Below are 56593 nucleotides of genomic sequence, written 5' to 3'. Positions count from 1 at the left end.
CGCCTCCCGTGCACCCCGCCGCCACGACCGCCGCCGCGGACAGCACCGCCGCACTCCGGGTGAACCCGCGCACCACACCGCCCCCTCGTCCCGCTGTTGCCAGCTATTCGTAACAAGCAGCCCAACGCGACTGGGCGACCTGAGAGCCAACTCACACCACCCCGCCGGGGCGCACCGCGCTCCCCGCGGACTGTTTGTGCCACGAACCGGTACCGCAACAGTCACGTCTCGATAAAGGACGTGCGCGGGCGTCGGGCGGGCCGGTAAAGACGGCGGATCACACATCCGCCGGCACCCGCCGGGCGTCTCGGAAATTTTGACGAAATGTGCGGAATAAGGGGCCCGGTTACCGCCGAGTTCGCCATCCGGCCCCAGGGCTCCGGTGGGCCGTTCGGCTCTCGCCGCTACTCCTGAAAACAAAAGGAATATCGAGCGAAGCGCGGTACCCCCTCCTGCGGATCGCGCATATCTTCTCTTTGCGCGTCCCGAGATGCCCTGAACAGGGGGAGGTCGGATGCTCTCGGATGCTCCGCCGCACCACTTCGCCCAGTGCCCCGCGGAGACCGATGGGACAACCGACCGGGAATAACCGCCGAGGGTCGCCACCAGCTCTGCACGCCCTCCCCGACGAGCGGGGAGGCAGCGGAACCGCCCCGGAAGAGCGGGGAAATCCGCAGAAGTACGGAATTCAACGACTTCCCGAAGGGATCACACCGTGGTTACCTCACGCGTGCGCGCGAAGTGGACCGCGTCATTGTTGGCAACGGTGGTGGCCACCGCGACGGCACTACCACCAGCGGTGCACGCAAGCGCCCCGGACAGACACAGACACGGGATCATCCTGGGCGACGTCGCCCGGCCGAAGGCCCCCGCGCCGCCGAAGCTGGCGGTGTCGGACGGCGCCCTCCCCCCGACCAAGAGCACTCCCCCCGCGTCCAGCGCGAACACCGCCGCCGCCGAGCCGAACAAGGTCGCGCTGCGCGTGCTGGTGATCGCGCTGGACTCGGCCGACTTCGGCCTGCCCACCTGGCGGGCCGTGCTGGACCGCGCGGGCACCCCCTACGACGTGCTGCTGGCCGGGAGCCAACCGCTGACCGGTGAGCGGCTGCTGCGCCCCGACGGCGTGGGCCGCTACAACGCCATCCTGCTGACCGACAACGCCCTGCTGCACCCCGACGGCGCGGGCGGCTACACCAGCGCGCTCAACACCGACGAGTGGCAGGCGCTGTGGGCCTACGAGCGCGCCTACCGGGTGCGCCAGGTCTCCCTCTACACCTCGTGGGGAACCTTCCCGGAGGACTACTGCCTGCGCCCCGGCATCGAGGGCGGCGTCGGCGGTCCGCTCAACGCGTCGCTGACCAGCACGGGCGCCCGGTTCTTCGACTACCTCAAGTCCTCCGCGACGGTGCCGATCCGGGACTCCTACCTCTACCGGTCCACCCTCGCCCCCGGCTGCGACGCACAGGCGCTGCTGACCACGGGCAGTCACGCGCTGGGCGTGGTCAGCACCTCCACCGACGGACGCGAGCGCGCGGCGCTGACCTTCTCCTCCAACGAGCACCTGGCGCAGACCGACATGCTGGGGCACGGCCTGCTGCGCTGGGCCACCCGAGGGGTCCTCGTGGGCGAGCGCAGGCACTGGATCAACGTCGACGTGGACGACTGGTTCAACTCCAGCGACCACCTGCACCCCGACGGGCGGCTGGAGACCGATCCCGGCTTCCGGCTCAGCGGCTCGGACGCCAACGGCACCCACGCCCAGCAGAACGCCCTGCGCGCGGCCTACCCGCAGGCGGCGGGCTTCACCCTGAACCTGCCCTACAACGGCGGCGACCTCGTCCCCGAGGCACCCTCGCTGTGCAGCTCGACGGGCACCCCGGACTCGCTGACCAGCTACTCCAAGTGCCTGTCGGGCAACTTCCGGTGGCTCAACCACACGGTGAACCACCCCGAGCTCAACGCCACCAACTACGCGGTCAGCCGCGCCGAGATCGGCGACAACCTCACCATCGGCAGGCAGGCCGGGCTGACCGTGCCCACCGACGTGCTCAAGACCCCCGCCTACTCCGGGCTGGGTGTCTACCACCCCGACCCCAACGCCCCCGACACCGACCCGCCGACGGACTTCGGCCTGGCCGCGTCGAACAAGGCCATGCTCGACGCCGCGCACGACCTGGGCGTGCGCTACCTGCACGGCAACATGTCGTTCACCAGCCACCGACCGAGCTGCTTCAACTGCGGTCTGTACCACCCCTTGAAGTCCTCCATCATGGTCGTGCCGGACTGGCCGACCAACATCGGCTACCACACCACCGCGCCCGCCGAGGAAACGCTGTTCTACAACCAGATGTACGGGCCGCAGGGCAGGTTCCCCTACCACGACCACAACCTCACCTACGCCGAATTGCTCGACTATGAATCGGACGTGGCGCTGCAGCACGTCATGAGCGGTTCGGCCTACGCGCACACCCTGCACCAGGGCAACCTCAGGCAGTACGCGGCCAACCGCAGCCTGACCTTCGACTGGCTGCAGGCGGTCGTGGCGAAATACGCCGCCAACTACCAGGTGCCGCTGCGGAACCCGGATTGGCCCGCGCTGTCCACCTACGTGAAAGCGCGCACCGCGCACTTCGCCGAACTGGCCGCCAAGCGGGACGCGGTGTGGGACAAGGGGACCAACAGCGTCACCTTCACCCCGGCCACGACCGGTTCGCTGTTCCTCACCGGCGTGACCTCCACCGCGGGCACCACCGACCGGTACGGCACCGACACCGTGGTGCAGCTCCCGATCACCGCCGGGACCCAGCTCGTGGCCACGGCGACGCCCCGCGCATGACCGCGTCCCGATCACGACTGGGGCTGCGCGGACCCCTGCTGGCCGCTCTCGCGCTGGCCATCGGGGTGATCACCGCGGTGAGCCCGTCCAGTCCCGGTCCAGGGGGCGCCGCGCCGTCGCGCGACGGCGCGGCGCCCCCGCCGGTCCCGGTGCCGGTCGCGGCCAAGCAGCAGGTGCCGGTGCGCTTGACCGACCCGCCGCGGGGCGCGGCGGGTCGGGGGGACCTGGTGGCGCTGCGGCAGCTGGTGGTCGCCACCGGCCCGGACGACTTCGGCCTGGCCACCTGGAAGGCGGTGCTGGACGGCATCGGCTCGCCTTACGACGTGCTGCTCGCGGGCACCGAGCCGCTGGTGCCGCAGCGGCTGGTGCACCCCGACGGCACCGGCCGGTACAACGCCGTGCTGCTGACCAACAACGCCCTGCTGCGCCAGCAAGCCGACGGCGCGTACGCCAGCGCGTTGGACGACGCGCAGTGGGCGGTGCTGTGGGACTACGAGCGCGAGTACCGGGTCCGCCAGGTCTCGCTGAACACCTACCCCGGCACCACGCCGGAGGACCACTGCCTGCGCATCCGCGGGGAGGGACCGGTGGGCCGGGACCCGGTGCCGCTGACGCTCACCCCGGCCGGTCAGGACCTGTTCGACTACCTGGCCCCGCAGGCCCGCATCCCGCTGTCCGACTCCCACCTCTACCGCGCCCGCCTGGCGGAGGGCTGCGCGGGGCAAGCGCTGCTCTCCGCCGGGGACGACGTGGTCGCGGTGGTCGCCAAGGCGCCCGACGGGCGCGAGCGCCTGGCGCTGACCTTCGCCACCGGGCCGGACTCGATGTCCGCGCTGCTGCTGGGCTACGGCATGGTGCGCTGGGCCACGCACGGTGTGCTGCTCGGCGAGCACCGGCACTGGTTCAGCGTCGACGTCGACGACTGGTTCAACGCCACGCTGCGGCTGCGCGCCGACGGCGGCAAGGACCTGTTCCGGCTCAGCGGCGCGGAAGCGGCCTCGGTCGCCGCCCAGCAGCGCGCCCTGCGCGAGCGGAGCCCGGTGGCGTCGGCCTTCACGCTCAACCTGCCCTACAACGGCAGCAGGTTGAACACCAGCGCGCCCGCCACGTGCGAGGAGAAGGACACGCCGGACCCGTTGAGCAGCTGCTCCAAGCGGCTGGTCGACCAGTTCCGGTGGATCAACCACACCTCGACCCACCCGCAGATGAACGACACCTCCTACGACGTCAGCCGCACCGAGATCAGCACGAACCTGGAGATCGCCGCCGCGGCCGGGCTGCCGGTCCCGCCCACCGTGCTCAAGACCCCGGAGTACTCCGGGCTGGGCGTCTACAACCCCGACCCGCAGTCGCTCGACCCGCCCACGGACTTCGGGCTGGCCGCGTCGAACAAGGCCATGCTCGACGCCGCGCACGACCTGGGCGTGCGGTACGTGCAGGGCAACATGTCCTTCGACAGCCACCGCCCGGCCTGCTTCAACTGCGGCATCGACCACCCGCTGCGGCCGGAGCTGTTCGTCGTGCCCGACTGGCCCACCAACGTCGCCTTCGAGGCGACCACGCCCGAGGAGCAGACCGTCCTCTACAACGCCGAGTACGGCCGCGAGGGCCGCGCGCCCGACCACGCCGACCAGGACCTGACCTACGAGCAGTTCGTGGACGCCGAAGCCGAGGTGGCCCTGCGCCACCTGGTGAGCGGCTCCGCCTACGCCCACACCCTGCACCAGGGCAACCTGCACGAACACGCGCCGGGGCGCAGCCTCGCGTTCGACTGGATCGGTGCCACCGTGGACAAGTACGCGGCCTACTACCGGGTTCCGCTGAAGAACCCGGACTGGCTCGCGCTGGCGGGGTACGTGCAGGGCCGCAACGCCCACTTCGCGGAGCTGTCGACCCGCCGGGACGCGGTGTGGAACCGGGCGACCGGCGCCATCGACTACGTCCCCGGCGCCGACGGCGCGCTGTTCCTCACCGGGGTGCAGCAGCGCCCGGCCACCGACGAGGACCAGCGCTCCGCCGACGAGGGCGAGACCTACGGCTCCGACCCGGTGGCGCGGGTCGGCCTGACCGGTGGCGAGCGGGTCACCCTGATGGCGAGCCCGCGCCCATGACCACCTCCCAGCACCGGGGCGCGATCACCGGCCCCGCGCAGACCACGAACATCCGGCCGGACACCGGAGCGGGCACCAGGGCGCTGCGGATCGCGCTCATCTCCGAGGGCACCTACCCGTTCCACCCCGGCGGGGTGAGCCTGTGGTGCGACCAGCTCGTGCGCGGGATGCCCGAGCACGCCTTCACCGCCGTCGCGCTGACCGTCGACGGCTCCGAACGGCCGACGTGGCCCGCGCCGGACAACCTGGTGGAGGTGGTGAACCTGCCGCTGTGGGGCAGACCCCGGCGGCGGAAAAGAAGTCGCTCCGCGGACTTCACCGCCGCCCACGAAGCTCTCCTCCGGTCGTTCGTGCCGCACACCGCGGACAGCGCGGACGCGCTGCTGGCCGCGCTGCGGCGGTTGTTCGACCTGTCCCGGTCAGCGGACCCGGAGCCTGCGTTGACCTCCAACGACGCGGTGGGCAGGCTGATCGACGTCGCCGCCGAGGCGGGCACCCGGTTGTCCCTGCGCGACGCGGCGATGGCGACCGACCTGCTGGCGCACCTGCTGCGACCGCTGTTCCACCCGCCCATCCGGGCGGACGTGTGCCACCTGGCGATGAACGGGGTCAGCGCGCTCGTGGCGATGGCCAGCAAGTGGGCCTACGGCACCCCGGTGCTGATGTCCGAGCACGGTGTCTACCTGCGCGAGCGGTACCTGGGCATGGTCGCCGAGCCGCTGCCCCAGCCGGTCAAGGTGCTGCTGCTGAGCTTCCACCGCGCGCTGGCCGGGGCGGCCTACCGCTGCTGCGACATGCTGACCCCGCACTCCAGCTACAACCGGCGCTGGCAGCTGCGCAACGGCGCCGACGAGAAGCGGATGCGCACCATGTACAACGGCATCGACCCGGAGGACTTCCCGGTGGCCCAAGGGGAACCGGACGTGCCGACGATCGTGTTCGTCGGCCGGATCGACCCGCTCAAGGACCTGCACACGCTGATCCGCGCGTTCGGGCTGGTGCGCCGGGAGCTGCCCGAGGCGCGGCTGCGCATGTTCGGCCCGGTGACCGCGGCAAACCGCGGCTACCACGCGAGCTGCGTCGCGCTGGTGGAGGAGCTGGGGCTGTCCGGCTCGGCGGTCTTCGAGGGGCTGATCCCCAAACAGGTCGACGCCTACCACGCAGGCCACCTGGTCGCGCTGACCAGCGTGTCCGAGGGCTTCCCGTTCAGCGTGGTGGAGGCGATGTCCACCGGCCGGGCCACGGTCTGCACCAACGTGGGCGGCGTGTCCGAGGCGGTGGGGGACGCCGGTTTCGTCGTGCCGCCGCGCGACCACGCCGCGGTGGCGCGGGCGTGCCTGCGGCTGCTCACCGACGGCGGCCTGCGGCGCGAGCTGGGGCAGCGGGCGCGGCAGCGGGTGATGGAGAACTTCACGCTCCAGCGCTGGAACGACAGCTACCAGGCCCGCTACGCCGAGCTCGCGCTGCTGGGCAGGTCCGGATGAGCGTCGCGGACCTGGTCGGGCGGGTCCAGCCGCTGCTGCCCGCACCGGTGGACGAGCTGCAGGTCGCCGCGCTGCTGGAGAGCCAGGGCGTCACCGACCAGGCGGCCGTCGAGCAGTACGGGGCGGCCGACGTGTTCGCGCTGGCGCAGGAGGTCTTCCAGCGGCTGCCGCGCACCCCCGTCCCCGCTCCGGAAACCTCGCTGCCGCGGCGTTCCTGGCACGACGCGGCGCACGGCCTGCTGTACCTGATGCCCTCGGCGGTCTACCCGGCGGTGTTCGCCGTGCTGGGCGGACCGGTCATGGCGCGCGGGATGGTGCTCGCGACCGCGGTGGGCTGGGTGTGGGGCGCGGGCACGAGCTGGGTGGCGCACCAGCTGCTCGGCCTCGGCGCGGCGGGCAGCGCCGACCGGGCGCAGCGGGTGATGAGCGGCATCGGCGTGACCGCGGTGCTGGCCGGGGCGGTCGCGCTCCTGCCGTGGGGCGGCGGCCTGCCACTGGTCCTGTTCGCCGTGGCGCAAGCGGCTGTCCAAGCGGCGTACGGGATTCTGCTCTTCCACCGCGAGCAGCCGCTGCTGCTGGCGGCGATGCTGCCCGCGGGACTGGCGGGCCTGGTGCACCTGGCATCGGGTTACGACGACGCCTTCGCCCCCGTGGTGCTGCTGTTCGGCGGCGTCTCGGTGCTGTTCGCGCTCGCGCTCGCCTGGCGCGCCACTCGGGGCACCCGCGACGCCGACGGCGTCCGGCCGCCGACGCGGTCGGCGCTGGCGCGCGGCGCGCTGCCCAACGCGGCCTACGCGGCGGCGTGCGCGGCTTTCCTGCTCTACACCGACGCGCGTTACGTGCTGGGGGCGGTGGACCTCGCGGTGGCCGCGGCGCCGCTGGTGCTCGGCATGGGCGTGGTCGAGTGGCGGGCCAACCGGGTCTTCGAGCAGGCCGACGACCTGATCCGGGGCGACCTGCGGCCCGCGCAGTTCCAGCGGGCGGTGTGGCGGGTGCTGCTGCGCGAGCTGACCACCTGCCTGGTGGCGTTGGGCGCGTTCGCCCTGCTGCTCCTGCTGGTCCTGCGGTGGGCGGGCGCGCTCACCCTGCACGGCGCGCTGCTGATCGACGGGCACGTCCTGCTCGGCGGCGCGTTCTTCCTCGGCTTCGTGCTGATCCGCACCGGTGGTCCGGCCCGGCCGCTGGCCATCGCCTCCGGTGTGCTGCTCGCCTGCGTCGCGGTGGCCGAGACCGCGGCGGACGCCTGGGGTCCGCACGGCCACGTGCCGGTGTTCCTGGTGGGCAGCGCGGTACTGCCGGTTCTCATGCTGGGGGCGCTCCGCGGGAGCGTCGGGCAAGTTCGGCACCACTTATGACATCGGCACCACTTATGACAAGGGAGTGATCTGATGCACGCGGTCATACTCGCAGGCGGCCAGGGGGTGCGACTCCGCCCCTACACCACGGCGCTGCCCAAGCCGCTGGTGCCCATCGGGGAGGAGTACGCGATCCTGGACATCATCCTGCAGCAGCTCAAGGCGCACGGCTTCCAGCGCGCCACCCTGGCCATCGGCCACCTCGGCGCGCTCATCCGCGCGTTCGTCGGCGACGGGTCCAAGTGGGACATCGCGGTCGACTACGCCGAGGAGAAGAAGCCGCTGTCCACCATCGGACCGCTGCTCAACTTCGTCGACCAGCTGCCCGAGAACTTCCTGGTGATGAACGGCGACGTGCTCACCGACCTGGACTACGTGGCACTGCTGGACCACCACGTGGCCACCAAGGCGCCGCTGACCGTGGCCACCTACCAGCGCAAGGTGAAGATCGACTTCGGCACGCTGGAGACCGACCGGGGCCGGATCGTGGAGTTCGTCGAGAAGCCCGTGCTGTCCTACGGCGTCAGCATGGGCGTGTACGCGATGTCCCGCAAGACGCTCACGCCGTACCCGCGCGGCGTCCCCTTCGGGCTGGACGAGCTGGTGCTGGACCTGCTGGCGCGCGGCGAGGAGCCCGCCGCCTACGAGTTCGGCGGCTACTGGCTCGACATCGGCCGCCCCGACGACTACGACGAGGCCAACCGCTGCTTCGAGCAGGTGCGCTCGGCGCTGCTGCCCGGTCGGCGCGCCGCTCCGGTGGACGCCCCGTGAGCCCGGTCAAGGTGCTGCTGTTCGGCGCTACCGGCTACCTGGGCAGGCAGGTGGCCGCGGCGCTGTCGGCCGGTCCGGGGGAGGTCGCGGTGGTCCGGGTGGGCCGCACCGCCCCGCAGGAGGCCGGGTGGGTGCGCCACGACCTCGTGCACGGCCCACCGGAGCAGCTGGCGCGGGTGCTGGCGGCGACCGCGCCCGACGTGGTGGTCAACTGCACCGGCGCGCTGGACGGCAGCACGGCGCAGCTGGTGGCGGCCAACGTCACGGCCACCGCCCACCTGCTCGACGCCATCCCCGCCGCCGCGCCCGCCGCGCGACTGGTCTCGCTCGGCTCGGCGGCGGAGTACGGGGTGGTGCCCGACGGCATCCCGGTCGCCGAGGACGCGCCCGCGAACCCGGTGGCGCCCTACGGGATCACCAAGCTGGCGGGCACCTCGCTGGTGCGCTCGGCCGTCGCCGCCGGGCGGCTGGACGCGGTGGTGCTGCGGGTGTTCAACCCGATCGGCGCCGGGATGCCCGCGGGCACCGTGCTGGGCCGCGCGGCGGAGGCGATCCGCGCGGCGCTGGTCAGCGGCGGGGACGTCGTGCTCGGCCCGCTGGGCGCGTTCCGCGACTTCGTCGACGTGCGCGACGTGGCCGAGGCGGTCGCCGCGGCGGCGCTGGTGGCCACGCCGCCGGAGCCGGTGCTCAACGTGGGCAGCGGGAACGCGGTCACCGTGCGCGAGGCGGTCAAGCTGCTGGCCGAGACCGCGGGCTTCACCGGCCAGGTCGTCGAGTCCGACCCGGCTCCCGCCCGCTCCGGCGCGGTGTCCTGGATCGCGGCGGACCTGACCAGGACCCGGCGTGCGCTGGGATGGTCGCCGCGGCACTCGCTGGCGGCGTCCGTGCGCGACGTCTGGGCGGGGCTCTGACCTGGCTGCGTGGGTGAAAATGCCGGTGGAGCGGCATTTTCACCCACGCGGGGATCAAGCCCAGTTGTCCCGGTACCACTCGAAGGTCCGCCGGACACCGTCCTCCAGCGACACCTCCGGCTCGAACCCGGTCAGCGCGCGGAGCCTGGTCAGGTCCGGGCAGCGGCGGTGGACCGAGCCCGGCGGCGCGGGCACCCGCTCCAGCTCGGGGCTGTGCCCGGCGATCTTGAGCACCAGCTCGGCCAGCTCGCCGATGTTGGTCTCGGCGGAGTCGTTGCCGATGTGGACGATCCGTCCCGCCGCGTCCTCCGCCTCCACCAGCCGCACCACCGCGTCCACCGCGTCGTCCACGTGGCAGAACGCCCGGAACTGGTCGGTGCCGTAGACCCGGAACGGGTCCTCGCGGCGGATCGCGCGCAGCGAGAGCTCCGGGATCACGTGGTCGGCGCCCATCCGAGGGCCGTAGACGTTGTGGAAGCGGCCGACCACCACGGGCACGCCCTTGGCGCGGCCGGTGTGCACGACCGCCGCCTCCCCGAGCATCTTGCTCACCGCGTAGGCGAAGCGCGGCGAGGTGACGTCCTGCACCACCAGCGGCACGTCCTCGCCGGTGGGCACCGGCACCACACCCGCGTCCACCCCGCCCGCGTAGGTCTCGCTGGTGGAGGCGAAGAACAGCTTCTGGTGCGGCTCGACCCAGCGCAGCGCGTTGAGCACGGCCAGGGTGTTGACGTTGATCACGCGCGCCGGGTCGCGCTCGACGTTGCGCACGCCGACCACCGCGGCCAGCAGGTGCACCCGCTCGAACTCGTGCGGCACGCCGTCCAGCGACGCGGGATCGGTGAGGTCCGCGGAGATCACCGGCACGCCGAGCTCGTCCAGCTCCGGGTCCCGCCTGCCGCGCGAGAAGTCGTCCACGATGGTCACCTCGTGCCCGTCGGCCAGCAGCCTGCGGGTCAGGTGGACGCCGATGAACCCGGCGCCGCCGAGAACCAGGTGCCTCATCCGGCCGCCTCCTCGACGGGCTCGTAGCCCAGGCCCGCGTAGCGGACGCCGTGCCGGGTCACCCGCTCCGCGTCGAGGACGCGCCAGGAGTCGTAGACCAGGCGCACGCCCGATCCCGGCAGCAGCGCGTCGACGTCCAGCCGCCGGTACTCGGGGTGGTCGGTGATGACCAGCACCGCGTCGGCGGCGGCGAACCCGGCCGCCAGGTCGACCGGCTCGCCGCCGTAGCGGCGGATCACCTCCGCGCTCACCAGCGGGTCGTGGCCCAGCACCCGCACGCCCGCCTCGGCGAACACCGGCATCATCGACGCGATGGGCGTGCCGCGCATGTCGTCGGTGGGCGGCCAGCCCTTGTAGGCCCAGCCCAGCACCAGCAGGGTCCGCTCGCGCGCCGCGCCCATCAGCTCCACGACGCGGCCCGCGACGTGCACCGGCGTGTCCTCGTTGACCTGGCGCGCCGCGCGCACCAGCGGCGGCACGTAGCCGGTCCGGTCGGCGCTGGACATCAGGATGTACGGGTCCTTGGACAGGCAGCCGCCGCCGACGTAGCCGGGCTTGGCGATGTTGGGCCGGGGGTAGTCCAGGTTGGTCGCCCGGATCACCTCCAGCGGGTCCAGCCCGAGCCGCTCGGTCAGCCGGGCCACCTCGTTGCCGAAGGAGTAGATGACGTCGGTGTGGCAGTTGTTGGTCAGCTTGACCAGCTCGGCCGTCTCCAGGGTGGACACCGGCACCAGCTGGGCGGCCAGGCCGCCGAACAGCTCCAGGCCCAGCCGCAGGCTCTCCTCGTCCAGCCCGCCGACCACCTGCGGCAGCTCGACCAGCTCGCGCAGCGCCTGCCCCTGGATGGTCCGCTCGGGCGCCATCACCAGCCGCGCCGAACCCCACGCGTCGACCAGCCGGGGCAGCACCACCGACCGCGTCGCGCCCACCGGCACGGTGCTGCGCACCACCACCAGCGTCCGCGGCGAGCACCGCTTGGCGATGTGCTCGGCGGCGGCGGCCAGGTTGCCCAGGTACGGCTCGCGACCGGCCTCGTCCACCGGCGTGGACACGCAGATGATCGCCGCGTCCACGTCCTCGGGCAGCTCCGGCCACAGGAAGATGCGCTTGCCTACCCACTCCCCGAAGACCTCTTCGACGCCGGGCTCGAAGATGTGCGGACGACCGCGCGACAGCGAGTCCAGCACCGCTGCCTGCGTGTCCACGCCGTGCACCTCGTAGCCCTTGCGGGCCAGTGCCGCGGCCAGCGTCAGGCCGACGTACCCCATCCCCATGATGCCGATCCGACGCATTCCCGGTAACTCCTCCGCCACAACCACTCCCTCACTCGGTGCGCGCCACGGTTCACCGGCACGGGGCGCTGATCCGATCCAGCTCCCGCACCGACACGTAGCCCTCGAAACCCTCTTCGCGGTACGCCCGGCAGGCCCTCTCCACGTTCTCCGGGCGCACCGCGTAGTCCACCGCCAGCACGGTCTTCCCGGCGGCGCGCAGCTTTCTCGTCTCGGCCAGGTTCTGCGCGCAGTAGTCCGCCGCGCACGGCTCGTCGGTGGCGCGGAAGAACAGCTCCTCCACGCCGATGCCGTCGACCGCCTCCAGGTAGCCGTGGTGGTGCAGCAGCTCCGGCGAGTTCTGCGGGTAGACCAGGAAATCCGCGTCCGTCCGCTTGCCGTGCGCGCTGATCCTGGCGATCAGCTCGACCATCCGGCGGCCGAGCTCCTCGCGCCCGATGCCGGGCACCAGCGCTAGGTCGATCTCCTCGTAGGCCAGCGGGGTGTCCAGGTAGACCCCGTCGAACCCGGCGGCCAGCGCCCGGTCCACGCGCGGTCGCACGCCCAGCTCCCACCAGCGCTGGTCCCAGTACCGCACGAAGTGCTCGCCGGGCCAGCTGGGCCACTCGTTGAGCAGCAGGTCCGCGCGGTCGTCGCGGATGGCGGCGTAGTCGGGCCGGAACGACTCGATCGAGCCGATCTCGAAGTAGGCCAGCACCCGCTTGCCCGACTTCTTCAGCACGCCGACCTCCTCGGCGCTGAAGTAGCCGTCCCCGCCGTCGCGCGCCAGGTCGATGACGGCGTACCGGAACGGCGCGGCGGCCAGAGCATCGAGCCCGCCGTCCTGGTAGCCCTGCAACTGGTAGACGAACCCGCGCGCGTCTCGCGGCACCGGGACCTCCGCACCGCAGCCGACCGCCGCGCCCGGCAGCAGTAGCGGGAAAACCACGATAGCTCCGAGCAGGAGGCGATTCGCCACAGCTCAACAGTACCGACGCCGATCACCGGATCAATGGTCCGTTGAGGGCAGTCCGTGCCGCCGCGCGAGCATCCGCCACGAACTGCGCGACCGCCCATTCGGACACCGCGGCACCGCATTTCTCGGGCTGCCGGAATGGGCGTCGCCACGCATTCGCGCGAGTTCCGGAAAGAGCCGGACCCGGTGCGGCGAATCGCCCGCCACGAGCGCTTCCCGGCGGTGGTGCCGTCAGCGGTTGGAGCGGGGGAACCGACCACCCCGACTGCCGAGCGCGACGAGGTCGGTGTACTGCTCCTGCCACGACCGCTCGGTGGCCAGCAGGTCGGCCAGCCGCTGCGCCCACTGGGCGTCGATCGGCGGCGTCGCGCCCGCCAGGTGCCGTTCGGTCTCCTGCCTGGCCTTGAGCCACTCGGACAGCGTGGGGGCCAGTTCCGGACCGCCGAATTCTCCTGACATGGCCAGAACGTACTGCTCCGGGGCCGCCGGATCGACCCGCCGTGCGGTACAGTCGGCCCGTCGGGGTACGAGGCGTCGGCATCCCGCCGCCGCAGTCCTCGATCCAGTCCGGTCCGGTGGTTCCGGCCGGGGACGGGAGCACCGGCTTGTCGCCGGACCGCCAGCTCGCACCACCACTCCCCTCGACTCCCGCGACCCGCGGGTGGAGCGGTCCCGCCGCGCCCACGGGCCCGGCGGACGACCCCGACCTCGCCGCACGTCGAGGTCAACCCGCAGCAGAAGGGGAACCCGCATGACACCGGACGGACGTCCGAACCGGTCCCGAGGCGCCGCCGCGGACTTCGCCGAGACGCGCTCCGCCGCCCAGCGGGCCGAGGCGGCCCGCCAGATCCGGGCAGGCCGCACGGTGGCGAACCACTCGCTCGACGCGAACGACCGCCGGGAACTGCTGTCCATGCTGGGCCTGCCGGGCGCGGACCCGGACACCGCACCGCACGATCGGCACGTTCCCGCCTGATCGGCGTCCACACCGGACACTTCTCCGCCCGTCGCCGCGGCACGTGCGCCCGGTGCCGGGCGACGACGCGAACCGCTCAGCGCGGCGGCCGGTGCCCTTCGGGGGCCGCGCGGTCGAGGTCCGCCGCGCGCAGCCGGTACACCTGCAACTCCAGTCCGAAGTACTTGCGCGTCTCGCCGACCCAGTACATGCCGTTGCTGCGGATCGCCGCGGCGTCCTGCGCGTTGTCGGACCGGACGATGGCGAACACCTCGTCAACGCCGTGCTCGAAGGCCAGCCGGGCCAAGGCGAACGCGCACTCACCCGCGTAGTCCTCGCCCCACGCGCCGGGGTGCAGCTGCCACCCGATCTCCAGGTCCTCGTCGCCCGGCGGCAGGGGCAGCAGGACGGCTCCGCCGATCACGCGGTCGTCGTCAGCGCGGTGGAGCGCCCACCGCCCGGCGGGCGCGGTGAGCCTGCCGTCCTCGGCGATCCACCGCTGGAGCAACAAGCGCATGGCGGCCAGGTCGGGCACGCGGTCCATCACGGGGCTGAGCCACCGGGTGACCTCCGCGCTGCCGTAGACCTCCAGCGCCGCGGCGGCGTCCTCCACGCGCCAGGGGCGCAGCACCAGCCGGTCGGTTCTGATCACCCCGGACGGGGGCGGCGCGCTCGGGTCGTCGGAGGACATGGCCCGCGTCACCTGCCGGAGGCGGGCAGCGGCTGGAAGCGCACGGCCGGCACACCGCGCGACTGGCGGGAGACGGCCCTGATCTCGGTGTCCAAGTGGCTGAACACGACCGGGTGGACGGGGTTGGCGCGGTTCGGGGTGAGTCGGGTTCCGTTGTGGGTCATGGGTTTTCCTTTCGCGATGCGGTTGAGGTGTCCCGTGCGGGACGGGTGTGGCGTTCCATGCGCTCGGCCAGGTCGGACCAGTCCACGTGCGCGGGCAGGACCGCGCAGGCCCGCTCCCGGGGGCGCGGGGTGGTCGACTCGGCGACGAACCGGGCCACCGCCCCCGGCGCCGGGACCAGGTCCCGACCCGCCCGCGAGAGCACCACCGGCGGTTCGGCCGGTGCGGTCTCGACCGAGAGCACCCATCCCTGCGAAGCGCTCCAGGCCAGCATGAGGTCGCGGCCGGGGTGCTGCGCGGACCGGCAGTTCAGCGCGAGGTAGGCGGTCACCGTGTCGGTGACCTCGCAGGTGGTGCCCTCGCGGGGGACGCCGACCGCTTCCGCGACCATCCGCACGTAATCACCGAGGGCGCGCGACAAGGCGTCCGCCGCGTCGGACAGGACGGTGGTGTGGGTCCGCTGTGCGGGCAGGACACTGCCCTGCGGGAGGGCCGCGTCGTCAACGCGTCGCGGTCCGAGTGGTCTGGTTCGGCTCATGCGGGCTCCATCTGCCTGGAGGTCGAGTGGGAGAGCCCTTCGACGGCCGTGCGGCCGATGAGGGATCGGAGGAAGCGCGTTCGCGGAACGAGGCAGTGGCGGGAACGACCCGATGCCCCGGCGGCGCTGTCGGCTCCCCGTCCTCGACTGGAGAACCGGATCGGACCGACCCGGAGAGCCCGCAGGAGGCGGGCAGTGGTCTCTCTCGCACTCACTGTATCGCATCACGGGCAGCAGCGGGGGCAGAAGCGCTGTGACGCGCTCGCGGCGGGCCACGCGGCCCCGCCGACAGCGTGTCGTGCCGGTCCGGGTCGCCCGCAGGCGGGGCGACCGACTCGCCGTCGGTGACCATCAGCACCGGCAGGTACGGCGGCGGCAGGAGGATCGAGGCCGACGTGTCCCGCGTGGTCACTCCTTCTCCGGTCGCGGTGCGATTCCTTCGACCTCGACGAGCAGGTCCGGACCCTTGACCGCGCGCAGGTCCCGCAGTGAGCAGCCGCCGGGAATCCCGCGCCGGGCCACGTCGCCCTACCCGACCGCGCCCAGCACGCCGTGGCCCGCGAGGTCGGTGAACTCGTCGTCCGTCCTGAATGAACACCGCATCGCGATGGTTCCGTTGCTGTGCAGGGATTTCCCCTCGCCTGAGGACAACCCGCGCCACGCCCGCACGACCGCGAGCGCCTGCTCGGGGTTGAGCCGGCGGTCGCCTCGACGGTCACCACGTCGAGCGCCACCGCGCCGACCACTCGGGTCTCGCGGCCATCGCGAGTCGCTGATTTCGGGAAAAGTGATTCCCACGGATTCGCCCCTTTCGTCCGGCAACGGGCGGATTCACCGCGTCCGCCAGCGGGGGGAACGGGGCGAAAGTGCGCCCCGCAGTGCCCGTACGGGCTGCCCGATCGGAGCATCTCCCCCTCACTCAAGGGGCCTAATCAGGCAGTTCCGTGTCCATCGCCCCTCGTTCGAGGTAAGCCTCCAGAGGGAGGCTCAAGGTCCGACACCGGGTGGACGATACGTGCAGGGACAAGGCGGTCCCATTGTTCTCGGGGCGTGCGAACAAAGCGATTGACGCGAGAACGGGGAGGAAAGAATGTCCGGTTCCGATGTGCGACTGGTGGTGTCCGCGCAAAGCGCGGGTTTCGACGGGAGACCAGTGGAGGAGCACCTGGCCACCGGAGGCGTCGACCCGCTCGTGCTTCCGCTACCGCCGACCGGGGGCGAGCGACTGCGGGCCGAGCGCGCCGGCTGCGCGTTGAAGGGTGCGGTGCCGGCGGGCGCGTGCGAGGCGATCCCGCCGGAGTCGCCACGGCAGGTGGCAGCGGTCGAGCGGGAGCAGCGCGAACCGGTGTTCCAGCGCCCGGTGGCGCTGTCCGGCGTCCAGCCCGCCGTGGGCGAGTCCACCCCGGTCCGCGAGAAGAACGGGTCATGATCACGGGACAGCACTGGTGGCTGTCCCGCGCGAGCGCGGCCGACGTGGCGCTGGCCGTGTCGGCGGCGATCCTGGACGTGCTCCTGTTCTCCACCTTCAGCCGCCACCCGGCGACGAACGCGAGCGCGGCCGTTGCCCTGGCCTTCGCCGGGGTGGGGCTGCTGGCGCTCTCCGCCCGCCGCAGGCGCCCCGTCGCGGTGTTCGCGGTGGTCTGGACCTGTGCGGCGCTGGCCGCCCCGGTCAGCGGCATCGACTTCCGGCCGACCGCGACGCCGTGCGTTGCGCTGTTCACCGTGGCGCTGCGCGCCCGCACCCCGGTGGCCGTCGGGGCGCTGGCGGCGACCGGTCCGCTGGCGGTGCTCGCCGCGCTGCTGGAGTCCGGCTCCCGCCCGGCGGAGGGCCGGGCTGCGGCGCTGTACGGCACGCTGGCCTTCTACCTGGTGCTGTACGGCTGCGCGTGGGCCGCCGGGCGCTGGGTGCGGATGAGCAGGCAGCACGCGGACGACCTGGCGTTCCGGCGGCGGGCCGAGGCCAGGGAGGCGGTGCTGGAGGAGCGCACCCGCATCGCCAGGGAGTTGCACGACATCGTGGCCCGCTCCGTGACGGTCATGGTCCTGCAGGCGGCGAACGCGCGGCGGGTGCTCGACAGCGATCAGGGACGGGTGCGGGAGGCGCTGGGCCACATCGAGGAGTCCGGCGAGCAGGCCATGGGCGAGCTGCGCCGGATGCTGACCGCGCTGCGCCCCGACCGCGAGGACGCCGAGGCGACCGCGGACGGACCGCAGCCGGGTCTGGCCGACGTGGCGCACCTGGTGGCGGCGGCCTCGGCGGCCGGGGTGCGGGTCCGCACGCGGGTGGAGGGCGTGCCGCGCGGGCTCGCCGCCAGCGTCGACCTGGCGGCCTACCGGGTGGTGCAGGAGGCGCTGACCAACGTGACCAAGCACGTGGGGCCGGGCGCGGACGCCGAGGTGCGGCTGTGCTGGGACCGGGATGAGCTGACCGTGGCGGTCGTCGACGACGGCCGCGGCCTGCGGCCTGGGCGCGCCGTGCTGCCGACCGACCACGGCCTGCTCGGGCTGCGCGAGCGGCTGGCCGTCGTGGGCGGCACGCTGGCGGCGGGACCGGTGGCGGGCGGCGGGTTCCGGGTGACCGCCGTGCTGCCCACGGCGGAGCCCCGCCCCGCCGAGGCCCGGCCCGCCGAGGCCCACGTGGGTGAGGAGGCGCGGTGATCCGGGTCCCGTCGTCGCGGCCTACAGAATCGACTTGAGGGTGAGCAGCTCGCACTCGGTGCGGGCCAGGTCCACGCCGTCCTCGGCGCCGCCGAAGAGCAGGACACGCAGCAGGTCCTTGGCCTCGCCCAGCAGCCGCGCCGTCACCCGGCTCAGGGCCTCCTCCTCCAACCGGACCGGGCGTACCTCGTGCGGGTCGGCGGGCGCCGTCGGGGGCACTGCCAGGTCCAGCGCGGCCAGCACCCGGCCTGCGAGCCGGTCGACCAGCCACTCGCGCGGCTGCCCGGCCCGCAGGTCCTGCCTGGCCTTCTCGGCGGCGGCCCGCCGGGTCCGCTCGACGACCCAAGCGGGCGACAGGCCCGGCCGCGTTCCCTGGCGCTCGCCGGGCGACGACCGCCGCGCACCCCGTTCCCGGCCGTGCGCGGCACTTCGCGGGCAAGCGATCGATTTCGGTCCGACAACGCCGGAGGCACCACTTTCAATGGTCCCCCTTATGGGTCGCGGAACACCTCTCCGAGCGATGTGCGGTTTTACCCATCACCCCTGCGTGCGGCCTCTGAACTGGGAAGACGCAATCCGCAAAAGATAATAGGTTAGGCTCCCCTAAATTCTCTCCGGTTGCGGGCCCGAATCGCCGGTGGCACCGTTCCGATTGACGGAGCCCGCTGTCCAGAGGAGCGGTCATGACCACAACTGAAATGCCTGCCGTCCACGAGTGCACCGTCACCGGCTGCTCGTACAACCACGACGGGTGCCACGCGTTCGCGATCACCGTGAACGGCACCGACGGCGCAGCCGACTGCGGCACGTTCGTCCCGCTGTCCACCAAGGGCGGCCTGACGAAGGTGATCGCCCAGGTGGGCGCCTGCTCGCGCACGGACTGCCAGTACAACTCCGACCTGGAGTGCACCGCGTCCGGGGTCCGCGTCGGACCGGGCAGCGGTGGCCACGCCGCCAACTGCCTGACCTACACCCCCGTCTCGCGGGGCTGAGCGGGGCCGGGCGCCGCACGTGTCCGACGTGCGGCGCCCCAGCCCGCCGTCACGCCGCGCCACACCACGAGCAGAAGTGCGGTCCCACGGCCCTGTCCCGTCCCCTCCACCCCGCCCCCTGCGCGGACGACCACAGCAGGTCCCACCCCCGCTCGTCGTGGCGGAAGGTCCGGCCGCAACCGTCGCAGATGAGGACGAGATCGGACAGGTCCCGGTCGCCGGGGGCGACGCCGGGGGTGCTGCTGGGGATGGCGGTCACGGCAAGGGGTCTGCTCTCTCGGCGGCGCTCGGGCGGTGGTCGGTCGCTCATCATGTCGGATACCGACGGATACTCTGGTCCGGATTCACCGACGACGACCTTGCAATCACCTTGCGATCGCCGTGCTCGGCCGACCGGAGCGCGACGCCCGCACGGGACGGAGGGCAGACCATGAGGTCTTCGACGCGCCCCGGCCCGCGCGGGTGCGGCGTCCCGCGGTGACAGCCGTGCCCAGGCTGTCGTTGCGGCGGCGAGTGGCGCTGGCGCTGGGCGCCGGATCGCTGCTGATCACCAGCGCGCTGTCGTTCGCGACCTGGACGCTGGCCACCGACTACCTGCTGCGCCAGCGCGAGCAGGCGGGCGCCAGGCAGGCCGAGGTCAACGCGCGGCTGGTGGACCAGTCGCTGCGCCAGGGCGCGCAGGGCCTGGAGGAACTGCTGACCGGTCTGACCACCGGGCCGGATTCGACCGTGCTGCTGTTCCGCCCCGGCGGGGTGCTCACCAGCGGACGCCAGGTCGACCCCGGCGTGCTGCCCCGGTCCCTGGTGGCGCTCGGCCGCGAGGGCACCGCGGCCAAGCAGCGGCTGCGCGTGGAGGGCGTGCCGGTGCTCGCGGTCACCCTGCCGATCACCGCCGCCGAGGGCGCCTACGTGGAACTGGTGCCCCTGGTGCAGCTGGACCGGACGTTCCGCTTCCTCAGCGCGGTGATGGTGCTGGGCGTGCTGGTCAGCGGCCTGCTCGGGGTGGGGTTGGGGGTCTGGACCGGCCGTCGCGCGCTGCGTCCGCTGACCGAGTTCACCCGCGCCGCCTCGCGGGTGGCGGGAGGTGACCTGAGCGCGCGGCTGCCTCCGCAGACCGACCCCGACCTGACCCACCTGGCCACCACGTTCAACGCCACCGCCGAGGCGCTGGAGCGGCGGGTGCTGCGCGACGCCCGGTTCGCGGGCGACGTCAGCCACGAGCTGCGCTCCCCGCTGACCACCATGGTCAACGCCGTCCAGGTGCTGCGCCGCCGCCGCGCCGACCTGCCCGGCGCCGCGGGCAAGGCGCTGGACCTGCTGACCGGCGAGGTCGACCGGTTCGCCCGGATGGTGGTGGACCTGCTGGAGATCTCCCGCGCCGACCAGCGGGCGGACGGGTCCGAGGCGGAGCCGATCGACCTGGCGGAACTGGTGCGCAACGTGCTCGCGGCCCGGCCGGGCTCCACGACGCCGCTGGAGGCGGAACCGGCGTGGGTGCTCGGCGACCGCCGCAGGTTGGACCGGGTGGTCAGCAACCTGCTGGACAACGCCGACCGGCACGCGGGCGGCGCGATCCGGGTGGGCGTGCTGCGCCGGGACGGCCGGGTGCGGCTGGAGGTCGACGACGCGGGGCCCGGCGTGCCCCCCGAGCTGCGCGAGCGCGTCTTCCAGCGGTTCGACCGGGGGGCGCGGGCGGGCAGCCGCGGCGCCGACACCGGCAGCGGGCTCGGCCTGGCCCTGGTCGCCCAGCACGTGCAGCGCCACGGCGGCACGACCGGCGTGGAGCCGCGCCCCGGCGGGGGCGCGCGGTTCTTCGTCGAGCTGCCCGAAACACCTCGGTGACCTGCCGCAACACCGCGTTGACCCCGGTGGGGTGATCGTCAGGCAGTTGTCAGGTGGAAGGACGGGCTCCTCCCCCAGGATGGGGGGCGACATCCCCGACCGTGAGGAACACCTTGACCCGCAGCCTCTCCATGCCCGCCGACGCCGAGAACCTCTTCGAGATCATCACCGACCTGGAGAACCTGTCCGCCTGGCTGCCCCGCGGGCTGGAGGTGGAGCGCTACGGGCCGAACCTGGTGCGGCTGTGGCTGCCGCACGGCGCGGTCGAGCGGCACATCGCGATCGACTGGGAGAACCTCCGGGTGGTGTGGGGCAGCGACGCCACCCCCAGCTACCGCGGCCGCGTTCAGGTGCTGCGGATCGGCCCACACCGCAGCGCGGTCACCGCGGACGTGGTCGGCGCGAGCGGAATCGCCGACCCGCGCGTGGACAGCTGGCTCGACCAGGCACTGCACGCGCTCGCCGAGGTCGTCGCGGTCGAGCACCCCTGCACCCCGCCCCGGCAGTTCCAGGCCGCCGCGGCCCGCTGATCGGGGACGACCGGGTTGGCGCCGCCGCGGGCGGGTAGCCGACCCGAACGAGCACCGCGAACCCCGTGCCCGCCCGCCAACCTTGCGATCACCTTGCGATCGCGGCGACCGGTGGCGCGGCGGTGGAAGGCGGTGCGCCGGGTCGGCGAAGATCGGGCGGACATGGACCACTCCGTACTGCTCGTCGAGGACGACGAGAACATCAGGCAGGCGCTCGGCCTGGCGCTGGAGGACGAGGGCTTCCGGGTCACCGGCGCGGTGTCCGGGGAGCAGGCCCTGCGGGTGCTGGCGGGCGACGGCTTCGACGTGGTGCTGCTGGACCTGACGCTGCCCGGCGTGGACGGCCTGGAGGTCTGCCGCACCCTGCGGGCGCGCGGCGACCTGCCGATCATCATCGTCACCGCGCGCGCCGACACCCCGGACGTGATCGCCGGGTTGGAGGCAGGCGCGGACGACTACGTCTCCAAACCGCTGGTGGCGGGCGAACTGGCCGCCCGCATCCGGGCGCTGCTGCGCCGCCGCGGCACCGGGCACCAGGGCGAGGTGCTGCGGGTCGGCGACCTGGAGATCCACCGCGACGTGGGGACGGTGCACCGGGCGGGCCAGGAGGTGCACCTGACCCGGACCGAGTTCCGGCTGCTGGTCGAGCTGGCCGCCGCGGCGGGCCGCATCGTGACCCGCGAGCAGCTGCTCCAGCGGGTCTGGGGCTACGACTACTTCGGTGACACGCGGCTGCTGGACGTGCACGTCCGCAGGCTGCGCCGCAAGGTCGAGCCCAACCCCGACGACCCGGTGCTGGTGGTCACCGTGCGCGGCGCGGGCTACCGGATCGGGGTGGACCGGTGAAGCGGCTCGTCCTGCTGCTGTCCTGCCTGCTGACCGGGGCGTGCGGGGTGACCACCCAGGAGCACCCGGTGCCGCTGGTGACCTCCTCGGACGGGCCCGCCACCACCCCGACGGTCACCCAGCGGCCCGACCCGACGTCCTCGGCCACCTCCTCCTCGGCGGACTCGTCCCCGCCCACGACGACAGCCGTCACACCCTCGACCTGACCCCACCGTCCACTTCGGACGGCACTGGGCCGGACGCGCGGCGCGGGTTGCCCGGAAGGGCGGGCCGGACCGCACTTCTGGCCGCCCGGCCCGCCCTTCTCCGCCACCCTGGCGTCGAGCACCCTGTGCGCGGGGAGCGGTTCGTGCCGCTCATGGGGATTCAGCGCTTTTGCAGGGGGAGTGACATCCGTTGATGGTCAAGAAGACGCTGTCCGCCGCCACCGCGGCCTGCCTGGTCGTGCTGTTACCCGCTTCGCCGAGCGCGGCGAGCGGGGAGCAGCGGACCACGCCGCGAACCTGCGTCACCACCGCCAAGAGCACGGTGTGCCTGGCGACGGAAACCGCGCGCGACGCGTACCAGGCGCTGCTCGACCGCAGTTGGGGCGCGGGCGCGCAGAAGGTCGGGTACGCCTTCTCACCGGACGGGGGCGGCACCCGCGTCCGGGTCATGCTCGACGCGTCCGCCGATCCCGCCGCCGCGGACCGGCTCCAGCGGGCGCTGGGCGAGGTGGTGGTCGTGGAGCGCACCGGCCTGACCGCCTTCTCGGGCAGCCGGACCAACGACGCGAGCCCGCACTACGGTGGCGCGGCCGTCGGGTTCAGCAGCATCCCCACCTGCACCACCGGGTTCTCGGTCAGGTTCCCGGACGGCACCAGGGGGTCGGTGACCGCGTCGCACTGCTTCAACAGCGATGAAGCGCTGCTGTCCGGGAGCCAGTTCTACGGCGTCGTGCGGCAGATCGAGGGCTTCCCGAGCTTCGACGTGGTCGCCGTCGACAACGCGGGCACCGCGGAGACCTACACCAACGTGCTGCACGTCGACCCGTGCTGCCCGAGCGCCCGCTCCGTGATCGGCGATGCCGACCCGGTCAAGAACGCGAAGGTGTGCGCCAGCGGCCGGGTGACCCTGGCCAAGTGCAACATCAACGTGGACGAGACCGCGACCTCGTTCTGCCCGCCGGAGTTCCCCGGTTGCGTGCCGGACGTCATGCAGCTGAGCAAGACCGTCGGCGGCAGCAAGGTGGTCATCGGCGCGAAGGGCGATTCGGGCGGAGTGGTGTACACCCAGTCCGGCGCCACCGGGGCGGTGGTCAACGGCATGGTCATCGGCGGCAGCGCGGACGGCAAGACGGTGTTCGCCGAGAAGGTCTCCAACATCACGGCCCACGTCGGCGCCACGGTGCTCACCACCCCCTGAGCGCGACCGGCGGGCCCGCCGGTGGTGCGAGCGACCCGGACCTGTCGGGGGAGCGCTGCGATCGGCGCTCCCCCGACAGGTGGATTTCCCCGCGCGGGTGTCGATCGGCGGCCCGCCCGTTCGTCGCACGGGTATGACTGACACCACGATCGAACCAGCCGCGACCCGCAACCTGGACGGGTACGGGTGCGCGGAGCTGCCCTGGAGCCGTGCGCACGACCTCCTCGTCAACGGCACGCCCGAGGTCGGCCTCACCTTCTTCCTCGGGACCGTGCGCCCCGACGGGCGACCGCACTCGGCCGGCGTCGGAGCCGCGTGGGTGGCAGGCGCGCTGTACTTCACCAGCGGGCCGGGCACCCGCAAGTCGCGCAACCTGGCGGTGAACCCGGCGTGCACCGTGTCGGTGCGCCTGCCCGGCATCGACCTGGTGCTGGAGGGCGAGGCCCAGCGGGTCGCCGACGCCGCCGAGGTGGAGCGCGTGGCGGCCGTCTACCGCGCGGACGGCTGGCCCGCCGTGGTGGAAGGCGGTGCGCTCACCGCCCCGTACAGCGCGCCCAGCGCGGGGCCACCGCCCTGGCACCTGTACCGCCTGGCGCTGCGCACCGCGTTCGGCGTGGCCACCGCCGAGCCGTACGGGGCCACCCGCTGGGACTTCACCCCCTGAGCCGCCGGTCGCGCCCCGGCCGGGGCGGCGGGATCAGGTGTTGCTGCGGGCGGCGCTGATGTCCGCCAGCCCGGAGAGCGAGTCCTTGTCGATGGCGGCGTCGCCGAGCGACAGCACGCCGACGGGCTTGCCGCCCTCGACGACCGCGATGCGGCGCACGGCGTTCTCCCGCATCCGCGTCACGGCGGTGTCCACGTCCTCGTCCGGGGTGGCGGTCACCAACTGGTCGCTGCACACGTCGCCCACGCGGCAGTCGGACAGGTCGTCGCGGTCGGCCAGACCGCGCACGACGATGTCGCGGTCGGTGACGATGCCGCGCACCTGGTCGCCGTCGACGACGAGGACGTCGCCGATGCCCTGGTCGCGCATCGCCCGCGCCGCCTGCCGGACCGGCGTGTCCGGGGCCAGCGTCACCGGGTTGGGGGTCATCAGATCGCGCACGTGCTGGGTCATCAGCACCCTCCTCACTGTTCGCGGAGCCGTTCGGTCCGCCCACGGTTACCCGCCACGGTGCGCGGCACACGGGTCGGCTCCGACGGGCTCGCGGGGAGGGGACCCGCGTTACCGGTCGACTCCGGACAGCGCGTCGGGTGCTGTGACGGGGAGGTGGTGCGCGACCACCTCCCCGATGACCGACCGCACACCGCGGAGGTGCAGCGAGGTCAACGCGTTCACGTACGCCGCGGTGAACCGCGGGTTGTCGACGAGGTCGCCGAACACCTCGCGCCTGCGGAGGAAGGCCAGCGGGTCCTCGCGCCAGCGGCGGGCGGCGGCCGCGAGCGGCTCGCGCAGCCGGTCGACCGCCCGGATCTCCCCGCCGCGCTCGTCCACGCCTTCGACGTAGCGGGCCCAGGCCGCCACCACGACGGCGGCGTGCTCGACCTCCCCGCCCGCGGCGAGGTTCTCCCGCACGACCGGCAGCAGGAACTTCGGGATGCGGTCGGAGGTGTCCGCGCAGAGCCGCTCGAGGGTGTCCGCCACCTCCGCGTTGCCGAACCGCTCCAGCAGCCGCAGCCGGTAGCGGTCGAGGTCCACGCCGGGCACCGGCCGCAGGGTCGGGCTCGCCTCGCGCTCCATGTACCCCAGCAGGAACGAGGCGAACAGCGGGTCGCGGCAGACCTCGTGCGCGAACCGGTAGCCCACCAGCGAGCCGAGGTAGCACAGCACCTGGTGGCTGGCGTTGAGCAGGCGCAGCTTCATCAGCTCGTACGGCTCGACGTCGTCGACCAGCTGGACCCCGACCTCCTCCAGCGGGGGCCTGCCCATCGTGAAGGAGTCCTCCAGCACCCACTGGGTGAACGGCTCGCACACCACGGGCCACCCGTCCTCGACGCCGAAGCGCCGGGCGAGGTCGACGCGGTCCTCGTCGGTGGTGACCGGGGTGATGCGGTCGACCATGGAGTTGGGGAAGCGGACCTCCCGGCGCACCCACTCCCCCAGCTCCGGGTCGCGCAGGGTGGCGAAGGCGGCGAAGCAGCGCCGCGCCACCTCGCCGTTGGCCGGGACGTTGTCGCACGACACGACCGTGAACGGCGGGACACCGCGCTCGCGGCGGCGCACCAGCGCTTCGACGACGAGTCCGAAGGCCGACCGCAGCGCGGCCCCCGGTTCGAGGTCGGCCAGGACGGCGGGGTTGCCCGCGTCGAAGCGCCCGGTGGCGGTGTCGACGTTGTACCCGCCCTCGGTGATGGTGAGCGAGACGACGCGGGTGGTCTCGTCGGCGAGCTTGCGCACCACGGCTTCGGGGTCGTCGGGCGCGTAGAGGTACTGCACGACCGATCCGACGACCCGCGCTTCCCGAGTGCCGTCGGCGTGCTTGGTCACCACGGTGTAGAGGTGGTCCTGCGCCTGGAGCACCCGCTGCATCCGGCGGTCTGCGGGCAGCAGGCCGACGCCGCAGATGCCCCAGTCCATCGCCTGGCCTCGGCGCATCAGCTCGTCCAGGTACACCGCCTGGTGGGCGCGGTGGAAGCCGCCGACGCCGAAGTGCACGATCCCGGTGCGGACCCGATCGCGGTCGTAGGTCGGCACGGGCACGGCGTGCTCGGCGAGGGTGGTGGCGTTCAGCGGTGGCATGGGGTGGTCCATTCCGGCGGGCGGATTCCGCGACGGGCGCGGGTCAAGAGGTCAGGCGGTCCAGCAGCAGCGGCATGAACAGGTCGTTGTCGACGTGGTCGGCGATCATCACCGGGCTGAGCTCGGGCAGTTCGAGGTCGCCGCGCAGCATCTCGTCGTCCCAGGCGACCATGCGCCCCCGCGTCAGCCTGCCGCGCAGCTCGACGTCGACGTAGGCCGTGCGGGTGCCGATCACCCTCGGTTCGAGCAACGCCGCGAGCGCCAGCGGGTCGTGCAGCGCGCACCCGTCCTCCGCGAAGCGCTCCGCCAGCCAGGTGATCCACGGCCGGGCGGTGTGCCCCAGGTAGGTCGCCAGCGGCGTGCCCGCGGCGTCGAGCCGGTCGACGTCCCCAAGGCGCATGAAGGTGCGGGTGGTGACGTCGAGCGGGACGATGAGCAGCGGGGCCCCGCTGCTCAGCACGATGTGCGTCGCCTCGGGGTCGTAGGCGGCGTTCAGCTCGTGCAGCAGGTTGGGCACGTCGAACGCGCCGCCCATGACGACGAGCTGCTTGATCTTCTGCGACCACTCGGGGTCGAGCATCATGGCGGTGGCGATGTTGGTCAGCGGTCCGATCGCCAGCACGGTGATCTCACCGGGACGCTCGTTCACCCGGTCCACCAGCACCCGCGCCGCGGGGGTGGGGTCGGCGGCGGTGGTCGCGCCGGGGGTGCGCAGGTGCTGCCAGTGCCGCCGCGCCGACTCGGAGTCGCGGCGGCCGTCCAGTCGCGCCCGCCACGCGGTGGGGTCCTGCATCAGCGGTCGCGCGGCGCCCCGGTGCACCGGCACGTGCGTCGCGCCCGCGACCTCCAGCACCTCCAGGGCGGAGCGCACGCCCCGGTCGACGGACACGTTCCCGGCGACGACCGTGATCGCCTCCAGCTCGATCTCCGGTGACCGCAGCGCGAGCCCGATGGCCAAGCCGTCGTCGACATCGGCACCGGGGACGCCGTTGCCGGGGTCGGTGTCCAGGATCATCCTCATCGAACACAACCTGATCTCGTTCGGTGGTGGGCTGGCGCCCGCAGCCCTGTTATGAACGCACTGTGACCGCCCCAGGCGAAGCGGTAGTGACCAGGATCATGTTTGAAATTCGACCAAATGGATCTTGCGGCACTTTTTCACACGATGGTGTGTAACGCAGCGTGTCCGCCCCACCGCCGAACGCACGTCGGCAAGCACTACCGGACGCGCCGGAACGGGCCGGTAGCCACTACCCGCCCACGGGCACTGGTCGGAACAGGGGTGTCCGCAGGCCCGATCAGGCCGAACGAGTGGTCTTCGCGGCTCGGTCCGCGCAGCGGGACGCGCTACCGGACGCCCAGGCGCGGCGATGCCGCCCAAGCGGGGGCCAGGAGCTCCCTCAAGGCGGTCCACAGCGGGTCCGACGCCGCCAGCACGTCGCCGCTCGACGGCCAGGTGCCCGGCACCGGGCCGTCGAGGTCCCCGGTCGTGCCGCCCGCCTCCTGGACCAGCAGGACACCGGCGGCGCAGTCCCAGGGCCGCAGGCCGGGCGCCCACACCGCGTCCGCCCGACCGGTGGCCACCTGCGCGAGCGCCGCGGCCGCGCTACCGCCGCGCCGCACGTCGCGCACGCGGGGCACCAGGGCGTCGATCACGCGGCCCGCCAGCGCCCGCTGGACCGGGCGGCCGAGGTTGAGCTCGACCAGGGCGCGGGACAGGTCGTGCCCGCCGAGCGCGGGGACCGGCGTCCCGTCCGCCGCGGTGCCGCCGCCGAGCCGGGCCTCGGTCGTCCTGCCGAGCACCGGCTCGACCACCACCCCCGCCAGCAGCCTGCCGTCGGCGGCGTCCGCCGCGGCGACGCTGACCGCCCAGTCGGGGCGCCCGTAGAGGTAGTTCGTGGTCCCGTCGATCGGGTCGACGACCCACCGCACGCGCCCGGTCCCCGACGTGACACCGCTCTCCTCGCCCAGCACGGGGTCGTCGGGGCGGTGGCGGGCCAGCACCGACCGGATGGCCCGCTCGGTGTCCCGGTCGGCCTGGCTGACCAGGTCGTCCGGCCTGCCCGCCTTCTCCTCGACCAGCAGCTCGCGAGTGCGCCAGGACATCGCCGTGCGCGCTCCGGCCCGCGCCGCCGTGCGCGCCACGGCCAGCAGCTCATCGAGGTCCACCGCGCTCCTCGGCTCGCAGGGCGGTCCAGGTGTCCCGCCCGACCACGGCCCGCGCGACCGGCGCCAGCACGGCCGCGCCCGCGGTCCGCACACGCCTGCCGGGCAGACCGATCGTGTTCCGCCGCCTGCTGCTGAACACCAGGTAGGCCGCCATCACCGCCAGCCAGGGCAGCACGGCGGACAGGGGACGCGGCCCGCCCGCCACGACCAGCGCGCCGAACTGGACCGCCGCGCCCGCGAGCACCACGACCACGCGCCCTCGCGGCACGGCGGCCGCGATCGCGGTCGCCGTGCCGCCGACCACCGCCGTCCCGAGCGCGTGCGCGACCGGCGCGGGACCGGTGAGCAGCCGCCCGGTCAGCCCGGCGGCCGCGCCCGCCAGCACCAGGGCCAGGTTCCACGGCGCGGTCAGCGGGGTGCGCCCGCGCAGCGCCGCCCAGCTCGCGGGGTCGCGTTCGGCGGTCCGCGACGGCAGCCACCGCACCAGGCCGAGCAGGTGCTCCCGCGCCTGCTCGGCGCGGGCGCCCCAGATCAGCCTGCCCCGCTCCACCCGCGCGAACGCGGTGGCCTCCAACGCCCACCTGCTGGTCACGAACGCGATGCCGAACGCCCACAGCGCGACCACGGCCGCGACGGCCAGCACCGGGCGGCCCCCGAGGTCGACGGCCATCGCCAGCCCGGCCATGCCGCGCACGACGTAGCCCGCGCCCACGACCACCCACAGCGCGATCAGCCTCGGTCCCAGGGGCGGCGGCACGCGCCCCGTCCGGCCCGTTCCCCCGCTCCGCAGCGCCTCGTAGGCGATGGCGACGCCGAACACCGCCGCGGTGACGGCGGCGAGCACCCCGCCGAGGCGGAGGTGGGGCAGCGACAGCGCCAGGCAGGCGACGGCGGCCAGCCTGGCCAGCGCCACGGCGCAGCTGGCGGTCACGTGCCGCCGGGCGCGCGCCAGGGGGCCGGGCAGACGTCCCCGGTCCTTCTCGCCGGGGTGGTGCTGGTCGGCGACGAACCCGCGCACGTCGTTCCACTGGTAGCGCGCCGGGTAGATCAGCAGCTCCAGCGCCGCCCACACCACGGCGGCGCGCAGCACCGCCTCCGGACCGGGGGTGCCGCCTGCCAGCACGCCCAGGGCGAAGGTGACCGGCATGAGCAGCCCCTTGACCATGTCCTTGGGGCGGGGCACCAGCAGGTAGCCCAGCAGCGTCCGGCGGTGCGCCCGCGCGGGAACGCCGTCCCGCCGGGCCTGCTCGTCCTCCCGGCGGGGGATCGGAGCGACGCTGATGCCCACGAGCCCCGGTGTGCGCGCGCCACGCGGGAGGGCGCGTCTCCGGCCGTTCACGCGGGTATCTCCGCGGTGCGCAGGAGCAGACCGGTCAGCTCGGACCAGGAGCGCACGACCACGGCCGCCCCGGCCTCGCGGAGCACCTCCACGCGCTCGGCCCGCTCGTCCTCGGGGACGAACTGGACCAGGCCCGCGGTGGGGATGCCCGCGGCGACGGCGGAAGCGGCGCCGGTGGCGGAGTCCTCCACGGCCAGCGCCCGCCCCGGCGCGATGCCGAGGTGGCGCAGGGCGTGCCGGTAGATGGCGGGGTCGGGTTTGCTGGTGGGTACGGGCAGGCTGTCCTCGGCGCTGAAGCGCGTCGCGGCGGGGAGCAGGTCGTCCAGGCCGCTGGCGGTGAAGCAGGCCCGCAGGCGGGTCAGGGCGCTGGAGCTGACCACGGCCAGCCGGTAGCGGCCCCGCAGCGCCGACAGGGCGGCCACCACGTCGGGCAGCGGTCGCAGCACCCGGCCCAGGTGCGCGGAGACCTCGACCTTCTCCCGCTGCACCCACCGCTCCAGCTCGTCGGGGTCGGCGCGGACCCCGGCTCGGGCGAGCAGGTCGCCCGCCGTGGTGCGGAAGTTCCTGCCGGTGGTGGTGCGGCGCAGGTGTTCGGGCGAGAAGTCGCCGGTCAGGCCGAACCGGTCGGCGAAGGCGCGGGTGACACCGGCCGAGGCGGCGAAGGCGGGTTCCTCGGAGGGGAACAGGGTGCCGTCGGCATCCAGCAGCAGCGTCGTGATCCCGGTCAGGTCTGGGGCGCTCATACGTCTCCTGGGTCGCAGCGGGCAGGTCGTCGGACGGGTTCCAGCGGGGCGGGTCAGCGGGCCAGGACGGCCATGGCGGCGGGCAGGCCGTCCCGGTCCAGCGCGGTCAGCACTCGGCGCAGGTCGGCCACGCACCCGGCGTCCTGGCCCAGGTCGCCGAAGATGTCGGTCAGCGCCAGCAGCGGGCACGGGTCCACGCCACCGCGCTCGGCGGCCTCGCGCAACTCCTCGGCTCGGGCGTCGTGCACCTCGATCGGCGCGCCGCGCAGGTCCACGCCGCGCAAGTACCGCATCCACGCGGCCACCGCGAAGGTCAGGCGTGCGCGCGGACGCCCCTGGGCGCGGGCGTCGTGCAGGGAGGGCAGCAGGTAGTCGACCACCTTCGTGGACCCCCGGCGGCACAGCCGCGACAGCTGGTCGGCGATGGCCGGGTTGGCGAAGCGCTCCAGCAGGGTGCCGCAGTAGGACTGCGGGTCCATGTCCGGGATGTCGTCGGGCAGCAGCGGCGCGATCTCCCGGCGCATCAGGGCCTCGACGTACTCGGCCACCAGCGGGTCGGCCATCACCTCGTCGGTGCTGCGGTGCCCGGCCAGCACCCCCACGTACCCCAGCGCGCAGTGCGCGCCGTTGAGCAGCCTGCTCTTGATCAACTTGTAGGGCGCCACATCCGGCACGAACCGCGCCCCCACCCGGTCCAGCGGGGGCCGGTCGTTGCAGAAGGCGTCCTCGATCACCCACTGCCGGAACGGCTCGGTGATCACCGGCCACCGGTCCCCCACCCCGAAGTCCCGCTGCACCACCTCCCGGTCCAGGGGCGTGGTCGCGGGCGTGATCCGGTCCACCATGCTGCCGGGGAAGGTCACCCGCTGCTCGACCCACGCCGCCAGCTCCGGGGCGTGGCGGCGGGCCAGCTCCAGCACCGCTTCCCGCGTCACCGCGGCGCTGTCGGGCAGGTTGTCGCAGGAGAGCACCGTGAACGGCGCATGACCGGCCCGCCTGCGCGCGTCGAGCGCCCGCACGATCAGCCCGAACACCGACTTGGCCGCCTCCTCCTGGTCCTCGGGCAGCACGTAGCCGTCGGCGGTCACGGTCAAGGTCACCAACCGGATGCGCGGGTCGGCCAGCCGCGCCAGCACCGCGTCCGGGTCCTGGGCCAGCAGCAGGTACTCCACCATGCTGGCGACCACCCTGGCCGTGCTGTTCCCCGCTCCCCGCTGCACCACGGTGAACAGGTTGTCCTGCGCCTCCAGCACCCGGCCCAGCTCCGGGCGGTGCATCCCCACCCCGATCACTCCCCAGTGGGTGAACCCCAACCCGGCGAGCTGGTCGAAGTACACCGCCTGGTGGGCCCGGTGGAAACCACCGACCCCGAAGTGCACCACCGCGGGCCGCAGCCGCGACCGGTCGTAGGCGGGCAGTGCCACGCGGTCATCGGGGAAATCGAGGGCGCTGTTCGACAGCGGTGCCGAAGGTGTCTCGGTCATGGCAGTCCTCAGTGGTGTTCGGCAGCCCGTCGGGGAAACCGCTCCAGCGACGACAGTTATGTCCATTGTGGACGATACACCGCGTGCTCCGCCGTCCACCGGTTTCACGGCGGGACGGCGCTGGGAACGGCCTTCGGCGGGCACGAGGACAGGGTTGTCGAGACCTCGCGACGCGCCTGCCGCCTCGTACGGCGGGCCGGCGCGCTTTTTGACCGACCTGGGAGCTCGACTCGACAACGTCACGGGTGACGCCGTCGAATCCACGCCTGGTTACCACAGGAATTGAACGGCAAACACACCCGATCGGGGATCGATTTCACACCCGTGAGCAAGGGAAGTGAGCCTGAACCGCACGTTCGGGGCGTTTTCGCTCCCATCAAGCCCGGCGGTTGCACCGCCGAACCACCCCAGCGGGCCTTAGCGGCCCCGCCGCCATCACTCAGAGCGAACGGGCCTGACCGCGCAACGTCCGTCGCGCGCAGGACGCCCTCGGGGCCCTCGGCCGTCGTGGTCGAGCTGGCGGTCGGTGGGCGCGAGGTGCGTCCCGATGGTCCTGTCCACCCCGGCGTCGCGCTGGTCGCGGTTGCGGACCGAGCAGCGGGCTCGCCGGAGCGGCGGCTCTGCGCACGTTCCAGAGGAACGGTCGGCGTGGCGGCGCGGCACGCCCCGGTTGCCCAGCAGGTGGTGGACGGAGAAGGCGAGCTTGGAACCGATGAACGCGGTCCGGAAGTGGACGCCTCGAAGGTCAACCGGCCCTTCCACGTGGTGCTGGCGCAGTTGAAGAACTTGACGCCGGGGGGATGGCGATGATGGAGGTGGATGCGGAGAAGCCGGCGAGCCGATCTGCGGCGGTGGGACGGAGTTGGCGAAGCCGAACACGATGGGCGTGGCGTAGACCAGCGGCAGATCGTGCCGTGCCGATCAGCCCGTGATCGGCGGTGCGGAGCAGGCGGAGCGACACCGACCCCTTCGGGCTCGCCGCACCGCTTCGACGGGAAGGGCGCAGGGGGCGGTTGTTCGGTTGTCCGCCGCGTCGTCAGTCCGTGGTGCTCATCCGCTCGCTCGGAAGGGCGGAAAACACGGCGTCGCCGTGTCGTGCCGCGAGGAGGGGGTAGGTCGAGGGGACCGCGCCCACTGCCCGAGGAGCACCTCATGCCTGCGCCCAACCGCCGGGCAGCCTTCCTGCTCGACCTCTCCCCCGCTCGCTCTGGTGAGCGCACCGCCCCGCCCACCGACTTGGCCGCTGCTTCCCCCGCGCGACCGGAGAGCTCACCCATCCGCCGACCACAATCCTTTCGGGTGGCGAAAGGCGAAATGCGCGTTATCGCCGACCCTGGGTGGCATCCCGATGGTGCGGAATCCGAGGAACCGCCCCCCGCTCCAACTGGCACACTCAACCACGGGGAGGCACGTCATGCGACGTGTGATCACCTCGATCGCCCTGGCCGCGCTGGTCCCGCCCAGGGACCTCTGGACCGCTCCCGCTCCGTTCCGCCGCCGCCGACCGCCGGTGGAACAGCGCTGGGAGCACATCGCGACCTACCACGAGGAAGCGCTGTGCGCGGCCACCGGCCACAGCGGTGTGCGGAACGGCGACTGGATCGATTACGACTGCGTCTTCAACGAGGAGTACGGGGCCTGGGACCTCCACGTCCGACTGCCCCCTCCGTAGCGGTCGCCTCCCCGCCCCGCGACGAGCCCTTCCCGCCCACGACGAGCGGCGCCCCGCGCCCGGACGACCGGCGCGGGGCGCCGGGCTCACGCGGTCAGCGCGTGCAGTGCCCCGTTGCGCTCGGGATCGCGCAACAGCCGCAGGGACTCCTTCTCCAACTGGCGGATGCGCTCGCGGGTCAGCCCGATCTCCTCGGCCACCTCCTGGAGCGTGCGCGGGCGGCCGTCGGCCAGTCCGTAGCGCTGGGTCATGATCCGCGCCTGCCGCTCGGGCAGGGTGTCCACCAGCGCCCGCAGCGCCCGTGTGATCGCCTGGTGCTCGACCGCCTCGTGGGCCTGCACCGCGTCGGCGTCCTCGATCAGGTCAGCCACCGACGAGCCGCCGTCACCGACCGGCGTCTCCAAGCTGACCGTGGCGCGGGCCGCCGTGCGCAGCTCGGCCACCCTGGCCACCGACGCCTTCGCCGCGCGCGCGACCTCCTCGTGGGTCGGCTCGCGGTCGAGCTCCTGCCGCAGCCGCCGCTCGGCCTTCTGCAGCTTGGCCAGCTCCTCGGTCACGTGGACCGGGATTCGGATGGTGCGAATCTGATCGGCCAGACCGCGCTCGATGGCCTGCCTGATCCACCAGATCGCGTAAGTGGAGAACTTGTAGCCCTTGGCGTAGTCGAACTTCTCCACGGCGCGGATCAACCCCAGGTTGCCCTCCTGCACCACGTCCAGCAGCGGCAGCCCGCGGAAGGAGTGCTTCTTGGCCACCGACACGACCAGGCGCAGGTTCGCCCGGATCATGTGCTCCTTGGCGCGGCTGCCGTCCGCGGCCACCGCGCGCAGGTCGCGGCGGCGCTGCGGGGTCGGCTGCGGGGTCGGCCCCGCCCCGCCCTGCTCGGCGCGGCGCAGCAGCTCGGCGGCGTACACGCCCGCCTCGATGCGCCTGGCCAGGTCGACCTCCTCCTCGGCGGTCAGCAGCGGCGTGGCGCCGACCTCGCGCAGGTAGTGGCCCACCAGGTCCACCTCCGCCGACCACTCCTGGCCGGGTGCGGCCCGCCTCGGCGCGCGGGGTGTCCCCATCGTCGACGACATGATCATCTCCTTGCCCGGCTCGCACCCGTCGCGACGGCGCACGGGTTCCGGAAGGTCGGAACAGAACATCGAGGGAAGAGGGCGATCCGCGAACACCGCCACTGCTCAAGCAGCGGCGACCGGGACGCGCCCACGCGCCCGGAGGGGCAGCTCTTGTTCAACGTCGCCAGGGGCGTTCCGGTTCCCGTGGCGGCGCGGTCGTCGCGGACGCGCATGGACGTCGGGTGGAGGGGTAGCCGAGGGCCTACTCGACGGTGAGGAGGAGCCCATGGCAGGCGCGTGGCTGTTGGGAACCGAGGCCGACGCGGCGCGAGCACCGGCGAAGGCCGTGCTGGTGGCCGTCCGCGAGGAGGAGGACGCGGGTGCGCCGGGCACCGAGCTGTCGCTGGCGGAACTGCGACGGCTGGCCGACACCGACGGCCTGGACATCGTCGAGCAGGTCGTGCAGGTCCGCGGACGCCCCGACCCGGCTACCTACGTCGGCTCCGGGAAGGCCGACGAACTGGCCGCCACCGCCCTGCGGGCCGACGCCGACCTGGTCATCGCCGACGGCGAGCTGTCCCCCCGGCAGGCCCGCACCCTGGAGGAGCGCGTCGGCGTGCGCGTGGTCGACCGCACCGCCCTGATCCTGGACATCTTCGCCCAGCACGCCCGCAGCAGCGAGGGGCGCCTCCAGGTCGAACTGGCCCAGATCGCCTACCAGCTGCCGCGCCTGCGCGGCCAGGGACAAGCCCTGTCCCGCGTCGGTGGCGGGCGCGTCGCGGGCGGTGCGGGCATCGGCGTGCGCGGCCCCGGTGAGATGCGCCTGGAAACCCAGCGGCGCAAGTTGCGGCAACGAGCGGGAAGCCTGCGCAGGCGAGTCGCCGAGCTGGCCAAGCGGCGGGAACGCACCCGCGACCGCCGCGCCCGCAACCGCGTCCCCTCGGTCGCCATCACCGGCTACACCAACGCGGGCAAGTCCGCGCTGCTCAACCGACTCGCCGGGGCGCGGGCAGGCTCGGCCGACGTCCTGTTCGCCACCCTCGACCCCACCGTGCGGCGCATCGACGCCGAGGGCGCCACCCTCACCGTCACCGACACGGTCGGCTTCGTCCGCCACCTCCCCCACCAGCTCGTCGACGCCTTCGGCTCCACCCTGGAGGAGGTCCGCCACGCCGACCTGGTGCTCCACGTGGCCGACGCCTCCGCCCCCGACGCCCTGGACCAGATCACCACCGTGCACGGCGTTCTGCACGAGATCGACGCGGGTGAAGTCCCTGAGCTGCTCGTGCTCAACAAGACCGACATCGCCCCGCCGGAGTGGGTGGCGGCTCTGCGCCGCGCCCACCCCGAGGCCGTCCCCGTTTCCGCGCTGACCGGCGACGGCGTCGAGGAGCTGCGCAACCGACTGGCGGCCTGGGCCGGATCGCACCACCGGTGAGCACGCCGGGTGGCCGCCGCGCGACCACCCGGCACGGCGAAGCCCGCTCCCACTAGGGTGACTTCCCCGTGACCCAGGAGCACAGCACGACCATTCAGCAGTTCCCCGTGCCGCATCCCGCCGCCGGTCCCTACAGCATCACGCCAGGCCCGGACGGAGCCCTGTGGTTCACCCTCGTGGGCTCCGGCCACATCGGACGGATGGGCGCGGATGGCGAGCAGGCCACCTTCGAGCTGGGCGACGGGGCAGCCCCGATGGTGATCACCCCCGGTCCGGACGGCGCCCTGTGGTTCACCCGCCGCGACGACAGGATCGGCCGCATCACCGTCGACGGCCGAGCCACGTCCTTCCCGCTGGCCCCACAAGCCGGGCCCTTCGGGATCACCACCGGTCCCGACGGCGCGCTGTGGTTCACCGAGACCACCGCGAACCGGATCTGCCGCCTCGGCACCGAGGGCGAGGTCACCGGGTTCGCGCTTCCAGCGGAGGGGGCGTTCCCGTCGTTCATCACCACGGGCGCGGACGGCGCCCTGTGGTTCACCCTCAACGCGGCCAACGCCATCGGCCGCGCGGACACCAGCGGTGGCGTCACCGTGCACCCGCTGCCCACCGCCGACGCGGGTCCGGTCGGCATCACCGCGGGCTCCGACGGCGCGCTGTGGTTCGCGGAGATCCTCGCGGGACAGATCGGGCGGATCGGTCCGGACGGGACCATCGCGGAGTTCCCGCTGCCGGACCGGACCGCCAAGCCGCACGCCGTCGTCGCCGATCCGCGCGGCGGCTGCTGGTTCACCGAGTGGGGCGGCAACCGCCTCGGCCGGATCGACGCCGACGGCCGGGTCGAGCGGCACGAGCTGCCCTCCGCCGAACCGCACGGCCTCGCGCTCGGCCCGGACGGCGCGGTGTGGGTGGCGATGGAAGCGGGCGTCCTCGTGCGGTTCGCCCATGACTAAACTTCCCGTGCCACCGAGCGGGTGTGGATGGGGATGGGGTTGAGAACGCCGAAAAGCCACAGATACGGCCACTTGTTCCTGGTCGTCCTGGTGCTCGTGCTGACCACGGTCGAACTCGGCACCCCGCGCGCCTCCGCCGACACCGCCCGACCGGTCCGCCCGGTGGTGGACTGCGTCGATCTGGTGCGCGACTTCGCCATCCCCGGCACCCGCGCGCACGTGACCGAAGCGGCGGTGGTCCCCTCGGGCGGTGGCGAGGCCGAGCACTGCTCCGTGCGCGGGTACGTCGAGCCGGAAGTGCGCTTCCACCTCAAGCTCCCCACCACCACCTACACCGGCCGCTACTTCCAGTACGGCTGCGGCGGGTTCTGCGGCGTGCTCTCCTCCCCCGCCATGCCCGACTGCGGTCCCCGCGTCGGCGACCTGGCCGTGGCGGCCACCGACGACGGGCACGTGGGCCAGGGGCCGGTGCCCACGGTCGACGCCCGCTGGGCCGCGGACGACCAGGCAGCCAGGGACGACTTGGCCTTCCGCGCGCCGCACGTGGTGTCGCTGGCCGCCAAGCGGCTCATCGCGCGGTACTACGGGAAACCGCCCGCGCGCTCCTACTTCGGCGGCTGCTCCAACGGCGGTCGCGAGGCGCTGCTGCTGGCCCAGCGCTACCCGCACGACTTCGACGGCATCCTCGCGGGCGCGCCCGCGAACTACCAGGCCCCGCTGATGCTCTACCAAGCGTGGCTGGCCAGGGTGAACACCGCCCCGGACGGCGGGCCGGTGCTCACCGCCGACAAGCTGCCCGCGCTGCACCGGGCCGTGCTGGCCCGCTGCGACCACCTCGACGGCCTGTCCGACGGGCAGCTCGACGACCCGCGCCGGTGCGACTTCGACCCCGCCGCCCTGCGCTGCCCGGACGGCACCGACCAGCCGTCCTGCCTGACCGGGGCCCAGGTCGGCACCGTGCGCGCGCTGTACGCGGGTCCGACCGACGAACACGGCAGGCGGCTGTACCCGGCGGGCCAGGAACCCGGCTCGGAACTGGCCTGGAGCGGCTGGGTGACGCCCTCCCCCCAGTCGGGCGAGTCGATGGCGGCGCTGCTGGCCGACAACTACCTGCGCTACCTCGGCTACCCACTCGGCACGCCGCACTCGTCACTGGCCGAGGTCCGGTTCACCGCGCAGGAGTTCCACCGCCTGACCCACGAAGGGGTGCGCGGCGGGGCGATGGCGCTCGACCTGAGCGCGTTCCGCCGGGCGGGTGGCAAGCTGATCCTCTGGCACGGCTGGGGCGATCAGGTCATCCCGCCGGGCGGGACGCTGGACTACTACCAGCGGTTGACCCTGCGCGACGGCGGGCTGCGCGCGACCCAGCGGTGGGCCAGGCTGTTCATGGTCCCCTCGGTGCAGCACTGCACGGGCGGCGACACGCTGTCCGCGTTCGACCCGCTGCGCGCGCTGCTGGCCTGGGTCGAGCGCGGCGACGCCCCGGACCGGATCATCGCCACCGGCCAGAACGCCGACGGTGCCGCCCGGACGCGGCCGGTGCACCCCTACCCGCTGCGGACCCGCTACGACGGCTCCGGCAGCGTGGACGACGCCACCAACTTCGTGCCGGTCTCCCCCGCCGCTCCCCCGCAGGACACCGTCGACTGGATCGGCACCTACCTCCACCACCAACCAGGCCCCACCGCCCCCTGACAGCCCGCGCGAGGCCACGCCCGCGGACGCGACGATCAGACGCGATCGTTGAGCACGCTCAGCAGTCGCTGGGCGGACTCCTCCAGGTAGAAGTGGCCGCCGGGCAGTTCGAGCAGTTCCACCGGCAGGGTGGTGTGCCGCTGCCAGGCCGCGATCTCACGCCTGCCGACGCTGTGATCGGTGCTGCCCGCGATGGCGGTGACGGGGCAGCGGACCGGCTCGCCGCCCCGGTACCGGTAGCTGTTGACCACCGCCAGGTCGGCCCGCAGGCTGGGCAGCACCAGCGGGCGCAGCCTGGGTTCCGCGTCCAGGTGGGCGCCACCCGCGCTGCCCAGCCCGCGCACGTGGGCCAGCAGGTCGGCGTCGTCGGCGGTGTCCACCCGGACCGGTTCGGACTCCGACGGCGCGGACCTGGCCGAGACGAACAGCCGCCGCGGTTCGGGCAGGCCGCGGGCGGTCAGCGCGCGGACCGCCTCGAAGGCGACCGTGGCGCCCATGCTGTGCCCGAAGAACGCGTAGGGCCGGTCCAGCAGTCCGGCGATCTCGGCGGTGGCGCCCGCCACCAGCTCCTCCAGCGATTCCGCGCACGGTTCGCCGAACCGGTCCTGCCTGCCGGGGTACTGCACGGCCACCAGCTCCACGTCCGGGCGCAGCATCGCCGTCCACGGCCGGTAGGAGGCCGCCCCGCCGCCCGCGTGCGGGAAGCAGAACAGCCTGCTGCCCGCCCGCGGTCTGGGTTCGAAGATCCGCAGCCACTCCATCGGTGCTCTCCCGCTCATTCCGGCGAGTACGCCGTGCTCGTGTGCGCCCGGTGCAGCGCGGCGAACCGGTCCACCGCCAGGTCCTCCTCGGCGACCAGTTCGGTGGCCACCGCGCGGACCAGGTCGTGGAAGCCGTACTTGTCCTGGCCGGGCAGGTCGGTGCCGGAGACCTCCAGCAGCCGGGCGTCCACCAGTTCCTCGACCAGCTTCCTGGCCCGGCCGACCGGCACGTCCAGCACCACCGCCGCGGTCCACACCGCGAACCGCTCCCGGTCCAGCAGGGCCAGCAGCCGGAACGCCCGGCGGGTCGGCTCGGCCAGCCCTCGGTAGCTCAGCGCCACGCTGGCCCGCACGTCCAGGTCCGCCAGCTGCAGCTCGTCGAGCCTGCGGCGCTGGTCGGCCAGCCGGGTGGCCAGCTCGGCGGTGCGCAGGTGCGGTTTGGCCACCAGCCGGGCGCCCGCGATGCGCACGGCCAGCGGGAGCCCGCCGCACAGCCGCACGATCCGCTCGGCGGCGGCCCGGTCGGCCGCCACCCGCTGCTCGCCGGTGATCCGGCCGAGCAGCCGGACACCTTCGACGGCGGGCAGCACGTCCAGGTCGAGCAGCGGGACGCCGGGCAGCGCGGAGAGCCGGGTGCGGCCGGTGACCAGCACCCCGCACCCGGCGTTGCCGGGCAGCAGCGGGCGCACCTGCCGCTCGTCCGCCGCGTTGTCCAGCACCAGCAGCACCCGCCGCTCGGCCAGCCTGCTGCGGTAGAGCCGCAACCGCTCGTCCACGCCGTCGGGAACCTCGCGCGCGGGCACGCCCAGCCCCGTCAGCAGGACCGCCAGCGCTTCGGCCGGGTCCAGCGGCCCGGAGGTCCCGCGCAGGTCCAGGTAGCACTGCCCGTCGGGGAAGTGCTCCCGGCAGCGGTGCGCCACGTGCACCGCGAGCGCGGTCTTGCCCACGCCCGCCATCCCCGAGACGGTGGCGACCGGGGAACGCGGCTGCCGCAGCAGCGCCTCCAGCTCGGCCACCTCCGCGTCCCGGCCGGTGAAGTCGGCGATGTCGGGTGGCAGCTGGGCGGGCACCGCGCGGCGCGGGGCGGTCCGGTGCCCCGGCGGCGGCTCGGCGGCGGGTGCGGCCAGAATCGACTCGTACACGCGGCGCAGCTCCACACCGGGGTCGATGCCCATGTCCGCGGCCATCCTGCGGCGGTGCCGGTGGTAGCTGCTCAGCGCCTCGGCCTGGCGACCGGTGCGGTCGAGCACGATCATCAGCTGACCGCGCAGCCGTTCGCGCAGCGGGTGCGCGCTGACCAGGCCGGTCAGCTCGGCCACCAGCTCGGCGTGCCTGCCAAGCTCGATGTCGGCGGCCAGGCGGTCCTCCAGCACCACCAGCCTGCGCTCCTCCAGGTCGGGCGCGGCCGCCGCCTCCAGCACGTCGGTCACCCCCGCCAGCGCCGGGCCCGTCCACACCGCCAGCGACCGGGCCAGCAGGTCGGCCGCGGCGGCGGTCCGCCCGGCCGCGGCGGCCTGCCGACCGGCCGCCGCGATCCGCTCGAACTCGACGAGGTCCAGCTGGGCGGGCCCGACGTCGAGCACGTAGCCGGGGCGTCTGCGGGTGATCGCGCAACCCTCGCCGAGCACCTTGCGCAGCCGGGAGACGTAGTTCTGGATCTGCGCCTCCGCGGTCACCGGCGGCGCGTGGCCCCACAGCATCTCGGCGATCCTGGAATCGGGCACCAGGCTGCCCCGGCTGAGCAGCAGCAGTGCCAGCACGGTGCGCAGCTTGGCCGCCCGCAGGTCGATCCGCTCCCCGGCCACGGTCAGCTCGACCGGGCCGAGCAGGGTGAACCGCGTGCCGGTGTGCTGGTCAGACGGCGACTCTGTCACCGGTCACCACCTCCACCCCGTGGCCGGTGGGCTCCCGGTAGAGCCTGCGCACGTCGCCGTCGAGCTCCTCGTAGACGGGGTGGACGGCCCTGGCGGCGAACAGCGCCCTGACCAGTTCGCGCCGGTCTCGCTCGCCGCCCACGGCGGGCAGCTGCCCGGGCTGGAGGAACACCACGCTGCCGAAGCGGACCCGCGTGCGCCGTCGCAGCCACGACCGCACCGCGCCCGCGAGCAGGCGCAGCTCGTCGCGGTCGACGCGGTCCAGCTCCTGCACCACCACGACCTCGTGGCGGGGCACGGCCACGGTGAACACGCTGGCCGGGTGCCCGGCCAGCGCGGGGAACCGCTCGGCCAGCTCGCGCTCCACGTCGTGGGCGCGGATGGTGCGCCCGGCGACGGTGAGCATCGAGTCCGCCCGGCCCAGGACGAACAACTCGCCCGCGTCGAGCACGCCGATGTCGCCGGTGCGGAAGAACCCGCCCTCACCGGTGTCGAGGGTGGCGCCGAACCGGAGGTCGGTCCCGCCGCCGCGCCGCCAGTAGCCCGAGGCCAGGCCGTCACCGCGGACCCACACCTCGCCGACCCGGCGGTCGGGCAGCGGGCGGCCCGATTCGGGGTCGACCACCCGCAGGTCCAGCCTGGCCACCCGGCCGGAGCTGACCAGCACCGGTCCCTCGGCCGAGGTCGAGGCGGCGAACGTGCGCTTCTCCAGCGCCACCGCCGAGACCCTAGCGGTGCGCAGCAGCGGGCGGGGGTCCGTGGTGGAGACCAGGAAGCCTGCCTCCGGCAGGCAGTAGCTCACCCGCAGCGCGGACTGGTCGAAGCCCGCAGGTGCCAGCACGCGGGCGAATCGGGTCAGCGTCGCCGGGTCCAGCATCGCGGTGGAGGTGTAGGCGACGCGCCAGCTGGACAGGTCCAGTCCGGTCACCCCGCGCTCGGCCGCGGCGTCCGCGCAGCGCCCGTAGGCGCCCGGCCCGCCGCCGCTGACGGTGATGCGGTGCCGGTGGACCAGCTCCAGCCAGCGCAGCGGGTCGCGGCGGAAGCGGTCGGGGCTGAGCAGGACGGTAGTCGCCCCGACCGACAGCGCGGTGAGCACCGCCATCAGGCCCGAGTACTGGTCCGGCGGCAGCCAGCTGAGCACCCGGTCCTCCTCGGTCAGCCCGAGGGCGTCGGCGGTGCGCCGCAGGCCGTGGCCCAGCGCCGCGGCGGAGATGGCGGTGCCCACCAGTTCGCCCTCGCCCGACCCGTAGGACAGCAGGGCCAGCTCGCCGGGGTCGCGGCGGGGCTCGACCCAGTCCGCCGGGTCGCCCAGCGGCACCGCGTCGGTGGCCACGCAGGTCAGCTCCCCCATGCCGTCCTGGCTGAGCCAGTCGTGCACCGCGCTCAGGCAGCTCGCTTCGGTGAGCACCACCCTGGCCTCCGCGTCGAACGCGATGCCGGTGGCCCTGGACAGGTGCGGGTCGCGGCCATCGGGCACCGGCGCGACGACCGGCACCACGCCCGCGTAGAGGCAGCCGAGCACGTTCTTGACCAGTTCCACGCCCAGCGGGCTGAGCAGCAGCACGCGCTCACCGGGCGCGCAGTGCTCCGACAGCCAGACCGCCACCGCTCTGGCGGCCAGGTCGAGCTCGGCGTAGGACAGCGACGACGAGTCGCCCGAACCTTCCCCGCCGTCCGTGTCGCAGGTGATCGCGGCCGCTTCGCCGGAACGGCCCGCGGGCCGTCCTGACAACCGCTCCACCACGTGGTTGAAATACATTTGGATCCCCCATGCGAGCAATGAGGGCGATCGCCGGCCGACGTCCCCAGACTTCCCCGTCGTCGTGTCGGCGATCACCGCGGTCCACCCCCCGGACTTGGCAAGCAAAGTACCTACGCGGACGGTCCGTGTCAATCTCCGGGAGTCGGTTCCCGACATATTGGTGGGATATGCACCCAACCAAGCCGAAAGGCCTCGGAGATCAAACCCGTAAATGGTCTCAACATTTTCGGTGATACCCCCGCGGGCGCGGCGGAACTGCCCGCGAAGACATTGCGCGCGCCGCGGCGGAATGCTAGGACATCCCCACCAGCACCCTCCTCGCGCCGTCGAACGGTCGCCTGCCGTGACCGACCAGCACGTTGTCGATGAGCAGCAGGTCGCCCAGCCGCCAGTCCACGTCCACCGCGTTGTCCAGGCCGCGGTCGCGCACCTGCAGGACGTGCTCGGCGGGAATCGGGCTGCCATCGGCGTAGGTGACGCTCTGCGGCATCTCCTCCGCCCGCAGCACCTCGGCCATGGCCCGCGCCGTCTCGTCACCCAACGTCGCGCTGTGCCACTGGTCGGCCTGGTTGAACCAGACCTCGACGCCGGTCACCGGGTGCCGCGTGGTGGCGGGCCGCAGCTGGCTGACCCGCAGGCCCCCGTCGTCCTGCCAGCGCCACGTCGCCTCGGTGCCCGCCAGGAACTCGTCGACAGCCCCCCGGTCGTCGGTCTCGAAGGTGTCCTGCCAGCTCTTGCCCAAGCCGAAGCCGCCGTGCAGGTTCTGCGTGTAGCGCACGCCGCCCGCGAAGGCTTCGCGCACCTCGTCGTCCAGTGACTCCAGCCACAGCCGGGCGTCCACCAGCGGGGTGGCTCCCCCGGTCATGTCGGCCAGCACGCAGCAGAACACGAGCCGCGAGGGCCAACGGTTCGCGTAGGACAGCTCGTTGTGCATGGAGATGGTGAACTCTGGTGGGTACTCGGTCGAGGTGTAGACGTTCGCGCCCACCTTGGTGCGCGGCGAGTTGCCGTGCACGTAGGCCAGCCGGTCCGGCAGCAGCCGGTCCATGATCGCGGTGACGGTGCCCTCGGTGACCCCGAAGCCGCGGAAGACCAGTGCCTTGCGCTCGACCAGCAGATCGTCCAGCCCTTCGGCGGTGGCCAGGTGCGCCAGCAGCCCGTCCGGGGTCGGGGACACCCCCGCGTCACCCGGCGTGATTTCCGTCGGCATCCACTTCTGACCCGTGTCCATGTGTTCGGCTCCGTTTCCTGGAATGAGTCTCCACAACCCTGCCGAAGGCACTGCAAATCCCTCCGGCCGCGGGTCAACGGTGCCGGACGAAGCTATACTGCGACCACTTTGACGACTGGCGGACTATTCGTCGTATTGAATCCGGACGTCTCCCGAGAGTGATTCGACGTCGATGCGGTTGGCCGCCTCTCCGCTCTGGTCGACCTCCACCGCCCGGTTCCCGGATTTGACGCTCAGCAGGACCGCGTAGGGCCCGGTGCCGGGAGGCACGCGCATCGCGAAATCCCCGGAGCGGACGGAGGCGGTGACCTGACGCGGGTCCTCGGCGAACACCAGTTCGGTCGGGCCGGAAGTGCTGCCCACGTCGACCTCGGGCGAGCGCAACCCGGTGGCCCGGATACCGCCCGAGGACGCCCGCGCCCACAGCACCCCGCCCAGCCGGTCCGCCGTCAGGCTGCCCGAGGTCGTGCTCAGCCGCAGATCGCCGTCCAGGCCGTCGACCGACAGCGCGCCCGAGGACGTCCGCGCCTCCACCGCGGTCCGGGCGGGCACCTCGATCCGGTAGCGCACCGAGCAGCCGGGCAGCCGCGGGGCCGACCGGCAGCCCGCGCTGACCCGCAGCGTGCCGCCGTCCCACACCTCGCGCACCTCCGGTTTGCCGAACGACCAGCTCAGCTCCCGGTGCACGACCACCCGACCGGGCTGCCCCGCCACCACGGCCACGTCCACCGCGTCGGTGTCCACCTCGACCCTGCTGGCCTCGCGCTGGTAGGTCTGGTGCTGGGACTCGGTCTGCACCCCCACCCAGGACCACAGGTAGAGGCTGCCCAGCACCATGGCCGCGGTCACCACGATCGCGCCCGTCACCAGCCAGATCCGGCGCCTGGCGAGCGCCGTGCCGTGCTCGGTCACGTGTCCTCCCCCTCAGCCCTGCAGGAACCGCTGCACGGCGATGACCCGGCGGTGGTCGCTGTCCTTGAGCCCGATGTCGAGCTTGGTGAAGATGCTGTTGACGTGCTTGGCCACCGCGCTCTCGCTGACCGTCAACGCGGTGGCGATGCCCGAGTTCGACCGGCCCTCGGCCATCAGCCGCAGCACCTGCGACTCCCGCTGGGTCAGCCGGTCCAGCGGCCGCTCCCGGTGCTTGACCAGCAGCTGCGCCACCACGTCCGGGTCGAGCACGGTGCCGCCGTCGAGCACCCGGCGCACCGCGTCGATGAACTCGCCGACATCGGCGACCCGGTCCTTGAGCAGGTAGCCGACGCCGGTGTTGTGCGTGGACAGCAGCTCGGTGGCGTAGCGCTCCTCGACGTACTGGGACAGCACCACCAGCGCCAGGTCCGGCCACTCCTGGCGCAGCACCAGGGCGGCGCGCAGGCCCTCGTCGCGGAAGTCCGGCGGCATCCGCACGTCGGTGATGACCAGGTCGGGCCGTTCCCGCTCGACCGCCCGCAGCAGCGACTCGGCGTCGCCCACGGCGGCGATGGTCTCGATGCCCGCGACGGCGAGCAGCCTGATCAGGCCCTCGCGCAGCAGCACCGAGTCCTCGGCGATCATCACTCGCACGGCAGCTCCACCCTGATCGAGGTGCCGCCGCCCGCGGGGCTGTCCAGGACCAGCGCGCCGTCCACCGACGCGACCCGCTGCCGCAGCCCGCGCAGCCCGGAGCCGTCCCGCTCACCCGCACCGCCGACACCGTCGTCCACCACCTGGATCGACAACGAACCTCCCGTCCTGCGCACCGAGACCTCGACGCGCGTGGCCCGCGCGTGCTTCGCAATATTGGTGAGGCTCTCGGAGACCACGAAATACGCGACGGCCTCGATTCCAGCCGATGGGCGGACGTCCACGTCCACCGTCAGCGCCACCGGGACCGGCGAACGCGCGCACACCCCGGCCAGCGCGGCGTCCAGCCCGCGCTCGTCCAGCACCGCCGGGTGCAGGCCGCGGACCAGGTTGCGCAGGTCGGCCAGCGCCGCCTTGGCGTCCTCGTGCGCGGCCACGATCGCGGCCCGCGCGGGATCGGAGAGGTCGGGCAGCGTCTGCCGCGCGATGCCCAGGTTGAGCGCGAGGGAGGTCAGCTGCTGCTGCGTTCCGTCGTGCAGGTCCCGCTCGATGCGGCGGCGCTCCGAGTCGGCCGCCTCGCGCAGTCCCGCGCGGCTCTCCACCAGCGACTCGACCTTCTCCGCCAGCACGTCGCGGGCGCTGCGCTGCAGCAGCGCCCTGGCCAGCGCCACGTCCAGCCCGGCGAGGCCGCGAGCGACCCAGGGTGCGGCCAGCAGGGCGACCAGGCCCAGCGCCACCAGCGCGGCCGGGTGGACCACCGCCGTGCCACCGGAGAGCAGCCTCAGCACGGCGAACAGGGTGAGCGCGACACCGGCCACCCAGGCCGAGAGCACCAGCGCCGCACTGACCGGGCCGAGCAGCAGGATCAGCAGGTGGTAGCCGATCTGGCGCAGCGTGGCGGGCTCGCGCAGCCGGACCGCCAGCACCGCGGTCCAGCCCTTGTCCTTGGTGACCGCCTCCCGGCGGGTGCGCTGCAGCCGCACGTCGAGGAAAGCGGCGAACCGCGCGCGGTGCAGAGAGGTGCCCACGTCGACGCAGGCGACGAACGCGACCAGGCAGATCGCTGCCAGGACCACGGTGATGGCGAGCAGGCCGGTCAGCGCAGCCAGCAGCAGCAGCGCGATGCCGACCGGGACGCCGATCAGCGCGCCGGTGGCCACGTGCATCGTCGCCAGCCAGGAACGCCGTCGCGCCGGAGCGGCCAGGACCGCGACGACGAGCGCACGCGGTCCGGAGAGGACCGGCGGAACGCGGCTAGCGAGCATTCTCCCACCGTATGGCCCGTCGCAGGCCGTCACCATGACACCAGCACCCGTTCGGACCCTGTACCTGGGTGCAGGCCAAGTGGGGGGTGGGCCTTAACGACATGAAGTCGTCCGATCGACACTCTGTGAGCATGCTATCTCGGATGGGGCGCGTCTGCTACGAGCGGCGCGGTTGGGTGTTCGGTATCTGGTTGCTGGTCATGGTCGTTGGCGGCGTGGCGTTCAGCCCGCTGTTCAGCACCTTGGCGTTGAACAAGCCCTCGCAGGGCATGGAGTCCAATGTCGCCCGGCAGGTGTTGACCGCCGAGGGCGACTACTACGACAAGCTGATCGCCGTGGTGGACGGCGGCGACGTCCGGTCGGCGGCGACCGGCGCCGCGGTGGACCGGGCCGTCGACGACGTGCGCGACATCGCGGGCATCAAGGCCGTGGACGAGCCCGCCGTCTCCGCCGACGGCACGGCGCTGGCGATCACGGTCAAGTTCGGCAAGATGCCCAAGTCGGAGAAGAAGGAGTCGCTGCGGGCCGCCTCGGACCGGCTGCACCAGCTGGCGGGCGAGGTGCCGGGGGCGAAGGTCGTCGTCGGCGGGGACGAGCCGCAAGCCCAGGAGACCAACTCGGTCTCCGGCGCGGACACCCTGCGCGCCGAGCTGAGCACGCTGCCGATCGTGCTCATCGTGCTGGTGGTGGTCTTCGGCGGGCTGCTGGCCGCGCTGCTGCCGCTGGTGGCCGCGATCGCCGCGGTGGCCGCGTCGTTCGCCATGGTGCTGCTGTTCTCCACGTTCCTGAACCTGGACAGCACGGTCATCTCCGTGGTGTCGCTGCTGGGGCTGGGGCTGTCCATCGACTACGGGCTGCTGCTGGTCGCCCGGTACCGCGACGAGCTGGCCGCGGGCCACTCGCCCAGCCGTGCCGCGGCGCGCACGTGGGCCACGGCGGGGCGCACCATCCTGTTCAGCGGGCTGACCGTGTCCGCGGCGCTGACCGGCCTGCTGGCCTTCGACGTGGCGCGGTTGCAGACCATGGGCGCGGCGGGCATCTCGGCCACGCTGGTGTCGATGCTGGCCGCGCTCACCCTGACCGGCGCGCTGCTGGGCTTCTTCGGCAAGCGGATCAAGCCCTCGCAGAAGGCCATCGCCAAGGCCGCCAGGGCCGACAGCTCCGAGCACGGCGGGTTCGCCAGGCTGGCCCGGTTCACCCAGCGGCGCCCGCTGCTGATCACGCTGCTGGCCTCCGGGCTGCTGCTGGTGATGGCCCTGCCGGGGTTCACCGCCACGCCGAAGCTGCCGCAGCTGGACGGGCTGCCCAGGGACGTGATGGAGTCCGCCCGCGCCGCGGACCTGCTGGAGGAGAAGTTCGGCTTCGCCGTGCAGCCGCCGGTGATCGTGGTGGCCCGCACCAGCGCCGTCGAGCTGGACCAGTGGGCGCAGCGCTGGACCGACGACCCGTCCGCGCCGCGGGCCCGGCCCGCCGAGCAGACCGGGCAGGACCTGGCCATGGTGGCGTTCGACATGGGGGGCGACAGCCAGAGCCAGGCGGCCCAGGACTTCGTCGGCCGGGTGCGCGCCGACCGGCCGCCGGGCGGCGAGTCGTGGGTGCTCGGTGACGCGGCGGTGATCGTGGACCTGTGGGAGAAGGTCGTCGAAGGGCTGCCGCTGGCCATCGCCATCGTGCTGATCTCGATGTTCGTGCTGCTGTTCCTGATGACCGGCTCGCTGGCGGTGCCGATCAAGGCGATCTTCATGAACGTGCTGTCGCTGGGCGCGACGATCGGTGTGATGGTGGCGATCTTCCAGCACGGCTGGCTGTCCGGCCCGCTGGACACGCTGACCGTGGGCGGCCTCAGCCCGTACATCCTGGTGCTGGTCGCGGCGTTCGCGTTCGGCTTCTCGATGGACTACGAGGTGTTCCTGCTCGGCCGGATCAAGGAGCACGTGGACGAGGGCCAGGACACCGACACCGCGGTGCGCCGCGGCCTGCAGCGCAGCGGCCGCATCATCACCTCGGCCGGGCTGCTGATGCTGATCGTGTTCGTCGGCTTCGCCATCGCCGACCTGGCCGACGTGGAAGAGCTGGGCATCGGGCTGTTCCTGGCGGTGTTCATCGACGCCACGCTGGTGCGCTGCGTGCTGGTGCCCTCGACGATGACGCTGCTGGGCAAGTGGAACTGGTGGGCGCCGAGGTTCCTGCGCCCCGTGCACGACCGCTTCCAGCTCCGCGACTCGGGGAACCTGCCCGACGACGAGCCGGAGTTCGAGCTGACCCGGAGGTAGACCAGCGGGGGTTCCCGCCACCCGGTCCCGTCCGGGTGGCGGAGCCCTGCGCCCCGTCCGAGGTAGCACCCGGACCAACCCGCCTCCGGCCAGTACCCAGGCCCAGCCGCGAGGCGGGTGCCCAGCGAGGGGTCGGTCGAGCGCTCCCCCCAGCCTCGACCGGCCCCTCGCCTCTCGCGGGTGGGGCGTGACCGTCTCCGGTCACGCCCCACCCGCTTTCCCATGCCCTCCCCCGGCGCGAGTCGAACGCTCGGGACCCCTGAGTTCGTCACTCGGGTCGCGAGTTGAGCGTTGGGGCATGGTGAGGTGAGCATTGGGGTTGGGTGGGGTGAGCGTTGGGGTTGGGTGGGGGTTTGAAGAGCGGCGCTCGCCGCGCGGCAGGTCGCCAAGGATGGCGGGTCGCGCCGTCCCCCTGGTGCGTCGGCAAGTACTACCCGGCGGGGTTGAGTGGGCCGGTAACTACTACCCGAGGCACGGAAGCGGGCGCGCGGGCGCGGGCTGGGGCGCGAAAAGTGCGGACCGGGTGCGTGAACGCTCGGTTCGTGGTGTCGGAACGCGCGACTCGCGGGGGCGACACGCCCAACACGCCCATAGGCGGGTGACGCCGAGGGCGGGCGTGGCCGTTCTGAGCGTTGAACTCGGGGGTTCTGAGCGTTCGACTCGCGGGGAGGTGGGGGCATGGGGAAGCCGCGGGCGGGCACCGGGGAGGTGGCCGCCCGCGGCTGCGGGAGGGGGTGGGCTCAGGAACGCTTGGGCGCGGCGCCGGAGACGGTGGCGGTGGCGGCGCGGACGACGGGGCTGGCGAGGGCCCCGACGGCCAGGGCGGCCATGACGGCGGCCAGGCCCAGCACGGTGGGGGTGGCGCCGACGGCGTCCAGCAGCGGCCCGACGACCAGGCCGCCGAGGAAGGCCAGGCCGGAGCCGAGCAGGGTCATCACGCTCACCGCGCGCCCCATCATGGCGTCCGGCGCGATGGAGACCAGGTACACGCCGCCCGCCACGTTGAAGACCCCGCCGATGTAGCCGAACGCGGCGAACGCCGCCCCGAGGGTGATCGGGTCGTCGGCGAACGCCACCGGCACGACGGTCAGCGCCCACGCGGTGAACCCGCCGACCAGCAGCGCCCTCATGCTCAGCCAGGCCAGCCACCGGGTCGCGGTCAGCGCGCCGACCATGCCGCCGAGGCCGCCGATGGCGGTGATCACGCCCAGCACGGCCGCGGAGCCACCGCCGGTCTTGACCACGAACATCACCGCCAGGCCCAACCCGGCGAAGACGATGTTGCTCACCGAGATCAGCATCATCGCGGTGCGCAGCAGCCGCTGCCCCCAGATCCACCGCAACCCTTCGACGACCTCGGCGCGGAAGTCCCGCCGCTCGGGCCGCCCGGCCTGGAACTGCTTGCGGATCAGCAGCAACGTCACCAGCGACACCAGGTGGGTCACCACGGTGAACAGGAACGGCGACCAGCGCGCGAGCGCGAACAGCCCGCTGCCGATGGGCTGGCCCAGCATCCCGGCGGCGCGGGCGCGGGCCTCGTTCTGGCTCAGCGCTGACGACAGCTGCGGCACCGGCACCACGTGTCGCACGGCGGCGCGCTCGGCCAGGTCGTAGCAGATCACCAGGCTGCCCTGGAGGAACGCCACCGCGACCAGCTGGGCGATCCACACGTGCCCGAGCAGCACCGCGACGGCGACGCTGCCGGTGAGCAGGATGCAGCCCACGTCGCACAGCACCATCAGCCTGCGCCGGTCGACCCGGTCGACCAGCACGCCCGCGGGCAGCTGCACCAGCAGCTGCGGCAGCAGCACCGCGGCCGTCACCACGCCCGCCGCGGTGGCCGACTGGGTGGCCCACAGCGCCAGCAGCGGGTAGACGAACACGGTGACCTTGCTGCCCAGCAGCATGCTGCCCGCGCCGCTCCACAGCAGCACGAAGTCGCGGTTGGCGCGCAGCGGGCGCGGCTGCGCCTCGACGCTCACCCGGTCACCCCAGCCAGCTCCGACGCCGCCCCGGCGGCGCACCAGCGCAGCACCGCCATGGCACTGGTCATCTTGTTCGCCGCCTGGTCGAACGCGATGCTGCGCGGCCCGTCGAGCACCTCGGCGGTGACCTCCTCGCCGCGGTGGGCGGGCAGGTCGTGCATGAACACCGCGTCCGGGCTGTCCCGCCACAGTCCCCGGTGGACGCGGTAGGGCTCGAACGCCTGGCGCCAGTGCGGGTCCGGTTTGGACGTGCCGGTGGTCTGCCAGCGGGTGGTGTAGATGACGTGGCAGTCCGGCGGCAGGTCGGCCACGTCGTGCCGCTCCACCACGGTCGAGCCGGTCCGGGCGGCCTGCGCCCGCGCGGCGGCGGTGATCGACTCGGGCATCCCGTAGCCGGGTGGCGTGCGGGCCTCGAAGTGCACGCCCGAGAACCGGCTCAGCGCCAGCGCCAGCGCGGTGCAGGTGTTGTTGCCCTCGCCGACGTAGAGCACGCGCAGCCCGTCCACCGCGCCGAAGCGCTGGGTCAGGGTGGTCAGGTCGGCCAGCGCCTGGGTCGGGTGCTCCAGCGCGCTCATCGCGTTGACCACGCCCATGCCGCCGGGTTGGGCGAACTCGCGCAGCTCCTGCTCGGCGCCCGCGGTCCTGGCCACCAGCACGTCGAGCATCCGGCCGAGCACCCGGCCGGTGTCCGCGACCGTCTCGCCGGTGTTGAGCTGGAGGTCGTCGGGCCCGTAGGTGATCAGCCGCGCGCCCAGTCTCAGCGCGCCGCTGGAGAACGCGGTGCGGGTGCGGGTGGAGGTCTTGCGGAAGTAGACGCCGACCACGGCCCCGTCGAGCAGGCCGCGCGGGTCGGCCGAGCCTTCGGCGAACCGCACCCCCTGGCCGACGATGTGCCGCAGGTCGTGGTCGGCCAGGTCGCCGATGGAGATCAGGTGTCGTCCCATGTGCTTGCCCATGCCCTCGGTCCGTAGGGGTGTCAGTACTCGTGCGCGGTGGTCAGGCCCGCGCCGAGCCCGTCGACGAGCTGCGCGGCGTGGGTGGCGACGAACTTGTGCGCCTCGCGGCCGGAGTCGGAGTTGGTCAGCACGACCAGGCCGCTGCCCGCCCGCAGCCTGCTCAGCGTCACCGCGCGGTAGCCGGGTGACTCGCCGACGTGCCCGTACTCCAGGTCGGCCCCGGTGGGGTCGACCGAGGTGCCCAGCCCGAACAGGCTGCCGGGGTGGGCCACGGTCAGCATCTGCTCCGCCGTCTCGCGGGTCAACACCCTTGGCGAGCCGCCCAGGTGCGCCTCGCGGATCTCCACGGCCACGCGGGCCAGGTCCGAGGCCGTGGTCCACAGGCCGGCGGCGGCTTGCGTGGAGCGGTTGCGCCAGCCGCCGTCGAGCACCGCGCCGTCGGCGTCGTGGCCGAGGGCGACCGGCAGCCCGGAGGTCTCCGGGTGGGCGAAGTCGTAGCTGCTGCTGTCCATGCCCAGCGGGCGCAGCACCAGCTCGGCCATCAGCTCGGCGAACCCGACGCCCACCACGTCGACCAGGACCTGCTGCAGCACCGCGGAGTGCGTGTTGTGCTTGACGAAGTCCCGTCCGGGGACTCCCTCGACGAACACGCGCGGTGGTTCGGCCGGGGGTGTGCCCTGCAGCAGGTCCAGGACGGTCGGCATCTCCGCAAAGCGGGGGAAGGACTCGTTGGAGGTCACCGACAGTCCGGAGAGGTTGGCCATCAGCAGCCGGGGGGTGACCCTCTCCGAATCCTCGCGGGCGTAGGGAACCCGCCACGACGTCAGGTACTCGTTGACGTCGGTGTCCAGGTCCAGCCGCCCCTCACCGACCAGCCGCAGCACGGCCAGCGCGGTGACGTGCTTGCTGATCGACCCGACTTGGAACAGCGCGTCGGGTGTGGTGGGCGCCCCTCCGGGGGTGAGGGCGCCGTAGGTGTGCGCGGCGACGAGCCCGCCACCGTTGATCACGGCGATGCTGACCGCCGGGATGCCGTGCTCGGCCATCACCGGCTCCGGCGACGACAGGCCGCGCCGTGCGGTGTGGCCGTCCAGCTGCCGCCCCAGCTCGGCGATCGTGTCGTGCTGGTAGAGCGTGGCCAGTGAAAGCGACACGCCCGCTTCCTGCGCCACGGCCAGGAATTTCACCACGCGCGTGGAGTCGCCGCCCAGGTCGAAGAACCGGTCGTCGCGGCCGATCCGCGTCACGCCGAGCACCTCCTGCCACAGCGCGGCCAGCTTCCGCTCGGTGGCCGTGGCGGGCTCCTGGTAGGGTCTGCCCGCCGCGGTGGCGTCGCGGTCGGGCGCGGGCAGCGCGCCGCGGTTGACCTTGCCCGCCGTGCTCAGCGGGAACTCCGGCAGCGACACGAACGCCGAGGGCACCATGTAGGCGGGCAGCGACTCGCCCAGGAAGGCCGCCAGGTCCGCCGGGTCGGCGGTGGCGTCCGCCGCGGGCACCACGTACCCGACGAGCGCCTTCTCGCCCTCGCCGAGGTCCCTGGCGACCACCACCGCGTCGGCCACCGCCGGGTGCTTGAGCAGCCCGGCCTCGATCTCGCCCAGCTCGACGCGGTGGCCGCGCACCTTCACCTGGTGGTCGGCCCGGCCCAGGAACTCCAGGCCGCCGTCGGCGGTGAACCGGGCCAGGTCGCCGGTGCGGTACATCCGCCCGCCCGCCCGTGGGCCGAAGGGTTCGGGCAGGAACCGCTCGGCGGTCAGCGCCGGGCGGCCCGCGTACCCCCGCGCCACGCCGTCGCCCGCGATGTAGAGCTCGCCGGTCACGCCGACCGGCAGCCGCCTGCCCCGCGCGTCCAGGACGTAGAGGCGGGTGTTGGCGATCGGCCTGCCGATGCGCACGTGCTCGACGGGGTCGGGCACCGGCCAACTGGTGGACCAGATGGTGGTCTCGGTCGGGCCGTAGACGTTGACCAGGCGGCCGACCGCGGGCCGCAGCCGCCGGGCCAGCGTGGCGGGCAGTTCCTCACCGCCGACCAGCGCGACCACGTCCGGTCGCGCGAAGCCCGCGGCCAGCAGCAGCTTCCACCCCGACGGGGTGGCCTGCACGTGGGTGGCGGAGTGCTTGTCCACCAGCTCCAGCAGCCGGGGGCCGTCCGCGGCCTGCTCCTCGTCCGCCAGCACCACCCGGCCGCCGGTGGTCAGCGGCAGGTGCAGCTCCAGCCCCGAGATGTCGAACGACACCGCGGTGGAGGCCAGCCAGGCGTGCGCGGGCTCGGCGTCGAGCAGCCTGCCCATCGACTTGAGCAGGTTGATCAGCGCGCCGTGGGAGATCTGCACGCCCTTGGGCTCGCCGGTGGACCCGGACGTGAACATCACGTACGCCAGGTCCGCCCGCTCCCCCGGCACCCGCACCCGCTCGGCGCCCGCCAGGTCCTCCGACCGCACGCGGGGGCCGTCGAACACGCCGTCCAGCCGGTCGGCCAGCGCACCGCCGGTGACCACCGCGCGGGCCTGGGCCGTGGCCAGGACGCGGCCGATCCGCTCGGCGGGGGTCGCGGCGGTCAGCGGCACGTACGCGCCGCCCGCCTTCCACACGCCCAGCATCGCGGCGGGCAGGTCCGGGCCGCGCGCCAGCAGCAGGCCCACCGCGTCACCGCGGCGCACGCCCGCCGCGCGCAGCAGGGTCGCGTAGCGGTCGGCCAGCAGGTCCAGCTCGGCGTAGGTCTGCTCCACGCCGTCGAAGACCAGCGCCACCGCGTCGGGGGTGACCGCCGCCTGCTCCTCGAACAGGTCCAGCACTCGGTTCGCCATCACCACTCCACCGCGGTGTCGTTCCAGTCGTCGGTCGGGTTCGTGCCGTCGGCCGGGTGCTCGGCGGCGGGGTCGCCGTCCGGGTCCGCGGCCATCGCCTCCAGCACCCCTCGGTACATCAGGGCCAGCCGCTCGCCGTTGGCCCGGCTCAGGAAAGCCGGGTCGGCGGTGAGCGCGAGGTGACCGGGCACGGTGGACACCGCCAGCGGGAACTCGTTGGCCCCCTCGCCCGCGCCCTCGCCGACGCCGGTGCCGTCGGCCAGGTCGGTCTCCGCGGCGTCGAAGTCCCGGTAGCTGAACATGACCTCCAGCATCCGGCCGGGTCCGGCGTGCGCGGCGATGGCGGGCATGGGCAGGGCGCGGTGCGCCCACAGCTCGCTCTCGGTGTCGAACACCCCGCGCACCAGCTCGCGCCACGTGCGCGCGCGCCCGTCGTGCGGGAAGGGCACCGTGTTGAGGTACATGCCGGGCACCCGCTCGGCGCCCTCGGCCTCGGGGCGGGCGCTGCACACGTACCCGGTGTAGAACGCGGGCTCGAAGGCCAGCCTGCCCAGCACCGCCAGGTGCGCGCCGAGCAGCACGCTCTTGAGCGACGCGCCCGCCGCCTCGGCCAGCCGCGTCAAGCCCTCACGCAGGTCGCCGAAGGCCACCGGCAGCACGTAGCCGGGGCCCGCCTGCCCGCCCCAGCCGTCGGGCAGGGTGAACCGGGGGCGGCTGGTGACCACGGACTTCCAGTAGCGGTTGGTGTCCGCCGACTCCAGCGCGGCCAGCTCGGCGGCGATGAAGTCGGCGTAGCGCACGCGCGGCAGCGGCGCCGGGTCGGGCCGCCGTCCGGCGCGCAGCGCCCGGTAGTGCTCCAGCAGCTCGGAGACCAGCAGCCGCTGGCTCCAGCCCTCGGTGATCGCGTGGCACACGGTCACCGACAGCCACCAGCTCCGGTCGCTGTCGACGTGCACGGTGATCCGCTGCAGCGGCGCGGCGACGAGGTCGAACGGAGTGGCCCGTTCCCGCGCGGTGAACTCGCGCAGGGTCCGGCCGAGCCCGTCCTCGTCGAGGTGGCGCACGTCGTGCACCTCCAGCGCCATCTCGGCGCGCTCGTGCACCAGTTGCAGGGGTGCCGAGAAGCCCTGGAGGTGGATGGCGGTGCGCAGCACCTCGTGCCGGTCGACCAGGATCCGCACGGCTTCCCGCATGGCGTCCGCGGCGAAGGGCTCGTCATCGTGGACGCGGAACGAGGTGCAGTTGTGGTACCGGTTCACGCTGGGGTCGGACAGCATCTCGACGACCATGCCCAGCTGCACCCGCGACAGCGGGTAGGCGTCGGCGAGCCCGGTGGGCAGCGCGGCGCGGTCGGCGTCGGAGATCAGCTCGAACGGAGCCGCGAAGCGCTCCTCCGCCTGAGCGGACTGGCCGGAGACGGCCTCGGCCAGTGCGGCGATCGTGCGGTGCTTGAAAACGTCCTGCACACCGACGTCCACACC

The 56593-nt window shown here is 73.3% G+C and carries 51 protein-coding genes (1 of these 51 cut by a window edge); 22 read left to right on the top strand and 29 right to left on the bottom strand.

The genetic code is table 11. From position 1 onward, the window contains the following. Positions 1-73: the 5' end (the start) of an ABC transporter substrate-binding protein gene (locus IEZ00_RS29965; RefSeq protein ID WP_229796225.1), read on the bottom strand. The gene continues 1526 nt to the left of window position 1, outside the view; 73 of the gene's 1599 nt are visible here — the first part of the coding sequence; the start codon lies at positions 71-73; its stop codon lies off the left edge, out of view. Positions 74-799: 726 nt separating this feature from the next. On the opposite strand from IEZ00_RS29965, the gene IEZ00_RS29960 reads away from it, so the two are divergent. The 6 genes from IEZ00_RS29960 to IEZ00_RS29935 are packed head-to-tail and all read left to right on the top strand — an operon-like array spanning position 800 to position 9468. Next, complete coding sequence (locus tag IEZ00_RS29960) at positions 800-2836, top strand: Agd3-related carbohydrate-binding protein (RefSeq protein WP_229796224.1); 2037 nt, start codon at positions 800-802, stop codon at positions 2834-2836. Continuing rightward, entirely contained in the window at positions 2833-4947 is a 2115-nt protein-coding gene (locus IEZ00_RS29955; RefSeq protein WP_189226723.1) for an Agd3-related carbohydrate-binding protein, read from the top strand. The genes IEZ00_RS29960 and IEZ00_RS29955 overlap by 4 nt, the downstream gene beginning before the upstream one ends. Continuing rightward, positions 4944-6431: a GT4 family glycosyltransferase PelF gene (gene pelF, locus IEZ00_RS29950; RefSeq protein ID WP_189226722.1), complete on the top strand. Its 1488-nt coding sequence runs from the start codon at positions 4944-4946 to the stop codon at positions 6429-6431. Before IEZ00_RS29955 ends, pelF begins: the two co-directional genes overlap by 4 nt. Beyond that, on the top strand, positions 6428-7786 hold the full coding sequence (locus IEZ00_RS29945; RefSeq protein WP_189226721.1) for a hypothetical protein: 1359 nt from the start codon (positions 6428-6430) through the stop codon (positions 7784-7786). Before pelF ends, IEZ00_RS29945 begins: the two co-directional genes overlap by 4 nt. 33 nt (positions 7787-7819) lie before the next feature. Continuing rightward, positions 7820-8557, top strand: a complete 738-nt coding sequence (locus IEZ00_RS29940) for a sugar phosphate nucleotidyltransferase (RefSeq protein ID WP_189226720.1) — start codon at positions 7820-7822, stop codon at positions 8555-8557. Beyond that, entirely contained in the window at positions 8554-9468 is a 915-nt protein-coding gene (locus IEZ00_RS29935; protein ID WP_189226719.1) for an NAD-dependent epimerase/dehydratase family protein, read from the top strand. Before IEZ00_RS29940 ends, IEZ00_RS29935 begins: the two co-directional genes overlap by 4 nt. Before the next feature lie 54 nt (positions 9469-9522). Here the strand turns inward: IEZ00_RS29935 and IEZ00_RS29930 are convergent, their stop codons facing one another. From IEZ00_RS29930 to IEZ00_RS29915, 4 genes are all read right to left on the bottom strand, one after another. Beyond that, a complete protein-coding gene (locus tag IEZ00_RS29930; RefSeq protein WP_189226718.1) occupies positions 9523-10473 on the bottom strand; it encodes an NAD-dependent epimerase/dehydratase family protein in 951 nt (316 codons plus the stop codon). After that, positions 10470-11765: a nucleotide sugar dehydrogenase gene (locus IEZ00_RS29925; RefSeq protein ID WP_189226717.1), complete on the bottom strand. Its 1296-nt coding sequence runs from the start codon at positions 11763-11765 to the stop codon at positions 10470-10472. Before IEZ00_RS29925 ends, IEZ00_RS29930 begins: the two co-directional genes overlap by 4 nt. A 52-nt stretch (positions 11766-11817) precedes the next feature. Further along, positions 11818-12693: a glycoside hydrolase family 191 protein gene (locus IEZ00_RS29920; protein ID WP_229796223.1), complete on the bottom strand. Its 876-nt coding sequence runs from the start codon at positions 12691-12693 to the stop codon at positions 11818-11820. Positions 12694-12951: 258 nt separating this feature from the next. Then, positions 12952-13179, bottom strand: a complete 228-nt coding sequence (locus IEZ00_RS29915) for a hypothetical protein (RefSeq protein WP_189226715.1) — start codon at positions 13177-13179, stop codon at positions 12952-12954. Between the two features lie 292 nt (positions 13180-13471). On the opposite strand from IEZ00_RS29915, the gene IEZ00_RS29910 reads away from it, so the two are divergent. Then, on the top strand, positions 13472-13696 hold the full coding sequence (locus IEZ00_RS29910; protein ID WP_189226714.1) for a hypothetical protein: 225 nt from the start codon (positions 13472-13474) through the stop codon (positions 13694-13696). Between the two features lie 76 nt (positions 13697-13772). Here IEZ00_RS29910 and IEZ00_RS29905 read toward each other — a convergent pair whose 3' ends face one another. Genes IEZ00_RS29905 through IEZ00_RS29895 form a run of 3 tightly spaced genes read right to left on the bottom strand, consistent with a single transcriptional unit; the run spans position 13773 to position 15066 of the window. Then, positions 13773-14366, bottom strand: coding sequence for a GNAT family N-acetyltransferase (locus tag IEZ00_RS29905; RefSeq protein WP_189226713.1), 594 nt, complete (start codon positions 14364-14366; stop codon positions 13773-13775). 8 nt (positions 14367-14374) lie between these two features. Further along, on the bottom strand, positions 14375-14530 hold the full coding sequence (locus tag IEZ00_RS29900; protein WP_189226712.1) for a hypothetical protein: 156 nt from the start codon (positions 14528-14530) through the stop codon (positions 14375-14377). Further along, on the bottom strand, positions 14527-15066 hold the full coding sequence (locus IEZ00_RS29895; protein ID WP_189226711.1) for a DUF6292 family protein: 540 nt from the start codon (positions 15064-15066) through the stop codon (positions 14527-14529). Before IEZ00_RS29895 ends, IEZ00_RS29900 begins: the two co-directional genes overlap by 4 nt. 1090 nt (positions 15067-16156) lie before the next feature. Between IEZ00_RS29895 and IEZ00_RS29890 the strand changes: the two genes are divergently transcribed. After that, complete coding sequence (locus tag IEZ00_RS29890; protein WP_189226710.1) at positions 16157-16495, top strand: hypothetical protein; 339 nt, start codon at positions 16157-16159, stop codon at positions 16493-16495. Then, positions 16492-17724: a sensor histidine kinase gene (locus IEZ00_RS29885; RefSeq protein WP_189226709.1), complete on the top strand. Its 1233-nt coding sequence runs from the start codon at positions 16492-16494 to the stop codon at positions 17722-17724. Before IEZ00_RS29890 ends, IEZ00_RS29885 begins: the two co-directional genes overlap by 4 nt. A gap of 21 nt (positions 17725-17745) precedes the next feature. On the opposite strand, the gene IEZ00_RS29880 is transcribed toward IEZ00_RS29885, so the two are convergent. Beyond that, the gene (locus IEZ00_RS29880) at positions 17746-17967 is read right to left on the bottom strand and encodes a hypothetical protein (RefSeq protein ID WP_189226708.1); all 222 of its coding nucleotides are present in this window, start codon (positions 17965-17967) and stop codon (positions 17746-17748) included. A 440-nt stretch (positions 17968-18407) separates the two neighbouring features. Here IEZ00_RS29880 and IEZ00_RS29875 point away from each other — a divergent pair, with 440 nt between their 5' ends. After that, positions 18408-18716, top strand: coding sequence for a DUF1540 domain-containing protein (locus IEZ00_RS29875; protein ID WP_189226707.1), 309 nt, complete (start codon positions 18408-18410; stop codon positions 18714-18716). Between the two features lie 49 nt (positions 18717-18765). On the opposite strand, the gene IEZ00_RS29870 is transcribed toward IEZ00_RS29875, so the two are convergent. Further along, positions 18766-18975, bottom strand: a complete 210-nt coding sequence (locus IEZ00_RS29870; RefSeq protein ID WP_189226706.1) for a hypothetical protein — start codon at positions 18973-18975, stop codon at positions 18766-18768. Between the two features lie 227 nt (positions 18976-19202). Between IEZ00_RS29870 and IEZ00_RS29865 the strand changes: the two genes are divergently transcribed. The 6 genes from IEZ00_RS29865 (at position 19203) to IEZ00_RS29840 (ending at position 24002) form a co-directional block, all read left to right on the top strand. Further along, positions 19203-20558, top strand: a complete 1356-nt coding sequence (locus IEZ00_RS29865) for a sensor histidine kinase (RefSeq protein WP_229796222.1) — start codon at positions 19203-19205, stop codon at positions 20556-20558. 101 nt (positions 20559-20659) lie between these two features. After that, positions 20660-21088 carry an SRPBCC family protein gene (locus tag IEZ00_RS29860; RefSeq protein ID WP_189226704.1) on the top strand — a complete coding sequence of 143 codons (429 nt, stop codon included), beginning with the start codon at positions 20660-20662 and terminating at the stop codon, positions 21086-21088. Positions 21089-21250: 162 nt separating this feature from the next. Continuing rightward, on the top strand, positions 21251-21934 hold the full coding sequence (locus IEZ00_RS29855) for a response regulator (protein ID WP_189226703.1): 684 nt from the start codon (positions 21251-21253) through the stop codon (positions 21932-21934). Next, positions 21931-22140, top strand: coding sequence for a hypothetical protein (locus tag IEZ00_RS29850; RefSeq protein ID WP_189226702.1), 210 nt, complete (start codon positions 21931-21933; stop codon positions 22138-22140). Before IEZ00_RS29855 ends, IEZ00_RS29850 begins: the two co-directional genes overlap by 4 nt. A gap of 193 nt (positions 22141-22333) precedes the next feature. Beyond that, positions 22334-23338 carry a chymotrypsin family serine protease gene (locus IEZ00_RS29845; RefSeq protein WP_189226701.1) on the top strand — a complete coding sequence of 335 codons (1005 nt, stop codon included), beginning with the start codon at positions 22334-22336 and terminating at the stop codon, positions 23336-23338. A gap of 133 nt (positions 23339-23471) precedes the next feature. Then, the gene (locus IEZ00_RS29840) at positions 23472-24002 is read left to right on the top strand and encodes a pyridoxamine 5'-phosphate oxidase family protein (protein ID WP_189226700.1); all 531 of its coding nucleotides are present in this window, start codon (positions 23472-23474) and stop codon (positions 24000-24002) included. 33 nt (positions 24003-24035) lie between these two features. On the opposite strand, the gene IEZ00_RS29835 is transcribed toward IEZ00_RS29840, so the two are convergent. From IEZ00_RS29835 to IEZ00_RS29805, 7 genes are all read right to left on the bottom strand, one after another. Beyond that, positions 24036-24455 carry a CBS domain-containing protein gene (locus IEZ00_RS29835; RefSeq protein ID WP_189226699.1) on the bottom strand — a complete coding sequence of 140 codons (420 nt, stop codon included), beginning with the start codon at positions 24453-24455 and terminating at the stop codon, positions 24036-24038. Between the two features lie 108 nt (positions 24456-24563). Further along, entirely contained in the window at positions 24564-26078 is a 1515-nt protein-coding gene (locus IEZ00_RS29830; RefSeq protein WP_189226698.1) for a mannitol dehydrogenase family protein, read from the bottom strand. Positions 26079-26121: 43 nt separating this feature from the next. Next, positions 26122-27099, bottom strand: coding sequence for a nucleoside hydrolase (locus tag IEZ00_RS29825; protein ID WP_189226697.1), 978 nt, complete (start codon positions 27097-27099; stop codon positions 26122-26124). Between the two features lie 326 nt (positions 27100-27425). Then, positions 27426-28247, bottom strand: a complete 822-nt coding sequence (locus tag IEZ00_RS29820) for an inositol monophosphatase family protein (RefSeq protein WP_189226696.1) — start codon at positions 28245-28247, stop codon at positions 27426-27428. Continuing rightward, complete coding sequence (locus IEZ00_RS29815; RefSeq protein WP_189226695.1) at positions 28234-29535, bottom strand: hypothetical protein; 1302 nt, start codon at positions 29533-29535, stop codon at positions 28234-28236. The genes IEZ00_RS29820 and IEZ00_RS29815 overlap by 14 nt, the downstream gene beginning before the upstream one ends. A gap of 47 nt (positions 29536-29582) precedes the next feature. Then, positions 29583-30329: an HAD family hydrolase gene (locus IEZ00_RS29810; protein WP_189226694.1), complete on the bottom strand. Its 747-nt coding sequence runs from the start codon at positions 30327-30329 to the stop codon at positions 29583-29585. Positions 30330-30382: 53 nt separating this feature from the next. Further along, positions 30383-31813, bottom strand: coding sequence for a mannitol dehydrogenase family protein (locus IEZ00_RS29805; protein ID WP_189226693.1), 1431 nt, complete (start codon positions 31811-31813; stop codon positions 30383-30385). 507 nt (positions 31814-32320) lie between these two features. Here IEZ00_RS29805 and IEZ00_RS29800 point away from each other — a divergent pair. Together IEZ00_RS29800 and IEZ00_RS29795 are read left to right on the top strand one after the other, a co-directional pair. Further along, positions 32321-32623 (top strand): hypothetical protein, encoded by a 303-nt coding sequence (locus IEZ00_RS29800; protein ID WP_189226692.1) that lies wholly within the window; start codon positions 32321-32323, stop codon positions 32621-32623. A gap of 604 nt (positions 32624-33227) precedes the next feature. Further along, positions 33228-33485 (top strand): hypothetical protein, encoded by a 258-nt coding sequence (locus IEZ00_RS29795; protein WP_189226691.1) that lies wholly within the window; start codon positions 33228-33230, stop codon positions 33483-33485. An 86-nt stretch (positions 33486-33571) separates the two neighbouring features. Here IEZ00_RS29795 and IEZ00_RS29790 read toward each other — a convergent pair whose 3' ends face one another. Next, on the bottom strand, positions 33572-34564 hold the full coding sequence (locus IEZ00_RS29790; protein WP_229796221.1) for a sigma-70 family RNA polymerase sigma factor: 993 nt from the start codon (positions 34562-34564) through the stop codon (positions 33572-33574). A 268-nt stretch (positions 34565-34832) separates the two neighbouring features. On the opposite strand from IEZ00_RS29790, the gene hflX reads away from it, so the two are divergent. The 3 genes from hflX to IEZ00_RS29775 all read left to right on the top strand — a co-directional run bounded on the left by hflX (position 34833) and on the right by IEZ00_RS29775 (position 38632). Next, positions 34833-35984: a GTPase HflX gene (hflX, locus tag IEZ00_RS29785; protein WP_189226690.1), complete on the top strand. Its 1152-nt coding sequence runs from the start codon at positions 34833-34835 to the stop codon at positions 35982-35984. Between the two features lie 68 nt (positions 35985-36052). Next, positions 36053-36937: a Vgb family protein gene (locus tag IEZ00_RS29780; RefSeq protein WP_189226689.1), complete on the top strand. Its 885-nt coding sequence runs from the start codon at positions 36053-36055 to the stop codon at positions 36935-36937. Between the two features lie 72 nt (positions 36938-37009). Beyond that, the gene (locus tag IEZ00_RS29775; protein ID WP_373293223.1) at positions 37010-38632 is read left to right on the top strand and encodes a tannase/feruloyl esterase family alpha/beta hydrolase; all 1623 of its coding nucleotides are present in this window, start codon (positions 37010-37012) and stop codon (positions 38630-38632) included. Between the two features lie 35 nt (positions 38633-38667). On the opposite strand, the gene IEZ00_RS29770 is transcribed toward IEZ00_RS29775, so the two are convergent. The 7 genes from IEZ00_RS29770 to IEZ00_RS29740 form a co-directional block, all read right to left on the bottom strand. Continuing rightward, entirely contained in the window at positions 38668-39411 is a 744-nt protein-coding gene (locus IEZ00_RS29770; RefSeq protein WP_189226687.1) for a thioesterase II family protein, read from the bottom strand. Beyond that, positions 39408-41267 (bottom strand): AfsR/SARP family transcriptional regulator, encoded by a 1860-nt coding sequence (locus IEZ00_RS29765; protein ID WP_189226686.1) that lies wholly within the window; start codon positions 41265-41267, stop codon positions 39408-39410. The genes IEZ00_RS29770 and IEZ00_RS29765 overlap by 4 nt, the downstream gene beginning before the upstream one ends. Continuing rightward, positions 41248-43026 carry an AMP-binding protein gene (locus tag IEZ00_RS29760; RefSeq protein WP_189226685.1) on the bottom strand — a complete coding sequence of 593 codons (1779 nt, stop codon included), beginning with the start codon at positions 43024-43026 and terminating at the stop codon, positions 41248-41250. The genes IEZ00_RS29765 and IEZ00_RS29760 overlap by 20 nt, the downstream gene beginning before the upstream one ends. 295 nt (positions 43027-43321) lie before the next feature. Beyond that, the gene (locus IEZ00_RS29755) at positions 43322-44260 is read right to left on the bottom strand and encodes a TauD/TfdA family dioxygenase (RefSeq protein ID WP_189226684.1); all 939 of its coding nucleotides are present in this window, start codon (positions 44258-44260) and stop codon (positions 43322-43324) included. A 123-nt stretch (positions 44261-44383) separates the two neighbouring features. After that, a complete protein-coding gene (locus IEZ00_RS29750; protein ID WP_189226683.1) occupies positions 44384-45172 on the bottom strand; it encodes a DUF4097 family beta strand repeat-containing protein in 789 nt (262 codons plus the stop codon). 12 nt (positions 45173-45184) lie between these two features. Next, positions 45185-45826: a response regulator transcription factor gene (locus IEZ00_RS29745; RefSeq protein WP_189226682.1), complete on the bottom strand. Its 642-nt coding sequence runs from the start codon at positions 45824-45826 to the stop codon at positions 45185-45187. Then, complete coding sequence (locus tag IEZ00_RS29740) at positions 45817-47091, bottom strand: sensor histidine kinase (RefSeq protein ID WP_189226681.1); 1275 nt, start codon at positions 47089-47091, stop codon at positions 45817-45819. Before IEZ00_RS29740 ends, IEZ00_RS29745 begins: the two co-directional genes overlap by 10 nt. A 143-nt stretch (positions 47092-47234) precedes the next feature. On the opposite strand from IEZ00_RS29740, the gene IEZ00_RS29735 reads away from it, so the two are divergent. Further along, entirely contained in the window at positions 47235-49364 is a 2130-nt protein-coding gene (locus IEZ00_RS29735) for an MMPL family transporter (RefSeq protein WP_229796220.1), read from the top strand. A gap of 740 nt (positions 49365-50104) precedes the next feature. Here the strand turns inward: IEZ00_RS29735 and IEZ00_RS29730 are convergent. From IEZ00_RS29730 to IEZ00_RS29715, 4 genes are all read right to left on the bottom strand, one after another. Then, positions 50105-51346 carry an MFS transporter gene (locus tag IEZ00_RS29730; protein ID WP_189226679.1) on the bottom strand — a complete coding sequence of 414 codons (1242 nt, stop codon included), beginning with the start codon at positions 51344-51346 and terminating at the stop codon, positions 50105-50107. Next, positions 51343-52305: an ornithine carbamoyltransferase gene (locus tag IEZ00_RS29725; protein WP_209619522.1), complete on the bottom strand. Its 963-nt coding sequence runs from the start codon at positions 52303-52305 to the stop codon at positions 51343-51345. Before IEZ00_RS29725 ends, IEZ00_RS29730 begins: the two co-directional genes overlap by 4 nt. A 20-nt stretch (positions 52306-52325) precedes the next feature. Next, positions 52326-55112 carry a non-ribosomal peptide synthetase gene (locus tag IEZ00_RS29720; RefSeq protein ID WP_189226678.1) on the bottom strand — a complete coding sequence of 929 codons (2787 nt, stop codon included), beginning with the start codon at positions 55110-55112 and terminating at the stop codon, positions 52326-52328. Next, positions 55112-56593, bottom strand: a 1482-nt coding sequence (locus IEZ00_RS29715; RefSeq protein WP_229796219.1) for a condensation domain-containing protein, incomplete at its 5' end; no start/stop codon positions are given. The genes IEZ00_RS29720 and IEZ00_RS29715, both read right to left, overlap by 1 nt.

Origin of the sequence: Saccharothrix coeruleofusca, assembly GCF_014648515.1 — a bacterium.
GTDB lineage: Bacteria > Actinomycetota > Actinomycetes > Mycobacteriales > Pseudonocardiaceae > Actinosynnema > Actinosynnema coeruleofuscum.
Note: the sequence above shows the minus strand (reverse complement) of the source record. Positions and strands in the feature narration are given on the sequence as shown.

What these genes read in the sequence shown, in the direction of transcription:
- IEZ00_RS29955 (WP_189226723.1), top strand. Translation starts at nt 2,833, where the DNA reads ATGACCGCGTCCCGATCACGACTGGGGCTGCGCGGACCCCTGCTGGCC.
- pelF (WP_189226722.1), top strand. Translation starts at nt 4,944, where the DNA reads ATGACCACCTCCCAGCACCGGGGCGCGATCACCGGCCCCGCGCAGACC.
- IEZ00_RS29945 (WP_189226721.1), top strand. Translation starts at nt 6,428, where the DNA reads ATGAGCGTCGCGGACCTGGTCGGGCGGGTCCAGCCGCTGCTGCCCGCA.
- IEZ00_RS29940 (WP_189226720.1), top strand. Translation starts at nt 7,820, where the DNA reads ATGCACGCGGTCATACTCGCAGGCGGCCAGGGGGTGCGACTCCGCCCC.
- IEZ00_RS29930 (WP_189226718.1), bottom strand. Translation starts at nt 10,473, where the DNA reads ATGAGGCACCTGGTTCTCGGCGGCGCCGGGTTCATCGGCGTCCACCTG.
- IEZ00_RS29925 (WP_189226717.1), bottom strand. Translation starts at nt 11,765, where the DNA reads ATGCGTCGGATCGGCATCATGGGGATGGGGTACGTCGGCCTGACGCTG.
- IEZ00_RS29915 (WP_189226715.1), bottom strand. Translation starts at nt 13,179, where the DNA reads ATGTCAGGAGAATTCGGCGGTCCGGAACTGGCCCCCACGCTGTCCGAG.
- IEZ00_RS29910 (WP_189226714.1), top strand. Translation starts at nt 13,472, where the DNA reads ATGACACCGGACGGACGTCCGAACCGGTCCCGAGGCGCCGCCGCGGAC.
- IEZ00_RS29905 (WP_189226713.1), bottom strand. Translation starts at nt 14,366, where the DNA reads ATGTCCTCCGACGACCCGAGCGCGCCGCCCCCGTCCGGGGTGATCAGA.
- IEZ00_RS29900 (WP_189226712.1), bottom strand. Translation starts at nt 14,530, where the DNA reads ATGACCCACAACGGAACCCGACTCACCCCGAACCGCGCCAACCCCGTC.
- IEZ00_RS29895 (WP_189226711.1), bottom strand. Translation starts at nt 15,066, where the DNA reads ATGAGCCGAACCAGACCACTCGGACCGCGACGCGTTGACGACGCGGCC.
- IEZ00_RS29890 (WP_189226710.1), top strand. Translation starts at nt 16,157, where the DNA reads ATGTCCGGTTCCGATGTGCGACTGGTGGTGTCCGCGCAAAGCGCGGGT.
- IEZ00_RS29885 (WP_189226709.1), top strand. Translation starts at nt 16,492, where the DNA reads ATGATCACGGGACAGCACTGGTGGCTGTCCCGCGCGAGCGCGGCCGAC.
- IEZ00_RS29875 (WP_189226707.1), top strand. Translation starts at nt 18,408, where the DNA reads ATGACCACAACTGAAATGCCTGCCGTCCACGAGTGCACCGTCACCGGC.
- IEZ00_RS29855 (WP_189226703.1), top strand. Translation starts at nt 21,251, where the DNA reads ATGGACCACTCCGTACTGCTCGTCGAGGACGACGAGAACATCAGGCAG.
- IEZ00_RS29845 (WP_189226701.1), top strand. Translation starts at nt 22,334, where the DNA reads ATGGTCAAGAAGACGCTGTCCGCCGCCACCGCGGCCTGCCTGGTCGTG.
- IEZ00_RS29840 (WP_189226700.1), top strand. Translation starts at nt 23,472, where the DNA reads ATGACTGACACCACGATCGAACCAGCCGCGACCCGCAACCTGGACGGG.
- IEZ00_RS29835 (WP_189226699.1), bottom strand. Translation starts at nt 24,455, where the DNA reads ATGACCCAGCACGTGCGCGATCTGATGACCCCCAACCCGGTGACGCTG.
- IEZ00_RS29830 (WP_189226698.1), bottom strand. Translation starts at nt 26,078, where the DNA reads ATGCCACCGCTGAACGCCACCACCCTCGCCGAGCACGCCGTGCCCGTG.
- IEZ00_RS29825 (WP_189226697.1), bottom strand. Translation starts at nt 27,099, where the DNA reads ATGAGGATGATCCTGGACACCGACCCCGGCAACGGCGTCCCCGGTGCC.
- IEZ00_RS29810 (WP_189226694.1), bottom strand. Translation starts at nt 30,329, where the DNA reads ATGAGCGCCCCAGACCTGACCGGGATCACGACGCTGCTGCTGGATGCC.
- IEZ00_RS29805 (WP_189226693.1), bottom strand. Translation starts at nt 31,813, where the DNA reads ATGACCGAGACACCTTCGGCACCGCTGTCGAACAGCGCCCTCGATTTC.
- IEZ00_RS29795 (WP_189226691.1), top strand. Translation starts at nt 33,228, where the DNA reads ATGCGACGTGTGATCACCTCGATCGCCCTGGCCGCGCTGGTCCCGCCC.
- IEZ00_RS29790 (WP_229796221.1), bottom strand. Translation starts at nt 34,564, where the DNA reads ATGTCGTCGACGATGGGGACACCCCGCGCGCCGAGGCGGGCCGCACCC.
- hflX (WP_189226690.1), top strand. Translation starts at nt 34,833, where the DNA reads ATGGCAGGCGCGTGGCTGTTGGGAACCGAGGCCGACGCGGCGCGAGCA.
- IEZ00_RS29770 (WP_189226687.1), bottom strand. Translation starts at nt 39,411, where the DNA reads ATGAGCGGGAGAGCACCGATGGAGTGGCTGCGGATCTTCGAACCCAGA.
- IEZ00_RS29760 (WP_189226685.1), bottom strand. Translation starts at nt 43,026, where the DNA reads ATGTATTTCAACCACGTGGTGGAGCGGTTGTCAGGACGGCCCGCGGGC.
- IEZ00_RS29755 (WP_189226684.1), bottom strand. Translation starts at nt 44,260, where the DNA reads ATGGACACGGGTCAGAAGTGGATGCCGACGGAAATCACGCCGGGTGAC.
- IEZ00_RS29740 (WP_189226681.1), bottom strand. Translation starts at nt 47,091, where the DNA reads ATGCTCGCTAGCCGCGTTCCGCCGGTCCTCTCCGGACCGCGTGCGCTC.
- IEZ00_RS29735 (WP_229796220.1), top strand. Translation starts at nt 47,235, where the DNA reads ATGGGGCGCGTCTGCTACGAGCGGCGCGGTTGGGTGTTCGGTATCTGG.
- IEZ00_RS29725 (WP_209619522.1), bottom strand. Translation starts at nt 52,305, where the DNA reads ATGGGCAAGCACATGGGACGACACCTGATCTCCATCGGCGACCTGGCC.
- IEZ00_RS29720 (WP_189226678.1), bottom strand. Translation starts at nt 55,112, where the DNA reads ATGGCGAACCGAGTGCTGGACCTGTTCGAGGAGCAGGCGGCGGTCACC.